General features: G+C 61.3%; 48 protein-coding genes and 1 pseudogene (2 of these 49 only partly in view). 24 read left to right on the plus strand and 25 right to left on the minus strand.

Translation table 11 applies throughout. The annotated features are described in order from the left end of the window. The 3 genes from era to pdxJ form a co-directional block, all read left to right on the plus strand. Positions 1-842, plus strand: partial view of a GTPase Era gene (era, locus tag BMY98_RS11350; RefSeq protein WP_074888856.1) — the 3' portion only. 61 nt of this gene lie to the left of the window's left edge; 842 of the gene's 903 nt are visible here — the last part of the coding sequence; its start codon lies beyond the left edge, outside the window; it ends in the stop codon at positions 840-842. A gap of 166 nt (positions 843-1,008) precedes the next feature. Further along, positions 1,009-1,698: a DNA repair protein RecO gene (recO, locus tag BMY98_RS11355; RefSeq protein WP_074888859.1), complete on the plus strand. Its 690-nt coding sequence runs from the start codon at positions 1,009-1,011 to the stop codon at positions 1,696-1,698. An 89-nt stretch (positions 1,699-1,787) separates the two neighbouring features. Then, positions 1,788-2,534 (plus strand): pyridoxine 5'-phosphate synthase, encoded by a 747-nt coding sequence (gene pdxJ / locus BMY98_RS11360; RefSeq protein ID WP_074888862.1) that lies wholly within the window; start codon positions 1,788-1,790, stop codon positions 2,532-2,534. Positions 2,535-2,702: 168 nt separating this feature from the next. On the opposite strand, the gene cmoB is transcribed toward pdxJ, so the two are convergent. From cmoB to BMY98_RS11375, 3 genes are all read right to left on the minus strand, one after another. Continuing rightward, positions 2,703-3,662, minus strand: coding sequence for a tRNA 5-methoxyuridine(34)/uridine 5-oxyacetic acid(34) synthase CmoB (cmoB, locus tag BMY98_RS11365; protein WP_074888865.1), 960 nt, complete (start codon positions 3,660-3,662; stop codon positions 2,703-2,705). Beyond that, positions 3,659-4,438: a carboxy-S-adenosyl-L-methionine synthase CmoA gene (gene cmoA, locus BMY98_RS11370; RefSeq protein WP_175514159.1), complete on the minus strand. Its 780-nt coding sequence runs from the start codon at positions 4,436-4,438 to the stop codon at positions 3,659-3,661. Before cmoA ends, cmoB begins: the two co-directional genes overlap by 4 nt. Positions 4,439-4,557: 119 nt before the next feature. After that, positions 4,558-6,678 (minus strand): TonB-dependent siderophore receptor, encoded by a 2,121-nt coding sequence (locus BMY98_RS11375; RefSeq protein WP_074888870.1) that lies wholly within the window; start codon positions 6,676-6,678, stop codon positions 4,558-4,560. Positions 6,679-6,896: 218 nt separating this feature from the next. On the opposite strand from BMY98_RS11375, the gene BMY98_RS11380 reads away from it, so the two are divergent. Continuing rightward, positions 6,897-8,693 (plus strand): methyl-accepting chemotaxis protein, encoded by a 1,797-nt coding sequence (locus tag BMY98_RS11380; protein WP_074888873.1) that lies wholly within the window; start codon positions 6,897-6,899, stop codon positions 8,691-8,693. A gap of 87 nt (positions 8,694-8,780) precedes the next feature. Here the strand turns inward: BMY98_RS11380 and BMY98_RS11385 are convergent, their stop codons facing one another. Together BMY98_RS11385 and lon are read right to left on the minus strand one after the other, a co-directional pair. Beyond that, positions 8,781-9,173: a protease inhibitor I42 family protein gene (locus tag BMY98_RS11385; RefSeq protein ID WP_074888876.1), complete on the minus strand. Its 393-nt coding sequence runs from the start codon at positions 9,171-9,173 to the stop codon at positions 8,781-8,783. A gap of 274 nt (positions 9,174-9,447) precedes the next feature. Further along, positions 9,448-11,865, minus strand: coding sequence for an endopeptidase La (gene lon / locus BMY98_RS11390; RefSeq protein ID WP_074888879.1), 2,418 nt, complete (start codon positions 11,863-11,865; stop codon positions 9,448-9,450). Positions 11,866-12,123: 258 nt separating this feature from the next. On the opposite strand from lon, the gene BMY98_RS11395 reads away from it, so the two are divergent. The 4 genes from BMY98_RS11395 to BMY98_RS11410 are packed head-to-tail and all read left to right on the plus strand — an operon-like array spanning position 12,124 to position 16,473. Beyond that, positions 12,124-12,795: a methylamine utilization protein gene (locus BMY98_RS11395; protein ID WP_074888883.1), complete on the plus strand. Its 672-nt coding sequence runs from the start codon at positions 12,124-12,126 to the stop codon at positions 12,793-12,795. After that, on the plus strand, positions 12,792-15,137 hold the full coding sequence (locus tag BMY98_RS11400; RefSeq protein WP_074888886.1) for a bifunctional diguanylate cyclase/phosphodiesterase: 2,346 nt from the start codon (positions 12,792-12,794) through the stop codon (positions 15,135-15,137). The genes BMY98_RS11395 and BMY98_RS11400 overlap by 4 nt, the downstream gene beginning before the upstream one ends. Positions 15,138-15,151: 14 nt before the next feature. After that, positions 15,152-16,042 carry a DUF3034 family protein gene (locus tag BMY98_RS11405; protein WP_074888889.1) on the plus strand — a complete coding sequence of 297 codons (891 nt, stop codon included), beginning with the start codon at positions 15,152-15,154 and terminating at the stop codon, positions 16,040-16,042. Continuing rightward, positions 16,042-16,473 carry a group I truncated hemoglobin gene (locus BMY98_RS11410; RefSeq protein WP_074888892.1) on the plus strand — a complete coding sequence of 144 codons (432 nt, stop codon included), beginning with the start codon at positions 16,042-16,044 and terminating at the stop codon, positions 16,471-16,473. Before BMY98_RS11405 ends, BMY98_RS11410 begins: the two co-directional genes overlap by 1 nt. Before the next feature lie 181 nt (positions 16,474-16,654). Here BMY98_RS11410 and BMY98_RS11415 read toward each other — a convergent pair whose 3' ends face one another. The 3 genes from BMY98_RS11415 to BMY98_RS11425 form a co-directional block, all read right to left on the minus strand. Continuing rightward, positions 16,655-19,087, minus strand: a complete 2,433-nt coding sequence (locus BMY98_RS11415) for a glucose/quinate/shikimate family membrane-bound PQQ-dependent dehydrogenase (protein WP_074888895.1) — start codon at positions 19,085-19,087, stop codon at positions 16,655-16,657. Positions 19,088-19,197: 110 nt separating this feature from the next. Next, positions 19,198-20,580: a carbohydrate porin gene (locus BMY98_RS11420; RefSeq protein WP_083398766.1), complete on the minus strand. Its 1,383-nt coding sequence runs from the start codon at positions 20,578-20,580 to the stop codon at positions 19,198-19,200. A gap of 509 nt (positions 20,581-21,089) precedes the next feature. Beyond that, on the minus strand, positions 21,090-23,120 hold the full coding sequence (locus BMY98_RS11425; RefSeq protein ID WP_074888898.1) for a TonB-dependent receptor: 2,031 nt from the start codon (positions 23,118-23,120) through the stop codon (positions 21,090-21,092). 200 nt (positions 23,121-23,320) lie between these two features. On the opposite strand from BMY98_RS11425, the gene BMY98_RS11430 reads away from it, so the two are divergent. Both BMY98_RS11430 and BMY98_RS11435 read left to right on the plus strand, forming a co-directional pair. Beyond that, entirely contained in the window at positions 23,321-23,548 is a 228-nt protein-coding gene (locus tag BMY98_RS11430) for a VF530 family protein (protein ID WP_074888901.1), read from the plus strand. 37 nt (positions 23,549-23,585) lie between these two features. Continuing rightward, on the plus strand, positions 23,586-24,242 hold the full coding sequence (locus BMY98_RS11435) for a Pr6Pr family membrane protein (protein ID WP_074888904.1): 657 nt from the start codon (positions 23,586-23,588) through the stop codon (positions 24,240-24,242). A gap of 163 nt (positions 24,243-24,405) precedes the next feature. Here BMY98_RS11435 and BMY98_RS11440 read toward each other — a convergent pair whose 3' ends face one another. From BMY98_RS11440 to BMY98_RS11460, 5 genes are all read right to left on the minus strand, one after another. After that, complete coding sequence (locus BMY98_RS11440) at positions 24,406-25,176, minus strand: siderophore-interacting protein (RefSeq protein ID WP_074888906.1); 771 nt, start codon at positions 25,174-25,176, stop codon at positions 24,406-24,408. Next, on the minus strand, positions 25,173-25,766 hold the full coding sequence (locus BMY98_RS11445; RefSeq protein ID WP_074889057.1) for a PadR family transcriptional regulator: 594 nt from the start codon (positions 25,764-25,766) through the stop codon (positions 25,173-25,175). Before BMY98_RS11445 ends, BMY98_RS11440 begins: the two co-directional genes overlap by 4 nt. A 119-nt stretch (positions 25,767-25,885) precedes the next feature. Next, entirely contained in the window at positions 25,886-29,008 is a 3,123-nt protein-coding gene (locus BMY98_RS11450) for a transglycosylase domain-containing protein (protein WP_074888908.1), read from the minus strand. A gap of 212 nt (positions 29,009-29,220) precedes the next feature. Then, positions 29,221-30,363: an OpgC domain-containing protein gene (locus BMY98_RS11455; RefSeq protein ID WP_074888911.1), complete on the minus strand. Its 1,143-nt coding sequence runs from the start codon at positions 30,361-30,363 to the stop codon at positions 29,221-29,223. Positions 30,364-30,569: 206 nt separating this feature from the next. Further along, on the minus strand, positions 30,570-30,941 hold the full coding sequence (locus BMY98_RS11460; protein WP_074888914.1) for a hypothetical protein: 372 nt from the start codon (positions 30,939-30,941) through the stop codon (positions 30,570-30,572). A 202-nt stretch (positions 30,942-31,143) separates the two neighbouring features. On the opposite strand from BMY98_RS11460, the gene BMY98_RS11465 reads away from it, so the two are divergent. The 3 genes from BMY98_RS11465 (at position 31,144) to BMY98_RS11475 (ending at position 33,074) form a co-directional block, all read left to right on the plus strand. Beyond that, on the plus strand, positions 31,144-31,413 hold the full coding sequence (locus BMY98_RS11465; protein ID WP_074888917.1) for a type B 50S ribosomal protein L31: 270 nt from the start codon (positions 31,144-31,146) through the stop codon (positions 31,411-31,413). A gap of 162 nt (positions 31,414-31,575) precedes the next feature. Continuing rightward, positions 31,576-32,667 (plus strand): D-alanine--D-alanine ligase, encoded by a 1,092-nt coding sequence (gene ddlA / locus BMY98_RS11470; protein ID WP_074888920.1) that lies wholly within the window; start codon positions 31,576-31,578, stop codon positions 32,665-32,667. Positions 32,668-32,669: 2 nt separating this feature from the next. Next, a complete protein-coding gene (locus tag BMY98_RS11475) occupies positions 32,670-33,074 on the plus strand; it encodes an NUDIX hydrolase (RefSeq protein WP_074889059.1) in 405 nt (134 codons plus the stop codon). Between the two features lie 125 nt (positions 33,075-33,199). On the opposite strand, the gene metR is transcribed toward BMY98_RS11475, so the two are convergent. Continuing rightward, positions 33,200-34,117: a transcriptional regulator MetR gene (gene metR / locus BMY98_RS11480; protein ID WP_065992512.1), complete on the minus strand. Its 918-nt coding sequence runs from the start codon at positions 34,115-34,117 to the stop codon at positions 33,200-33,202. 207 nt (positions 34,118-34,324) lie between these two features. On the opposite strand from metR, the pseudogene BMY98_RS11485 reads away from it, so the two are divergent. The 7 genes and pseudogenes from BMY98_RS11485 to BMY98_RS11515 all read left to right on the plus strand — a co-directional run. Further along, a pseudogene (locus BMY98_RS11485) lies at positions 34,325-34,927 on the plus strand (5-methyltetrahydropteroyltriglutamate--homocysteine S-methyltransferase); the annotation flags it as partial. 162 nt (positions 34,928-35,089) lie between these two features. Further along, positions 35,090-36,082: an alpha/beta fold hydrolase gene (locus tag BMY98_RS11490; RefSeq protein ID WP_074888922.1), complete on the plus strand. Its 993-nt coding sequence runs from the start codon at positions 35,090-35,092 to the stop codon at positions 36,080-36,082. Between the two features lie 110 nt (positions 36,083-36,192). Next, the gene (locus BMY98_RS11495; protein WP_074888925.1) at positions 36,193-36,861 is read left to right on the plus strand and encodes a DsbA family oxidoreductase; all 669 of its coding nucleotides are present in this window, start codon (positions 36,193-36,195) and stop codon (positions 36,859-36,861) included. A 162-nt stretch (positions 36,862-37,023) separates the two neighbouring features. Further along, positions 37,024-37,737 (plus strand): GntR family transcriptional regulator, encoded by a 714-nt coding sequence (locus BMY98_RS11500; protein WP_074889062.1) that lies wholly within the window; start codon positions 37,024-37,026, stop codon positions 37,735-37,737. Beyond that, positions 37,734-38,750: an ADP-ribosylglycohydrolase family protein gene (locus BMY98_RS11505; protein WP_074888928.1), complete on the plus strand. Its 1,017-nt coding sequence runs from the start codon at positions 37,734-37,736 to the stop codon at positions 38,748-38,750. The genes BMY98_RS11500 and BMY98_RS11505 overlap by 4 nt, the downstream gene beginning before the upstream one ends. A 159-nt stretch (positions 38,751-38,909) precedes the next feature. Continuing rightward, positions 38,910-40,379, plus strand: a complete 1,470-nt coding sequence (locus BMY98_RS11510) for a purine-cytosine permease family protein (RefSeq protein WP_074888931.1) — start codon at positions 38,910-38,912, stop codon at positions 40,377-40,379. Continuing rightward, a complete protein-coding gene (locus tag BMY98_RS11515) occupies positions 40,369-41,310 on the plus strand; it encodes a PfkB family carbohydrate kinase (RefSeq protein WP_074888933.1) in 942 nt (313 codons plus the stop codon). Before BMY98_RS11510 ends, BMY98_RS11515 begins: the two co-directional genes overlap by 11 nt. A 189-nt stretch (positions 41,311-41,499) precedes the next feature. On the opposite strand, the gene aauR is transcribed toward BMY98_RS11515, so the two are convergent. The 9 genes from aauR to glpK all read right to left on the minus strand — a co-directional run bounded on the left by aauR (position 41,500) and on the right by glpK (position 52,694). Beyond that, a complete protein-coding gene (aauR, locus tag BMY98_RS11520; RefSeq protein WP_074888935.1) occupies positions 41,500-42,825 on the minus strand; it encodes a two-component response regulator AauR in 1,326 nt (441 codons plus the stop codon). Between the two features lie 178 nt (positions 42,826-43,003). After that, positions 43,004-44,902: a two-component sensor histidine kinase AauS gene (aauS, locus tag BMY98_RS11525; RefSeq protein WP_074888938.1), complete on the minus strand. Its 1,899-nt coding sequence runs from the start codon at positions 44,900-44,902 to the stop codon at positions 43,004-43,006. Between the two features lie 89 nt (positions 44,903-44,991). Beyond that, entirely contained in the window at positions 44,992-45,726 is a 735-nt protein-coding gene (locus BMY98_RS11530) for an amino acid ABC transporter ATP-binding protein (protein ID WP_074888941.1), read from the minus strand. Beyond that, entirely contained in the window at positions 45,723-46,388 is a 666-nt protein-coding gene (locus tag BMY98_RS11535) for an amino acid ABC transporter permease (protein ID WP_074888945.1), read from the minus strand. Before BMY98_RS11535 ends, BMY98_RS11530 begins: the two co-directional genes overlap by 4 nt. Further along, positions 46,388-47,134 (minus strand): amino acid ABC transporter permease, encoded by a 747-nt coding sequence (locus BMY98_RS11540; protein ID WP_074888949.1) that lies wholly within the window; start codon positions 47,132-47,134, stop codon positions 46,388-46,390. The genes BMY98_RS11535 and BMY98_RS11540 overlap by 1 nt, the downstream gene beginning before the upstream one ends. Before the next feature lie 118 nt (positions 47,135-47,252). After that, entirely contained in the window at positions 47,253-48,167 is a 915-nt protein-coding gene (locus BMY98_RS11545; protein WP_037012307.1) for a glutamate/aspartate ABC transporter substrate-binding protein, read from the minus strand. 392 nt (positions 48,168-48,559) lie between these two features. Then, positions 48,560-50,122, minus strand: a complete 1,563-nt coding sequence (gene glpD / locus BMY98_RS11550; protein WP_074888952.1) for a glycerol-3-phosphate dehydrogenase — start codon at positions 50,120-50,122, stop codon at positions 48,560-48,562. Between the two features lie 215 nt (positions 50,123-50,337). Beyond that, positions 50,338-51,093 carry a DeoR/GlpR family transcriptional regulator gene (locus BMY98_RS11555; RefSeq protein WP_074888955.1) on the minus strand — a complete coding sequence of 252 codons (756 nt, stop codon included), beginning with the start codon at positions 51,091-51,093 and terminating at the stop codon, positions 50,338-50,340. A 95-nt stretch (positions 51,094-51,188) separates the two neighbouring features. After that, the gene (gene glpK / locus BMY98_RS11560) at positions 51,189-52,694 is read right to left on the minus strand and encodes a glycerol kinase GlpK (RefSeq protein ID WP_074888958.1); all 1,506 of its coding nucleotides are present in this window, start codon (positions 52,692-52,694) and stop codon (positions 51,189-51,191) included. Positions 52,695-52,992: 298 nt separating this feature from the next. Here glpK and ybaK point away from each other — a divergent pair, with 298 nt between their 5' ends. Together ybaK and BMY98_RS11570 are read left to right on the plus strand one after the other, a co-directional pair. Further along, positions 52,993-53,463: a Cys-tRNA(Pro) deacylase gene (ybaK, locus tag BMY98_RS11565; protein ID WP_074888961.1), complete on the plus strand. Its 471-nt coding sequence runs from the start codon at positions 52,993-52,995 to the stop codon at positions 53,461-53,463. A gap of 108 nt (positions 53,464-53,571) precedes the next feature. Further along, positions 53,572-54,360 carry a PhzF family phenazine biosynthesis protein gene (locus BMY98_RS11570; RefSeq protein WP_074888964.1) on the plus strand — a complete coding sequence of 263 codons (789 nt, stop codon included), beginning with the start codon at positions 53,572-53,574 and terminating at the stop codon, positions 54,358-54,360. Positions 54,361-54,403: 43 nt separating this feature from the next. On the opposite strand, the gene BMY98_RS11575 is transcribed toward BMY98_RS11570, so the two are convergent. Both BMY98_RS11575 and argF read right to left on the minus strand, forming a co-directional pair. Next, a complete protein-coding gene (locus BMY98_RS11575; RefSeq protein ID WP_074888967.1) occupies positions 54,404-55,501 on the minus strand; it encodes an ABC transporter ATP-binding protein in 1,098 nt (365 codons plus the stop codon). After that, positions 55,498-56,418: an ornithine carbamoyltransferase gene (gene argF, locus BMY98_RS11580; protein ID WP_074888970.1), complete on the minus strand. Its 921-nt coding sequence runs from the start codon at positions 56,416-56,418 to the stop codon at positions 55,498-55,500. Before argF ends, BMY98_RS11575 begins: the two co-directional genes overlap by 4 nt. A gap of 450 nt (positions 56,419-56,868) precedes the next feature. Here argF and BMY98_RS11585 point away from each other — a divergent pair, with 450 nt between their 5' ends. Together BMY98_RS11585 and BMY98_RS11590 are read left to right on the plus strand one after the other, a co-directional pair. Further along, positions 56,869-57,171 (plus strand): hypothetical protein, encoded by a 303-nt coding sequence (locus tag BMY98_RS11585; protein ID WP_074888973.1) that lies wholly within the window; start codon positions 56,869-56,871, stop codon positions 57,169-57,171. A gap of 146 nt (positions 57,172-57,317) precedes the next feature. Continuing rightward, positions 57,318-57,671 carry the beginning of a molybdopterin oxidoreductase family protein gene (locus tag BMY98_RS11590; RefSeq protein WP_074888976.1) on the plus strand. The gene runs 1,755 nt beyond the window's last position, so 354 of the gene's 2,109 nt are visible here — the first part of the coding sequence; it begins with the start codon at positions 57,318-57,320; the stop codon falls past the right edge of the window.

Consider the following 57,671-nt stretch of genomic DNA (forward strand, 5'->3'; position numbering starts at 1 on the left):
GCAAGTCGACGTTGCTGAACCACATCCTCGGCCAGAAACTGGCGATCACCTCGCGCAAGCCGCAGACCACGCGGCACAACATGCTCGGCATCAAGACCGAGGGCGCCGTGCAGGCGGTCTATGTCGATACGCCCGGCATGCACAAGAACAGCGACAAAGCGCTTAACCGCTACATGAACAAGACCGCCTCGGCAGCGTTGAAAGACGTCGACGTGGTGATTTTCGTGGTAGACCGCACCAAGTGGACCGAAGAAGACCAGATGGTCCTCGAGCGCGTCCAGTACGTGACCGGCCCGCTGATCGTGGCGTTGAACAAGACCGACCGTATCGAAGACAAGAGCGCGCTGATGCCGCATTTGTCCTGGCTGCAGGAGCAACTGCCGAACGCCCAGATCATTCCGATCTCGGCGCAGCAGGGCCACAACCTGGAAGCGCTGGAAAAGGTCATCGCCGACCATCTGCCGGAGAATGAGCACTTCTTCCCGGAAGATCAGATCACCGACCGCAGCAGCCGCTTTCTCGCGGCAGAGCTGGTGCGTGAGAAGATCATGCGTCAGCTCGGTGCCGAGTTGCCGTATCAGATCACCGTCGAGATCGAGCAATTCAAGCAACAGGGCAAGACACTGCATATCCACGCGCTGATTCTGGTCGAGCGTGACGGGCAGAAGAAAATCATCATTGGCGACAAGGGCGAGCGCATCAAGCGCATCGGCTCGGACGCGCGCCGCGACATGGAAGTGCTGTTCGATTCCAAGGTCATGCTGAATCTGTGGGTCAAGGTCAAAGGCGGCTGGTCCGATGACGAGCGTGCGTTGCGTTCGCTGGGTTACGGCGACTTGTAATCTGAGCCGTCTGGTCGTACCGAACACTTGTGGGAGCGAGCTTGCTCGCGAAGAGGATGTGACATTCAGCATTTGATGTTGGGTGGGATCGCCTGTTCGCAGGCAACCTCACTCCCACAGTCGTTTCAGATTGCCCGTTCCGCCGCGTTCTTTCATCGAGATAGTCATGTCACAGACCCCTCCCGTCGGTCAGCGCGCCTATGTACTGCACAGCCGTGCGTACCGCGAAAACAGCGCGTTGGTCGATTTCATCACGCCGCAGGGTCGCTTGCGTGCGGTGTTGCGCAGCGCTCGGGGTAAGGCGGGGACGATGGCGCGGCCGTTCGTGCCGCTGGAAGTCGAGTTTCGCGGGCGGGGCGAGTTGAAGAACGTGGGGCGGATGGAAGGCGCAGGGATTGCCGCATGGCTGGAAGGCGAGGCGCTGTTCAGCGGTCTTTATCTCAACGAATTGCTGATTCGCCTGTTGCCCGCCGAAGACCCGCACCCTGGGGTCTTCGAACATTACGCCGCGACGCTCGTTGCATTGGCCGAAGGACGCGCGCTGGAGCCATTGCTGCGCTCTTTCGAGTGGCGGCTGCTGGACGATCTCGGTTACGGCTTTGCGCTGGACGCGGACGTCAACGGCGACCCATTGGCCAGCGACGGCATGTACCGGCTTCAGGTGGATGCAGGCCTTGAGCGGGTTTATCTGTTCCAGCCGGGCTTGTTTCAAGGTGCCGAATTGCATGCGATGTCTGAAGCGGACTGGACTTCGCCGGGCGCACTGTCGGCGGCCAAGCGTCTGATGCGCCAGGCGCTTGCGGTGCATCTGGGCGGGCGCCCGCTGGTCAGCCGTGAATTGTTTCGCAAACTCTAGCGTCCTGCGGCGCAAACCTAGAAAATCCTTCCTCGCTTGCGCAATCAGCCGCTACTGGCTGGCACCGCTTCAGTTATCAGGAGAACCCCGTGACCCATAGCACCCGCATTCTGCTCGGCGTGAACATCGACCACGTTGCTACCCTGCGGCAGGCCCGAGGGACGCGCTATCCCGATCCGGTCAAGGCAGCGCTGGATGCCGAGGAAGCTGGTGCCGACGGCATCACCGTGCATTTGCGTGAGGACCGCCGGCACATTCAGGAACGCGATGTGTTGCTGCTCAAAGACGTGCTGCAGACCCGGATGAATTTCGAGATGGGCGTCACCGAAGCGATGATGGCATTCGCCGAGCGCATCCGGCCTGCGCACATTTGCCTGGTGCCGGAAACCCGGCAGGAACTGACCACCGAGGGCGGGCTGGATGTGGCCGGTCAGGAAGCGCGCATCGAGGCGGCGGTCGAGCGGTTGTCGGCCATCGGCAGCGAGGTGTCGTTGTTCATCGACGCAGATGAGCGCCAGATTGCAGCGTCGGCCCGGGTCGGCGCGCCGGCCATCGAACTGCATACGGGCCGTTATGCCGATGCCGAAACCCCGGCGGAAGTGGCCGAAGAGCTCAAGCGTATTGCCGATGGCGTCGCTTTTGGGCTGGCCCAGGGCCTGATCGTCAACGCCGGCCATGGCTTGCACTATCACAACGTTGAAGCCGTCGCTGCGATCAAGGGCATCAACGAATTGAACATCGGCCACGCGCTGGTGGCCCACGCTCTGTTTGTCGGTTTCAAGTCGGCGGTGTCAGAGATGAAGGCGTTGATTCTGGCGGCTGCAGCGAAGGCCTGACGCCATACGTGTAGGAGCGCGCTTGCCCGGGACTGGGTTCTGTCAGTGAGTGAAGACTAACCTGATACACCGCAATCGCGGGCAAGCGCGCTCCTACAGGTAATGCGTCGGCAGTTATATCTGCGGTGTTGTCATCTTTGATCGGCGCGCGGTGGCGACTTTCAGCAGTTAAGGCTTGCGCCCCACGATCACCGCACGCCTCGGTGCCGGCAGTCCTTCTACGGTCTTGCTGTGATCCGCCGGATCGAGGAAGTCGCTCAACGACTGAAAGCGCATCCAGTCAGTGCCCCGTTGTTCTTCGACCGTGGTGGTGCTGACATCGACGCAGCGCACGTCGACGAAACCCGCGCGGCGCAGCCACAGTTCCAGCGCGGGCACTGACGGCAGAAACCACACGTTGCGCATCTGCGAGTAGCGGTCTTCCGGCACCAGCACCTGATTCGCGTCGCCTTCCACCACCATGGTTTCCAGCACCAGTTCGCCGCCTTTGACCAGGCAATCCTTCAGCGCCAGCAGGTGATCGATGGGCGATTTGCGGTGGTAGAGCACGCCCATGGAAAACACCGTGTCGAAACCCTCCAGCCGCGCCGGCAGATCTTCCAGGGTAAATGGCAGATGCCACGCCGGCAGATCCGGCAGGTAACGCTGCATGGCCTGGAACTGGCAGAAGAACAGCCAGTTGGGGTCGACGCCAATCACGCTGTCTGCGCCAGCGCCCAACATGCGCCACTGGTAATAGCCGTTACCGCAGCCCACATCCAGGACGCGCTTGCCTTTCAGATCAAGGTGCGGCGACACCCGGGACCATTTCCAGTCCGAACGCCATTCGGTGTCGACGTGCACGCCGAACACCTCAAAAGGGCCTTTGCGCCATGGTGACAGACCCATCAGTGCGGCGCGGGTCTGCTCGCGAGTGGCATCGTCACAGTCGGCGTCGAGGATGAAATCGTCCTTGAGCTCGACGCGGCTCGGCGTCAGGTCAGGCAAGGCATTCAGGGCGCCTTGCCAGCGTTCGAGGTCGCCGTGACCCTTTTCCATCTTCGCGTCGAGTTGCGCCTGCAGCCCTTGGGCCCAGGCATACAGTGGCGTGCCCGCCAGACGGCGGACCAGAGGAGCGAGATCAATCATGGCAGGGCAATCAACGAGGCGAAATTAAGGCACTGGAACCAGGGCACGACTTTGCTGAAACCAGCGGCGAGCAAGCGTTCGCGGTGCTGCTCTAGGCTGTCGGGCTTCATCACGTTTTCGATCGCGCTGCGTTTCTGCGCGATCTCCAGTTCGCTGTAACCGTTGGCGCGCTTGAAGGCGACGTGCAGATCGGTGAGCAGCGCGTGCTCTTCGGTGTCATCAAAGCGCAGTTTCTCCGACAGGATCAGCGCGCCGCCGGGCAGCAGCGACTGGCGGATTCGAGTCAACAGGGTCACGCGTTGTTCGGGGGCGATGAATTGCAGGGTGAAGTTCAGGGCGACCACCGAAGCCGGCTCAAACGCTAGATTCAAGATATCGCCTTCGATGACCTCCACAGGCAGCAGCTCCTGGTACATCGAGTCCTGAGCGTTCAGGTATTCCCGGCAGCGCTCGACCATGGCCGATGAGTTGTCGATGGCAATCACCCGGCAGTCTTCAGTGCGCACATGTCTGCGCAACGCCTGAGTGACGGCGCCCAGCGAACTGCCCAGGTCATAGAGTACGCTGTGGGGCTGGGCGAATTGCGCCGCGAGCACGCCGAGGTTTTCAACGATGGTCGGGTAGCCCGGCACCGAGCGCTTGATCATGTCCGGGAACACCCGCACCACGTCTTCGTTGAAGGCGAAGTCGGGCACTTGGGGCAGCGGATGGGCGAATAGGCGATCGGGTTCTGGGCTCACGGCGATTCCGGGGGGACAAGGCGAAAAGTGCGGCATTTTAGCCAATTCCAGCCCTTGGCTGGAACCTCATCTCATCGCTCGTGTGCCGACCGTGCCCCCGCCGCTTGAAAGCCGCGCCCGGTTACGGGTGCGCGGCCAGGACTCAAGCCATACAATCAGTACTTCCAGCTTACCGATGCGGTGAGGTTGCGTGGATCGCCGAAGTTGCTCTGGTTGTAGCGCAGGCTCTGTTGGTATTTCTCGTTGGTGAGGTTGTTGAGGTTGAACTGGGTGCTCCAGTGCTGATCGATGTCGTAGCGGGTCATCAGGCCGATGAGCGCGTAGGCGTCCTGGCGGGCGGCCGGCGAGTCGTCGTTCTGAGTCTTGCTCTGCCAGCTCAGGCTGCCGCCGACCTTGACCTTCGGTGCCATCGGCAACTGGTAGGTCATCGACGACGTCAGGGCGTGGCGCGGGATGAATCTGCGCGCACGGCTGTCGTTGTCGTCGGTGATGTACACGTAGGTGTAGCCGCCGTTGATTTGCAGGCCTGGCGCCACTTCGCCCGACGCTTCCAGCTCAAGGCCGCTGCTGTCGTAGGACATCGCCTCGTACACATAGCCGCCCAGGTTGGCGTCATAGGTGGAACTGCCCGGCACGTTGTCCTGCTTGGCATGGAACACCGCTGCGCTGACGTTGAGCTTCTTGTCCAGCAACTGACCTTTGATGCCCGCTTCGTAGCTTTTGCCTTCAAGCGGATCGAGCACCCGGCCTTGGCCGTCGAGGTAATACTGCGGATTGAAGACTTCGGTGTAACTGGCGTACAGCGCGTATTCGGGGGTCAGGTCGTAGACGATACCGGCATACGGCGTGACTTTGCCGTGAATGCGCACCTCCCGCGCCGAGCCATAGTTGTCGCCATTGCTGTCCGCGCTGAGCATGCGTGCGCCCGTGATCACATGCAGGTCGTCAGTCAGGCTGAAACGCGCGCCGGCGTAAACGCTCTTCTGGCGATCGGTGTAGTTCGACGTCGCAGCGGGTAACGCGGCGGCGTAGGTCGGCCGCGGCAGGTAGCCGTGCAGGGCATCTTCAAGGCTCACAGGCGAGTAGTTGAGGACGTCGCCGTACTGCGAGGATTCGCGATTGCGCTGGCGTGCAGCGTTCGCCCCCAGCGTGAGTTGATGTTCTCGACCGCCCAGCGTGAACGGCCCGCTCAGCGAGTAGTCGCCACTGAGTTCGAGGCTCTTGTCCTTGTATTTGGAGCCCAGCCCGGTGTAACCGGTGGGTGAGGTGCTGTCGCCGTACATGTAGAACATCTCGGTGTCTTCGCGGTGCTCGGCGCCGGCGACGGTCAGCTTCGACCTCCAGTCGTTGGCGAAGGTGTGCTCCCACTCGGCAAACGCACGTTGCGTGTGAACGTCCCAATGCACCCACGGCTGGGAAATATTGGCGTGGGTACTGCTGTAATGAATGGCGTTGCCATTGCCGTCGACCAGCGGCAGTGCGCCCCAGCTTGAGCCATTGGCGTTGGTTTTCTGGTCTTCGTAACCAAGGGTCAGCGTGTCGCTGTCGCTCAGGTCGAACGCCAGCAGACCGCTGAAGATGTTCTTCTCGCGGGAGTAACGATCAAGGTATGAGTTGCCGTTTTCGTTGGCGTAGATGACGCGCCCGCGCACGTTGCCCGAGTCGGTCAGAGGGCCTGAGACGTCGATGTCCACCCGGCGTTTGTCCCAGGAACCGGCGGTCACATCAATCTTTGCCTGGGGATCGTAAGTCGGGCGTTTACGGATGAAGTTGACCGTGGCCGAGGGGTTGCCGGCCCCGGACATCAAGCCGTTGGCGCCGTGAACGATATCCACCTGTTCGTAGGGCGCCAGGTCGATGTCGCCCACCAGCAAACCATTGGTCATCGGCATGGCCGTGCCGTCGTACTGGAAGTTGTTGATGTCGAAACCGCGGGCGGTGAAGTAGGTGCGGTCTGTTTCGACTTTCTGCACATTGACGCCGGGGGTGCTGGTCAATACGTCGCGGATGCTGTTGAGCTTGAAGTCATCCATTTGCCCGCGCTTGATGTTGGTCACACCCTGGGGTGTTTCTTGGTTGGTCAGGTCCAGCCGAGTGGTGGTGCTGCTGGGTTTACCCTGGTATCCCTGCGGGTTGCCAGTGTCGCCGTAGGTGGCGGTTGACGTCACGTCAGTAGCTGGCAGGCTGAGCGCTGTCTCTTCTGCATTCGCTGTGTTGAGCACGCTCAGGGCAATTAACGAAAGGGCCTTTGGGCAAAAGGGGATCGAGTGACGCATGGCGGGCAAAGCTCCGGCGAATGTAACAAATGATGATGGTTCTCAATTATCGGTAAGTTAATGTTGAGAATCAATGTCATTTATTCCTTGCGCAGGTGTTGCTTGTAGCGCTGACCATGATCGCGTGCCCTTAACCCGCAGCATTAAAGCTTTGGCCCCGTCAGTCGAAACACCATAATTCGCAACCCATTTCATTACCTGGCACAGGGAACCGTGGCATGCATGCGTTCAAGGCGTTGTACGAGTCCATCGAGCGGCAGTTTTTCGATTCTTTGACCAAGAAGCTGTCGAGCCTTTTTCTGATGGTGGTGGTGAGTGCCGTGGTGTACTGGGTGGCTGTGAGCCTGCGCGCGGACATTCTGCTGCAGTTGCGCAGCGCGCAGCTGCCGGCGGGGACCCTCAGCGTTATCGAGGGCAAACTCGATGTGCTGAGCAATGCCATTCTAGGCAGCACGCTGTTTACCCTGTGTCTGGTCAGCTTCATGGTCTGGTATTTCCGGCACTTGATCGTGCGGCCGGTGACCCAGATGACCCTGGCGCTGGAAGGCATTGCCAATGGCGAGGGCGACCTGTCCAAGGACTTGCCGCTGTTGACCCACGATGAAATTCGCGTGCTGGCGAGCACCTGCAACCGCTTTCTCGCCAAGCAGCGGGAGATCATCAGCAGCGTTCAGGCGCTGACCGTGCACATTGCCGTGGAGTCCGCGCGCTCGTTGAAAAACATCAGTGATTCCAGCGACAGTGCGACCCATCAGGCGCGCTTCGCCAGGGAAGTCATGGAGCAGAGCAACGACGCAGTCGGGCGGATTGCCGAGGTGTCCCGGCAGACCCAGGGCATTTCCGGGACCACCGCGCAGAACCTCAGCATGGCCCGCGATTCCTATACCGAACTGCTGGAAGTCACGGGCAACATCAGTGAGATTTCCACCAGCCTGAATGAGTTCGGCACGCTGGTTTCGGCGCTGAACCAACGCTCATCGAGCATCAAATCCATCGTCGGGCTGATTCAACAGATTTCCTCGCAGACCAACCTTCTGGCGCTCAACGCGGCGATCGAGGCGGCGCGTGCGGGGGAGAGCGGGCGTGGTTTCGCGGTGGTTGCCGACGAAGTCCGGACCCTGGCCCAGAACGTCAGCCGCGCCACCGAGGACATTTCCCAGAACATCGACGCCATGTTGCTGGAAGTCAGCTCGACCCACGAGCAGACCACTCAGATCAGTCATAGCGCCCGGGAAACCCAGAAAGTGGTCGAGCGCGCGTCGGGACATTTTGAAAGCATGATCGGCGACTTTGAATCCACCCACATCAAGCTGGAGGACATCGCCTCGCACATCTTGCAGTTCGCCGACAGCAACACCGGCATCAACAACCGCGTCACCCAGATTCACGCGGACAGCCAGTCCATCGACCAGCGCATGCAGCATTCCGCCACCGCCACCCGCGATCTGTCGGGCGTGGCTGAAAAGGTCCAGGCGCTGCTGGGCCGGTTTGTCCTTGGGCATGGCGCGCTGGACGCCGGCATTACCCGCGCCAGTCATTGCCGTGACCGGCTCCAGGTGCGTCTGGCCGCGCTGCAACGTGAGGGCGTTAACCTGTTCGATCAGAACTACAAACTGATTCCCGGTACCGATCCCAAGCAATACACGACCAGCTACAGCGAGCGCTTCGCCCAGATCTGTCAGGAAGAGTGCGACGCGCTGACTAAAGGCACGCTGGGGGGCAAGGTCACCTTCATCGTCGACACCAAGGGCTACTGCCCGGTGAATAACAGCTGGGTGTCGAAAAAACCTACGGGCGATCGGGCTATAGACCTACCGGTCTGCCGGAACAAGCGCATGTTTTCCGACCCCATCGGCCTGCGCGCAGCGGCTAACAAACAGCGCTTCCTGCTGCAAACGTACCTGCGCGACACTGGCGAAATCATGACCGAAATCGACGTGCCGTTCTTCTTCGACGGTCGTCATTGGGGCAACTTGCGCATGGGCTTCGATGCCTCGCAATTACTGGCCGAATAACAGCGACCCACGCCAATGCCCAGCGACTGATCAGCCGGTCGCGGGCATCGTCGTTCCTGCGCGGGCGAGCGTGGCGTCAGCAGGTGCTCAGTTCACCGTGATGACGCAATCGAAGCTGCGCTCTGGCGCTACTTCTGGAGCCCAGGGCTGTCGATAGACCATCATCAGATGGCCCGTGCCGGGATTGGCGGCTCGGTAGCGCCAGACTGACTGACCGCCTTCACCGACCAATCCGACGTCTTTGGAAGAATTAAATACCTCAGGCCCGAGGCTGCCGAGTATCGACGGCGCCGGGTTTTGCACCAGCCAGCGGTAACCGGTCGTGGGATTGCTGGGCAGCATCAGCATGAGGGTCTGGCCGGTTTTGAGGGTGAGGGGGCAGTCTTGCTGATCGTCGAGGGAAACGATTTGTCTAGGCGTCTGGGCGCAGGCGGCAAGGAGGGAAAGGCTGAGCGGGACGAGCAGGCGGGCGGGGGTCATGAAGGCTCCGGTCATAGGCAACATGGGAGGGAGCATAACCGAAGATTCAGAAACCTGGCAGAAGGTCGCCTGGTGTACATGCGGAGCTGGCGGGTGACGCAGTACAAATTGCAGGAGCGCGCTTGCCCGCGAAGACGCAGGCACGAACGACGAATATGCGTCGGATCAGCCGGCCTCTTCGCGGGCAAGCGCGCTCCTACAAGTTCTGCGCTAGCGCAGCGCTGACGTTCGGCGTTGGCCGGTCGTCGCCGCTGCGCAGTCGCGGAGGCTGTGCTTAAAACAATATCTTCGCCACATCCGCAAAGCGTTTGGCGAAGTGCGCGGTGATGCCTTCTTTCAGGTAATCCGGCAGTTCTTCAAAGTTGCCGCGGTTGGCTTCCGGCAGGATCAGTTCGTAGATCTTCTGCCGACGCGCCGCGATCACCTTCTCCCGCACGCCGCCAATCGGCAGTACGTGCCCGGTCAGGGTCAGTTCGCCGGTCATGGCCACGCCTTTTTTCGGCGCCTGATTACGCGCCAGGGACAGCAGCGCGCTGGCCATGGTCACGCCGGCACTTGGCCCGTCTTTGGGCGTCGCACCCTCTGGCACGTGCAGGTGAACGAAGGCTTCGTCGAAGAAGCTCTTATCGCCGCCAAACTTCGCCAGATTCGAGCTGACGTAGCTGTAGGCGATTTCGGCAGATTCCTTCATCACGTCGCCTAACTGGCCGGTGAGCTTGAAGCCGCGGTTGAGCGTATGGATGCGCGTGGCTTCGATCGGCAGCGTCGCGCCACCCATGCTGGTCCAGGCCAGGCCGGTGATCACGCCGGTGCCCGACAACACTTGCTCATTGCGGAACACCGCCATGCCCAGCGAGGCTTCCAGCTCTTTCGGGCCGATTTTGACCACGGTGTCCGGGTTGTCCAGCAGCTTGACCACGGCCTTTCGCACCAACTTGCCCAGCTGTTTTTCCAGCTGCCGCACGCCGGCTTCCCGCGCGTACCCTTCAATCACCGCGCGAAGTGCACTGTCGCTGATCATCAGGCTGTTTTTCGAGACACCGGCCTTGGCCAGTTGCTTGGGCCACAGATGGCGTTTGGCGATGGCGAGCTTTTCTTCGGTGATATAGCCGGACAGGCGAATCACTTCCATACGGTCCAGCAGCGGGCCGGGAATCGAATCCAGGGTGTTCGCGGTGCAAATGAACAGCACCTTCGAAAGATCCAGACGCAGGTCGAGGTAGTGGTCCAGGAATTCGACGTTCTGCTCCGGGTCCAGGGTTTCGAGCAGCGCCGAGGCCGGGTCGCCCTGGAAGCTCTGGCCCATCTTGTCGATCTCGTCGAGCATGATGACCGGGTTCATCACTTCCACGTCTTTCAGCGCCTGCACCAGCTTGCCCGGTTGGGCGCCGATGTAGGTGCGACGGTGGCCTTTGATCTCGGCCTCGTCGCGCATGCCGCCGACGCTGAAACGGTAGAACGGACGGCCCAGGGATTCTGCGATTGACTTGCCAACGCTGGTTTTACCTACGCCCGGCGGGCCGACCAGCAGCACGATGGAACCGGAGATTTCGCCTTTGTAGGCGCCGACGGCGAGGAACTCGAGAATGCGGCTCTTGATGTCATCAAGGCCGGCGTGGTGCTGATCGAGCACCTTGCGCGCATGTTTCAGGTCGAGCTTGTCGTCACCGAACACGCCCCACGGCACCGAGCTTGCCCAGTCCAGGTAGTTGCGCGTGACGGCGTACTCCGGCGAGCCGGTTTCCAGCACCGACAGCTTGTTGATCTCTTCGTCGATGCGCTTGCGTGCCTGCGGCGGCAGGGTCTTGCCCACCAGACGCTCTTCGAACTGTTCGATGTCAGCGCTGCGATCGTCCTTGGTCAGACCCAGCTCCTGCTGAATGACCTTCAGTTGTTCCTTGAGGAAGAATTCGCGCTGATGCTCGCCGATCTTGCGGTTCACTTCGGCGGAGATTTCTTTCTGCAGGCGAGCAACTTCGACTTCCTTGCGCAGCATCGGCAGGACTTTTTCCATGCGCTTGAGCACGGGCACGCAGTCGAGCACCTGCTGCAGTTCGACGCCCGTGGCGGAGGTCAGGGCAGCGGCGAAATCCGTGAGCGGGGAAGGATCGTTGGGGCTGAAGCGATTGAGGTAGTTCTTCAATTCTTCGCTGTACAGCGGATTGAGCGGTAGCAGTTCCTTGATCGCATTGATCAGCGCCATGCCGTAGGCCTTGACCTCATCGGTCGGCTCGTTAGGCTGGTGCGGGTATTCGACCTCCACCAGAAACGGCGGGCGGTGATGCTTGAGCCAGGTCTTGATGCGCACGCGGCTCAGGCCCTGGGCGACGAACTGCAGCTTGCCGTTTTCACGGCTGGCGTGGTGCACCTTGACCAGCGTGCCGTACTCCGGCAACGCCTTGGTGTCGAAATGACGGGGGTCGTCGGGCGGGGTGTCCATGAAAAACAGCGCCAGCGAGTGGTGATCAGACTTGCTGACCAGCTCCAGCGTTTCGGCCCAGGGCTCTTCATTGACGATGACCGGCAGCACTTGTGCGGGAAAGAAGGGACGATTGTGGATCGGGATGATGTACACCTGATCCGGTAGATTCTGGCCGGGAAGGGCGAGACGCTTACTGTCGGAGCCGAGGATTTCGTGCTCGTGATCGTCGTCCGGGTGCGGCTGGTTGGCGTCGGATTGCTGGTCGCTCATGGGGCACCTGCATAAATGGAGATGAGCCTTAGATGGGGCGCAAGGCCTCAGGTTTCAATAGCGTCGGTCGATAGCAATGACTAAGCACGCTGATTTAAAAACTTGTGTGGCGTTGCACCAGGCCGTGGTATCCCATAAGTGATCGCCACGTGCTTTGCTGGAAGTCCGTCTGAAATCGCTGACCGTCGATCTGTGGGCTACGCTGGAAATCATTGCCAAGTAGGCTCTCTGCGGGCCTCGTTGTCTGGAACACCTGTCATGCGCCACGTTTTTATTTCATTGTTGCTGGTTGTAACCGCGCTGCATGGCAATCTCGCCGGTGCGGCGAGCCTGACCGCGGAATTCGTCGATGCGCAGGGCAAGCCGCTCCCCGATGCGGTGCTCACCCTGCGCGGCGAAACTGCGCCGACGGCCGGGACGCTGAAAGCCGACATGGACCAGCGCGATGTGCAATTTGCCCCCCACGTGCTGGCGGTGCGAACTGGTACGGAAATCAGATTCCCCAACAGCGATCAAATCCGCCATCAAGTGTATTCGTTCTCGACGCCCAAGCGCTTCGAACTACGGTTGTATAAAGATACTCCGACGGCCCCTGTGCTTTTCGACAAGCCGGGCGTGGTCGTGCTCGGCTGCAACGTGCACGACAACATGCTCGGGTATGTGTACGTCACCGACGATGGGTGGTTCGGCGTGAGCAATGACAAGGGCATGCTGAGCCTGGATCAAGTGCCTGCCGGTCACTACACCGTCACCCTCTGGCATCCCCAGGCCGCCGACATGCTGCCCGTGTCCGGTGGCGACATCGACATTCCCGCCGGCGGCCTCAAGCAACGGTTTAGCATTGCCGTGCAGCCCGACGCCGATAACACCCCCGCCGCGCCACCGTCCAGCGCGTTCGGCGATGCCTTTCATAAAGCGGCCCACGAATGAAGGTGCGCATCAGCTTCCAGGCGCGGATTGCCGGCGTGTTGATCATGCTGCTGCTGATCGTGGTCTTCGCCGTGTTTATTGCGGTGAGAGCTGCGACCCAGGACGCGGTGCGCAAACAGGCCCAGGCGCAGCTTGAGGTCGGCACCCGGGTGTTTGAAGGCTTGCTGGAAATGCGTGGCAAACGGCTGCGCGACGCCGTGCAGTTGCTGTCCACCGATTTTGGCTTCCGTGACGCCGTGGCGTCCGCAGATTCGGCGACCATTCGCTCGGTGCTGCTCAACCACGGCGCCAGAATCAACGCCAATGACATGTTTCTGCTGGGCATGGACGGCACGGTCATGGCCAGCACCGTCGCGCAGATCCCCGAAGGCTCGCCGTTCCCCTACATTCAGGCGTTGCGTGAGCTCAAGGGCAAGAACCAGTCGATGCTGATCGTGCCGTTGCAGGGCCAGCCTCACTTGCTGGTGGAAAGCACCGTGCTCGCGCCGTTGCCGATCGCCCGCGTGGTGATGGGCTTCAGCATGGACGGTGATCTGGCACAGGAACTGCGCTCGTTGAGCGGTTTGCAGGTGTCGTTTCTGTCGATCGTGCAAAAGCAGCCGGGCCAGATGATCAGCACCCAGCCAGCTCCGCTGTTCGACAGCCTGCGCGGGGTGATGATGAACCCGCCCAGCGACGAGATGCAGATGACCGAGCATCAGAGTCAGAGTTTTCTGAGCAAAACCCTGCGGCTGGGGAGCAACAGCGACAGCGAGGTTGTGGCCCTGCTGCAGAGCCCGCTGGATCAGGCCATGCAGGCATTCGCGCCGCTGGATAAGACGCTGTTCTGGATCACTGTCGTGGCGTTGGCCTGTTCGCTGGTCGGCGCGTTGTTACTGGCGCGCAGCCTGTCGCGGCCGGTCAGTGCCCTGGCCCAGGCGGCCCGGCGTATTGGTGAAGGTGATTACGCCACGCCGGTGGTGATGGATCGGCGGGACGAACTGGGCCTGCTCGCCAGCGCTATCAATTCGATGCAGAGCGGGATCGCCGAGCGTGAGCTGCAGCTGGCGCACAACGCCTTGCATGATTCACTCACCGGTCTGCCTAATCGCGCGTTGGTCATGGAGCGCCTCGGCAGCGCAGTGGTTGCCCAACGGCCTGTGGCGCTGCTTTATCTGGGCATCGATAACTTCCGCGCGATCAGTGCCAACGTCGGTCTTGAGGGCGTCGAGCAACTGCTGCGGATCATAAGCGAGCAACTGCAAGAGCCGCTGCGTCCCGGCGATACGGTGGCGCGGCTGTCCGACAACGAATTTCTGCTGCTGGTGCAAAACGCCGAGACCGACAGCGCCGTCGCGGTGGCTGACCGGCTGCAGCGTTTATTGGTCAAGCCCCAGCGCATCGGCGAGCAGGACATCGCGATGGATGCCTGCATCGGCATCGCGGCCTATCCGGCCAATGGCGATTCGGCGACCGAACTGCTCAGGCGAGCGTCTATTGCGCGGCAGGACGCGGCGCAGTTGCCGGGGCGCCTGCAGGTCTATGTGGACGGTCGGGATGTCGCCCACTTGCGCCAGATCAGCCTCATCCGCGACCTGCGTCAGGCCGCGCGCAACGGTGAACTGTCGCTGCATTACCAGCCCAAACTGGACATCCGCAACGGCCGGGTCACTCAGGCCGAAGCCTTGCTGCGCTGGCAGCACCCGCAATTCGGATCGGTATCGCCGGCCGAGTTCATCCTGCTGGCAGAACGCACCGGCAGTATTCAGATCCTTACCAACTGGGTGATCGAAGAAGCGCTGCGTCAATTGGCCGAGTGGGCACAGCGCGGTCTGGTTCTGCAGGTCTCGGTGAATATCTCGGCGGACGACCTGTTGGACGGCAATCTGCCTGACCGCGTTGCTGCGCTCCTCAAGCTGTACCGCGTGCCGGCTGAACAGTTGATTTTCGAGATCACCGAGAGCGCGATCATGCGCGAGCCCGAGCAGTCTCTAAAAGTGCTCAATCGCCTGCGCGAATTCGGCATCAGCCTGTCGGTGGATGACTTCGGCACCGGTTACTCCTCGCTGGCGCACCTCAAGCGGCTGCCGGTGCAGGAATTGAAGATCGATCAGTCTTTCGTGCGCGATCTGGATGAAACCAGTGAAGACGCCGTGATCGTGCGGTCGACCATCGAGATGAGCCACAACCTGGGCCTGAAGGTGGTCGCCGAAGGCGTCGAGTACGAACACAGCCTGCGCTTGCTGGAGCGCTGGCACTGCGACACCGCGCAGGGTTACCTGATCAGTCGGCCGCTGAGTGCGAGCGCATTCGAAGCCTGGATTGCGCAGGCCCAGCTCCCACCTCGTATGACGATGCATTGATGGAACAGGGATTTATGGCACGAACTCTTTCGACGTGTTTGAGCCCCGTGGTACTGGCCAGTGTGGTTGGGGCCTGCGCGGCGTGGGCTTCACCAGCGGCCGAGGCCGAGCAAGGCCGGCTGATTGCTACCGGCGGCGCCAGCAGCATTGAAGGCGGCGCAGGCGGCGGAATCATTCCCTGGGCCATGCTGGCCGGGTATGACGAGCAGGGCGAGTGGGGCGGCAACGCTTTCGCGACCCATGTCGACTTGCCGGACTACACGCTGGATGTGGTCGGCGCTGCGGCGTCCTACGGTAATCGCGTCGAGATTTCCTACGCCCACCAACGCTTCGATCTGGGATCACTGGTCAGCAAGCTCAACCTTCCGGAAGACAACCTCACCCAGGACATCTTCGGCGTGAAGGTCCGCCTGTTTGGCGACCTGATCTACGATCAGCTGCCGCAGGTTTCAGCGGGCCTGGAATACAAACACCAGAACGATTTCCTCATCCCCAGTCTGGTCGGCGCCAAGCGGGATTCGGATGTCGAGGGCTACGTCACGGCGAGCCGTCTGTTCATGGGCGCGGCCTTTGGCTACAACGTGGTGGTCAACGCCGGCTTGCGGTACAGCCGCGCCAACGAAACCGGTTTGATGGGCTTTGGCGGCGACCGGCGCGATACCCGCAGCGTGCTGAAAGAGGGCGGCGCAGCCATCCTGTTCAACCCGCATTGGGCGGTGGGCATGGACTACCGCGAGAAGCCCGATAATCTGTCGTTCGCCGGCGAAAGCGATTGGGCGGACTTCTTTGTCGGCTGGTTTCCCAGCAAGCATGTTTCCGTAGTGCTGGCCTACGCCCGGCTCGGTGAAATCGCCACGCTGGACAACCAGAACGGCACCTACCTTTCTGTGCAGGGGAGTTTTTGATGGGACGGTCTTTGTGGCTGGTCGTCGGGCTCAGTCTGTCGTTGCTGGTGGGGTGCGCCCAACAGCCGCCCAAGGACGACAGCCTTTATCAGGACCTGGGCCAGCGCGCCGGCATCCAGAAAATCGTCGAAGGCATGCTGCTGCACATCGCCCAGGATGACCGCATCTATAAATACTTCGCCAAGGTCGACATCGTCAGGGTGCGCGACAAGCTGGTTGAGCGGTTCTGCGTCGAGGCAGGCGGGCCATGCACGTACACCGGTGACTCCCTGGAGGAAGTGCACAAGGGCATGAAACTCAGCCGCAGCGATTTCAACGCGCTGGTTGAGGACCTCATTGCTGCGATGAACGAGCAGCACATTCCGGTCCCGACGCAGAACCGCTTCATTGCTCGACTCGCGCCTCAGCGTGGGGAGGTAATCGAGAAGTAGGAGTGAAAGGGGACGAGTGAAAGGGGACAGATTAATTTACGGTGAAGCGTTGTAAATAAATCAGTCCCCTTTAGCGGTGAGTCCCCTTTAGCGAAACCACTTTTCAATGCGCAGAAAAAAAGGCGGTCACCTCACGGGACCGCCTTTTCTGTTACTGCACGACGCTAATCAGTGACGCGGATCAATCCGGCAGTTTGTAGGCGATAACGTAATCGCCCTGTTTGGTGCCCAGCGAACCGTGACCGCCTGCAACGACCAGCACGTATTGCTTGCCGTCCTTGCCGGTGTAGGTCATCGGCGTGGTTTGAGCGCCTGCTGGCAGACGGCCTTCCCACAACTGCTTGCCGTTACGAACGTCGTAGGCGCGCAGGTATTGGTCCAGCGTTGCGCTGAGGAACGAGACACCGGTGGCGGTGATGAACGTGCCGCCCAGGCTTGGAACGCCCATGGTCAGCGGGATCGGAACCGGCGCGCTGTCACGCACGGTGCCGTTCTTGTGCTTCCAGATGGTCTGGTGGTTGGTCAGATCGACCGCTGCCACGTAGCCCCATGCTGGCGCCTGGCAAGGCAGGCCCATTGGCGACAACAGCGCTTCGAGGATCACACCGTAAGGGGCGCCCTTGTTCGGCTGCACGCCTTCGGTTTCGCTCTTGCGACCCGGGCCGCCTTCGACTTCGGCCGCCGGTACCAGTTTTGAACGGAACGCCATGTAGCTCGGGTTCACGAAAGCAATCTGACGCACCGGATCGACCGAAATGCCGCCCCAGTCGAACACGCCGAAGTTACCCGGATAGACCAACGTGCCTTGCAGCGACGGTGGAGTGAACGGGCCTTCATAACGCAGGGATTTGAAGTCGATGCGGCAGAGCATCTGATCAAACGGCGTCACGCCCCACATGTCGCGCTCTTTCAGCGGCGGCGGCATGAAGTTCAGATCGGACTTCGGCTGGGTGGGCGACGTGTGATCGCCGGCAACAGCGCCCTGGGGTACAGGGATTTCATTGATTGGCACGATGGGCTGACCGTTGATGCGGTCCAGCACATAGATGCTGCCTTGCTTGGTCGAGGCCAGAACAGCAGGCTTCACGCCGTCAGCGGTTTTCATGTCCATGAGCGTTGGCTGACCGCCGACGTCCATGTCCCACAGGTCGTGGTGAGTGAACTGGAAGCTCCATTTCACGTGACCGGTGGCGATGTCCAGTGCGACCAGACCTGCGCTGAATTTCTCGGACGCCTCGGTGCGGTTGCCGCCCCACTGGTCAGGCATCTGGTTGCCCATCGGCAGGTAGAGCATGCCCAGCTTTTCGTCGACGCTGAACATCGACCACATGTTGGGCGAGTTGCGGGTGTAGGTCTTGCCTTCGGCAAGCGGCGTGGTGTCGTCCGGATTGCCGCTGTCCCAGTTCCAGACCAAACGGCCTGTGTGCACGTCGAACGCACGGATCACGCCCGAAGGCTCGTCGGTGGAAAGGTTATCGGTGACGTGACCGCCAATGACCACGAGGTCTTTAGTCACTGCCGGTGGCGACGTCGAGTAGTAACCGCCCGGTGCGTAAGTGCCGATGTTGGCGCTCAGGTCGATGGAGCCGTTGGTGCCGAAGTCTTCACACATCTTGCCGGTGTCGGCGTTCAGGGCGATCAGACGGGTGTCGGCGGTCGGCAGGAAGATACGACGCGGGCAGGCATTGGCTGCGCCGGCAACCGCTGGAGCAGCAGGGCTTTGCGCAGGTGCGGCAGCGTCGGTCGGCGCGGTGGCAGCGTAGGCGGCGTCATCGTGATACGACACGCCACGGCAGGTCATGTGCGCCCAACCCTTGAAGTTGGCCGCCTTGCCGCTGCTGATCTTCGGATCGAAGCGCCAGATTTCCTTGCCGGTGTCCGGGTCCAGTGCGATGACCTGGCTGTGCGGCGTGCAGACGTAGAGCATGCCGTTGACTTTCAGCGGGGTGTTTTCGGCCGTGGTTTCACCCGGATCGTTCGGACCCGGAATGTCGCCCGTGCGATAGGTCCACGCCGGGACCAGCTTGCTGACGTTGTCCGGAGTGATCTGCGACAGCGGCGAGTAGCGATCACCGAAGGCGGTGCGGCCGTAGGACTGCCAGTCGCCGTCAGGCATGGCCGGCGCGGCGCTGGTGGTGCCGGCGGTTTCGCGGTCCAGCTGGCCTTTGATTTCACCCGGGTGGGTGAACTGGCTGGCCAATGCGGCGATGCCCGCGACAATCACGGCGGCGCCCAATGCGCGCGTACCGGCATCGCCGACCTGGCCACGCAGGACCGGACGGCGGAACCATGGCAGCAGCATCACGATGCCCAAGGCAAACCAGAGTGCCAGGCGCGGCACCAGCTGCCACCAATCCAGGCCCACTTCCCACAATGCCCACACGGTACTGGCGAACAACACCAGTGCGTACAGACCGAATGCCGCGCTGCGACCCATCATCAGCAGGACGCCGGTGATGGCGAAGCCGATGCCGGCCAGGAGGTAGTAAAGCGACCCGCCCAGCGTCAGCAGTTTGATGCCGCCGACCAGCAAGGCCAGACCCATTATCAGAATCACCAGCCCGAGCAAGCTCGGAAGCAGGCGACCCTTACCGAAAGCACCCTCAGTGCTCATAAGTGTTGTACTCCGTAACGATGTGGTGGTTAACGCGTGTTGGCGTGAAGGCGCGGCGGTTAAGCCAGGCCTTCAATGCCGATGCCTGGATGCAGACGGACGAGTGCTGATCAGAATGAGGACTGGATTTTCAACCCCGCGACCAGTGCGTCATCAACCTGATTCACGCCGCCCGGATGACGGATGAATTGCAGGTTCGGGCGCACGGTCAGCCAGTTGGCGACGTGCACGCCGTAGTAGATCTCGGCGTTGTATTCGGTGTCCTGCACAGGCAGGAACGCCGGATCGTTGTAGTCCGAGACGCCTTCGGCCTGATTGCGCAGGTTGATGTTCTTGCGGTACGCCGGGTTGACGTGGATGCGGCTGATGCCGACGCCGATGTCATCCTCGGGGCGCGCGTCGAACGGGCCCTTGTACGTCGCGCCGAGGGCAACGAAGTTGTCGATCATGTTGGTTTTCTTGTCGTGCAGCGTGCCGTTGGCGAACAGGCTCAGGCCCCGGCTGTTGTCGCTGGCCTCGCTGGTGACTTGCTGGCGCAGGGTCAGCCACATGCCGTGTTTGCTGGACGACGGGGCGTAGTCATCGCCGCTCCGGGCGGCGTATCCGCCGTTGCTGTCCTTGTAGACGTCGCTGCTGTCGGCAGTGCTGTAGTAGTAACCGGCGCGGTATTCGCCCGGCAGGCCGTTGACCTTCGGCGACCAGACCACCTCGACCGGCAACACGGCGCCCTTGGTGCCGCTGCCGCTGAGTTTGAAGGCGTTGTCGTTTTCAAGATTCGACGGGTTCTGTTCGAACGCACCAACCTGCACGAACAGTTCAGGGCTCAGCTGATATTTGACGCGTATTGCCCACTGGCTGACCGGCCAGTTGTACCAGATCCCGCCGTCCCAATTGCCGACCTGGGAGCCGCACAGCGCCAGGTTCTGGAAGTCGCACGGAAAGGTGTTGAAATCTTCGCCTTCGTTGAACCGGCCGACCTTGACGCTGAGCGTCTGGTCGAGAAATTTCTGCTGGTACCAGAGGTCGGTCAGGCGCGTGACGCTGCCTCGGCCCCAGACTTCCTGGGACGACGAAATGGTGCCGGTGCGGGGATCGCCCACGCGGTCATTGCTGATGTTATCGCCGTTGCGATTAGTCAGGGTCAGCTGAAATTCGGCGTCGTGCCAGCCGAGGATCTTCTGCAGGTCCATGTGCGCACCGAGGGCGAACTGGTCGCTGTAACGGGTCGCCTTGTCATGGTTGTAACCGCCGTGCAGATTTGAGCCCACCTCGACCACGGAATCGAGCTTGAAGTCGTAGCCCCGTTCGGAGAGCTCGCTGCGCTTGCCGCCCCAGTCACCCAGCATCCATGGTGACGTGCTATCGAACGCCGGCTCGGCATGGGCGCAGCTCGCAAACCCCAGCGCGGCAAGGCTCAGCGCGCTGGCATGACGAAGGGCTCGGGACGATGTGCAGGTCGGGGTGCAGATCGGGCGTTTCAGATGACGGGGCATAGGGCGTGAGGTCTTTTCTGAGTTATTCGAGAGCAAAAGGCGATGCCGCTCGCAACGCTTTGGAGGCGCATTGCAAGGTCTTAACAAATGACGAATTAACCGTTTCAGCGTTTAGGGCGGCGATGATAGGACGCTAACGATTTTTTAAAAAGTCAAAATTGCGACATGGATCGTTGCGATCGGCGTAATAGTGGCGGGGAGTCCGGGTAGCGCTGTCCATCGTCTGGCCCGGGTGTATGCTTTGTAAGAGAGCAGGTTGATGTCCCGCCGACCCTTACAGAGGGAGCGGGGATGGGGGTTTAGAAAAGGGGTCTCCAGATTGTAGGATTTTGCGGCGTGGCGGCTGGCGCGACCCAAATGCAGGACTGGCTTTAGCCGGGAAGAGACCGGTTCGAACACCGTAGATGTACGGCGTGGCAGATGATGCTTTCCCGGCTGAGGCCGGTCCTACTCAGTGAGGGGCCCGTTGGGGCCGCTCAAGTTGCGGCGTTACCGTTCAGGTGTGCGCTCTAAAATGTCGTCCGGAGCCCGACTTCGACACTGCGGCCTTCAGCCGGGGCGATGTCGCGCAGAATGGAGCTGGCGTAGCGCACGGTCTGATTGGTGAGGTTCTCGCCGCTGACGAACGCCAGCCACTGACTGCCACCCACCTTGAAGGTGTAGCCGGCACTGGCCCCCAGCGTCGTGTACCCGTCGGTGCCGGTTTCGTTATCCGGCACGCGCCGTTGCGAAGCAGCGTGTTCGAGGTCGATCCTCGCTTGCCACTTGTCCACTTCCCACAACAATCCGCTGTTGAGCCGCAAAGGGGCGATGCGCGGCAGGGCCTCTCCGGTATCCAGGTTCTTGGCACGGGTGTAATCGCCGGACAGCTCCAGGGCGAAATTGCCATACCGGGTTTCGCCGAGCTTCCAGTGATCCTTGGCCTCGAAACCGGCAAACCGAGCGCGCACACCTGAGTAGGTGTATTCGGGGATGCCATCAGGGTCTTCAGCGCCTTCATCGTTTAAGGTCCGGCCGCTGCCCAGCAGTCCGATGTAGTTGGAGAAGTGGCTGTAAAACACGCCAACACTTCCTTTATGGATACCGTTGTCGAAGCGCAGCGCCAGATCGCTGGAAACGGCTTTCTCTTTGGACAGGTCGGCATCCCCGACTTCGTACGTGCCAGTGGCGACGTGAGCGCCATTGGCATAGAGCTCATAGAACGTCGGCGCTCGCTCGGTGTAGCCAAGGGTCGCCGCCAGCGACCAGATCGGCGTCAGCGTGTAAACGGCACCGGACGAAACGCTCCCTGCAGTAAAGCTGCTTGAGCTGTTGGCGTTGGCGAATCGCTCGTTGCCCCCGCCGTCCGGGTCCACGGTGGAGTGTTCAATGCGGCCACCCAGGCTGAGCTTCAGGCGGTCAGTGGCCTGCAGCTCTTCCAGAATGAACAAGGCACCGGCGTCAGTATCGGTCTGCGGGACGAAGGCCTCTTCGCCAAGTGCTGAAAACTCGCTGCGCGTCACTTGGGCGCCGACGATGCCTTCAACCGGGCCGATTGGCTGATGCCGGGCTTCGACGCGGGCTTCATAGCCCTTGTTCTTGAACGTGGTGCCGACTTCGCCGTCTTCGATCTCCATGTGCTTGTAATCGGTATAACCGGCGTCGAGTTTTACCGAGCTGAACAGGCCGGAGAGATTGCGGATCTCGGAGGCAAATGCGTAGTGGTCCTGCTTCATGCGGATGCGCACGCCTTGCTCGGCAGGCGACCCGTAATTGGAGTCGTAATTGCTGTAGGAAAGCCCGGCGTAACCGTCGTCCCAAGTGTAGGAGCCTCCGACCGCGCCTCCGTCCTGTCTCCCATCGCTGTTGCCAAGGCGGTGTTTTTTGTCGCCGTCTTGCGGATCCCGCGCGCGTTCATCGGCGGTGCGGGCATACCCCGGGATCTTCAGGTCGTTGAACTCCCGCGCGTTGGCGTCCAGGTGCAACGCAAAAGTGCCATTGCCCGCTTCCAGCTTGCCCGCGCTGCTGCGGGTTGTGTCGGCACCGCCATAACGCAACTCACCCGCGCCCTGAATGCCCTCGATGGCTTCGCTTGGGATGCGGTTGTCGAACGTGTTGACCACGCCGCCGATGGCGCTGCCCCCGTAAAGCAGCGCTGCAGGGCCGCGCACGATTTCAATGCGGTCGACGTTGACCGGATCCAGCGGCACCGCGTGATCGTAAGACAACGAGGAGGCGTCCAGCGCGCCGACGCCGTTTCGCAGAAGCCGGATGCGATCGCCGTCCAGCCCCCGGATGATCGGCCTGCTCGCGCCCGGTCCGAAATAGGAGGATGAGACGCCGGGCTGTTTGTTCAACGTCTCGCCCAGGCTGCCTTTCTGTTGCAGGGTCAGCGCATCGCCGGTCAGTACAGTGCTTGGCGAGGCAAGTTGATCGCTGCCCAGCGGGTTGGCGGTGATGATTTGCGGCTCCACCTCGATGGCGTACGCAGGTGAGGTGATCAGCAATGCGGCAGCAAGCGGCGTCAGGCGCCACGGACGGATTTGTGAGAGACGGGACATGCGACGTTTCCTTGAACAACGATTCAAAAGATGCGATTTGTAAGTGTTATAACATAACATCAAAAGAGCAATCATTTTGAAATCGGTCGCCCTCGTCGGCTGCTTGCAGTCTTCACACTGACTACGGCGTCCGTTAAGGTGCGCAGCTCGCGAAACCTCTTGTCCAACCAGCCCGTCCCCTCAGCGTCCATAGGCCCGCCATGACCACACCCAACAACAACCCGCTGCACGGCGTGACCCTGGAGCAGATCCTCATCGCGCTGGTCGAGCATTACGAGTGGTCGGGCCTGGCCGAGCGGATCGACATTCGCTGCTTCAAGAGCGACCCGAGCATCAAGTCCAGCCTGACGTTCCTGCGCAAGACACCCTGGGCGCGGGAGAAGGTCGAAGGGTTGTACATCAAGCTGGCGCGCACCAAGCGGCCCTGACTTGACCTGAATCGCCGATTGCCAAGGACTGATCCGAATGCCCAGCCCCATGTTGCAGCTATCTCCAGGCGGGCGCCGCTTTGTCATCACGGCCGCCATGCTCGGCTGGCTCGGGCTTGCGGTGCAGCTCTATCTGATTCTCTGGGGGCGATGGATCGACCACGCCAGCCTCCTCGGCGGACTCGTCCGGTTTTGCAGCTTCTTCACCGTGGTGACCAACACCCTGGTGGCGGTGGCGCTCAGCTGCGCCGTCATTGACCGGCATTCGGCGGGTTATCGGTTCTTCCGTTCCCCGATTGTCTGCGCCGGCATCACCACCAGCATCATTCTGGTGAGCCTTGCTTACAACCTGCTGCTGCGCCATCTGTGGACGCCCGAGGGCTGGCAGTGGGTCGCCGATGAATTGCTGCACGACGTCATGCCGCTGCTGTTCCTCGGCTACTGGTTGTTCTTCGTGCCCAAAGGCCTGCTGAAGCCCCGACATGTGCTGATGTGGATGCTGTATCCCGTCTTCTATTTCGGCTATTTGTTGTTACGCGGAAATGCCTTCGGCGACTACCTCTATCCGTTTCTCGATATCGGCACGCTGGGCGTCGCTAAAGCCCTGACCAACGCGTTGGGCGTGCTGGCCGGGTTCGTGGGGATCGGGCTGGTCGTTTTCGGCATAGACAAGGTTTTGGGCCGCAGAGAGTAGTCGCAAGCTTTATTGCTGACTTCCATCCTGTAGGAGCGCGCTTGCCCGCGATCGCAGAATCCCAGACGCTGCTGCATGCACTGACCCAACGCATTCGCGGGCAAGCGCGCTCCTACAATGGGGGATCAGATGCATTCAACTATCCTCTCGTAGCGCGTAGGCCTCATTCTTCGTCCGAACCGTCCGCGCGCCAGTAGCCCGCTGCTTTGACGGCCGCCTCGTCCAGCTTGAACTCATCCAGCAGCACCCGCCGCACTTTGCGCGACAAGGACGACTCGGTCGCCACCCAGGCATACAAGCTGCCTTGCGGCAGGGTCAATTGGCGCGTGACTTCAACCAGATCCTGCTCGCCACGTACCACCCAGATCACCTCGATCTGCGCATCACTGGTCAGCGCCTGGCGCTCCGCCGGGTTATCGATTTCGACCACCACCAACGCACGCCGAGCGGCCGGCAATGCCTCCAGCCTGCGACCGATGGCGGGGAGGGCCGTCTCATCGCCGATCAGCACATAGCTGTCGAACATGTCCGGCACGATCATCGAACCCCGAGGCCCGGCGATATTCAGCGTTTGCCCGGCTTGAGCCTGAGCCGCCCAGGTCGCCGCCGGACCGTCGCCATGCAGCACGAAATCGATGTCCAGTTCGCCGGACTGCGGGTCGTAACGACGAGGCGTGTAATCGCGCATCGCCGGGCGCGGGCCTTCAGCGTTTTGCAGGGGCGCATTGCTGTCCAGCGCCCCCTGCTCTTCGGGCGTGGTGGCGAACAACAGTTTGACGTGGTCATCGGTGCCCAGACTGATGAACCCCTCAAGCTCCGGCCCGTGCAAGGTGATGCGGCGCATGCGCGGGGTGATGTCGGTCACCCTCAGCACCTGCAGCGTGCGACGTTTGATCTCGTGGCTGACGCGGTGAATTCCCAGGGGTGCATTCATTCAGATTTCTCCGCAGCAGGTTGTTGGCCGTCGACAATGGCTTTTGCGGTGTCGTTCAGCAGGTCGCGAACCCGCAGAATTTCTTCAGGGTTCCAGCGGCCGTGGTGCATCTGCAGCGAGTGACGCAGGTTGTGCACGGCCTCGTGGATTTCCGGCGGCCGATCATGGCCGCGCAGCGAGCGCTTGCTGACTTCGATGCGCATTTTCACGCCATCCAGCGCGACGGCCTGTTCGGTCAGGAACTGCTGGCCTGCCTCGGTGATGCGATAGCGTTTCTTGCCGCCATCGGCATCGCCCTGAATCAACTCGCTCTCTTCCAGAAAGGTCAGCGTCGGGTAGATCACGCCCGGGCTCGGGCTGTAGGCGCCGTCGAACAGCGCTTCGATCTGGCGAATCAGGTCATAACCGTGGCACGGCTGATCGGCGATCAGCGCCAGCAGCATCAATTTCAGGTCGCCCGGGGCGAATACCCGAGGCCCACGGCCGCCGCGTTCACGGCCGGTACGTTTCTCGAAACCATCGCGGCCATCGCCGTGTTCGCCGAAGTGAGGGCGGTGGTGGTGAGGGTGATCGTGTGAATGGTCTTTCATGTTTTTCATCTCTGGGTACAAGTTAGATATACCTTAAGATATATCTTATTGTTTCCGCAAGACGCGTTAAGACGAACGGTTGTTGGCCGGTTTCCACGGATGAACTCGGTGACTTCGGGCTACAGGCGCGACGCCACCTGCGTAGGAACGGGGGCCTTGCACTGGGTGAAAGTGCCCGGCTCCAGATAGGGATTGAGGATTGGCGCCATACCCTTGAGCACTTGCACCGGTAGGGCGGAGGTGAATTTGAAGCTCTCGGCGGCGCGTCCCGGGACGTACGCGGTCAACGTGCCGTAGTGGTTGTCGCCGATGAAAAACACGAAAGTCGCGGTGCGGTTGATAGCCTTGGACGCCAGGATGCGCCCGCCTGCGCCAATGCTTTCGATACGGTTGTCGCCCGTGCCTGTCTTGCCGCCCATGGCCAGCACGCTGCCGTCATGGGTTTTGAAACTGCCGGACACGCGCCTTGCCGTGCCGGCATCGACCACCTGCGAAAGCGCCTCGCGCATCGCCGCAGCGACTTCCGACGGCAGCACACGCTTGCCTAGTTCGGGGTTGTTGATCAGCTGGGTTTCGTACGGCGTCTGCGCGGCAAAATGCAGGCTGTCGATGCGCAGCACCGGCAGGCGAATGCCATCGTTCTGAATGATGCCGATGAGTTCGGCGAGCGCGGCGGGTCGATCACCAGAACTGCCAATCGCAGTCGCCAGGGATGGCACCAGATGATCGAACGGATACCCGAGCCGTTGCCAGCGCTGGTGGATATCCAGGAACGCTTCGATTTCCAGCATTGTGCGAATACGGCTGTCGCGAGCGCTCTTGTGCTGGCTCTTGAACAGCCAGCTGTAGACTTCCTGACGCTCAAAACGGCTGGCCGCGACGGTGTCCTTGAACGTGGCGTCCGGGTTCTGCAGCAGATACCCCACCAACCACAGATCCAGCGGATGAACGCGGGCGACGTAGCCTTGATCCGGCAGGTCGAACTTGCCGGGCCCGTAGGCGAAATAAAGTTCGTCCAGGCGCTTTTCGGTGAGTGCCGTCTTGCCCTTTTCCCCGGCCATGTGCGCCCTCACGAACGCATTGAACGCGCTTTGCGAGGCGTCCGGCAGTAGATAGCGATGGACCGCAGCGAGACGGCTTGCCGCGGGATGCACGCCGTCGAGAAACGTATCGAGCCGGTCCTGTGTTGATTTGTTTTTGTAGCGCTTCCAGAAGCGCAACAGGAATGACTTGCCCTCGCGGTCGGCGAAATCGGCCAGGTATTCCTGACGCCTCGGATCACTGTCGTCCTTGAGCAACACCGCGCTGTTGTTGGGCCCTTGATAGGTGGTGTAGCGCACCAGATCACGCATCAGGCGAATGAACGGGAGGTTGATCGACTCGCGCAATGCCTCGCGAAGGGTGGGGTTGCGCGCGTTGTCCTCCCGGCGAAAATTATTGAAATGGTGCAGGCCGCCGCCGGTGAAAAAACTTTCGCCGGGGCTGGCCGAATACTGCCGATCGAGGGCGGCAGCGAGCATCTTCGAGAGGTCGCGATCGTTGTTCTGGACCAGGTAATCCACTGCCCAGCGGCTGAGACGGTCGGACTCCTCGACCGGGGCTTTCTTCAGAGCGCTGTTGGGCAGAGCGGCGTACTTTTCGTGCAGCTCGGCGATGATCTGCAAGTACGTCGTCAGTACGCGCATCTTGGCCGTCGAACCCAACTCCAGCTTGCTGCCCTCGTTGATGTCGAACGGCTGATCGGTGCTGTCAGTCTGCACCCGCACCCGCGAGCCATCCGGGTCGCGCTCGAAAAGGGTGAAGCTGTAACGCACCGCCTGGGTGCTGGTGGGTGTCAGCAGGTGCTCGCCGAGCAAACCCATCTGACCGGCAAATTCAGGCTTGGCGAGGTCGCGCAGGTACTGACCGACGCTAACTTGCAGGTCGTTTTGCAGCGTGCTGGTGGCCGACAGGTCCAGGCGATCGAGGTCATAAAGGGAGCGGTTGAGCATGTTCGACAGCCGGGTGCGCGCGACGGTGATACCTTTGTTGCTCTCAATCGGCTGCACGGTCGGCTGCTGCACCCAGTCGCGATAGGTCACGCTGGCGGCCAGAGCGGCGTCGGCCAGCGGTTGATCGATGACATTATTCTGTGCGAGCACGCGCAGATGGCTGTCAGTCAACTCCGCGAGTTCCTTGCGGCCCTTCGCCAGAAAGTGCGAGGGCCTGCGCTGGGCGATCACCAGCGACAGAACTTCGCGCAGCGCCAGCCCCTGCGCCGCCAGGGTTTTTTCGTCCTTCGCCGCCGAGGCCAGCAACTGGTTGGTGCGGTCGAAGTCCGCGCCGTACCAGACCCGCAATCCTTCGGCCATGCCGTGGACTTCGCCATGACCGGGGACCGCCGACAGCGGCACGCTGTTGAGATAGTCCCGCACCACCCGCTGCCGCGCCTCAAGGGTCTGCTGCCCCGGCTGATAGGCGCGAACGCTGGCGGACACCATCTGACGAATCTTCTCGCTGCCCGACAGCGTCAGGCCATCCGGCGAGTGCCGATACTTCTCCAACTGAGTGGCCAGGGTGCTGCCACCGGCCGATTGCCCCGGCAATCCCACCATCTTCGCCAGTTGGGACAGCGCCGCCTTGAAGAACCTTGGCCAGTCCACCGCCGGGTTGGCCAGCGGCCGCTGATCATCCAGCAAGTCGCGGTTCTCGATGAACAGCAGGCTGTTAACCAGCACTGGCGGGATGGCGGCGAAGCTCGGATACAACTGCTGCGGGTAGGTGTATTGATACAGGGGCGCGGCGCGACAGTCAGAAATGGTCAGGCCGGACTGAATCTTCTCCTGATACGGCACGAAGAAACCGCGCTTGGCGTAGGACAGAAGCTCAGGGGAAAACCGCGCCTGGGCGCTGATCAGGTAGTCACGTTTGAGCAGGCGCGGCAGGAATTCGCCGAGGGCGGAATAGCCCAGACGTTTGTCAAAAGGTCCGTCACCGGGATACACAATCGCGCCACTGGGACCGGCTTCGACGGAGTAGCTCAGGCCTTGGGCCAGATGGCTGAACTCCTGGGCCTGCAAACGGGAGCTGCGCACCTCGGTCGAGACCACAAATCCCAGGATCACCGCTGCCATCACCACCGCCACCAGCAGAAATCGCCACACGTAACGCCGTGGGCGAGCATGGGCTGGCACTGATCCGTTCCCCTGACTGTCAGCCTTGACCACAGCCTTCTTCGTATCGGAATGCCAAAAAGCGCCCATATCGTAAGCCCGGTCCAGCCTGCACATCGCACTGATACAAGCGTAGACGCTGGTGGGCGCGGAGGGGATTTTGTGCGCTGGGGCGTGAAATCTTTCCGATGTACAACCTCCGTCCCGGACCGCGCTGGATCCGATCGAAGGAGAGGATGGAGGCTTGGAACCGTTTGAAGCGGGGTGAGGTGCCGGCCGCTAACTGGCGGGTGAGGGGCCCATCAAACCTCCACCATCCGCGCCGCCTTCGGACTGCCCAACCGCTTGTTCAACTCCAGCCAGTTCGACAACAGCAGCATCAACCCAAGGCCGAGCAACGCGGTGATCACACGCATTTGCCAGGCATCGTCCGCCAGCGCGTTGGCCATGTCGGCCAGCGGGGCGAGGAGGACGCCAAGGCAGAAGATTTCCAGCGAATAGCGGCCCATCCGGCAGGTCTGCTGGACGGGCCAGTTGTCGAGCCAGTACAGCGACGTCGGCAGCATTTTCGCGACGACATACGCCAGTGCCAGGAAGTGCAACAGCCGAACCGGCGACAGGTCAGTTTTGCTGATGGGGTAGATCAATTCGGCGAGCGCTGTAGGCAAGAGCGCATTGTGCACGTCGGGGAATTTCCATAATACGGTGATGACGCCGGCCATCAGCAGGTAAGCCGCAGCAACCAGAAACAGCGGCTGTTGCCAAATCGGGCGAATAGGGTTCTTTGCGATGGGCGCACGTTGGGTATGCAAGGCGAAAGCCCCGCCGAGCACGAAGATCAACTGCCAGGCGACCGGGTTGAAATACCAGTAACCGCCGCCTTCGTAAGCGCGTAAGTTCCAGCCGAGCAGCGGCACCATCAGGTACAGCGCAATCGACAGGCCGATCGCCAGCGCCGCGTTGCGCAGCATGATTGGCAGGATCAACGGCAACGAACCCATCAGCAGGATGTACAGCGGCAGCGGGTCTGTGAGGTTGGGTTTGAAGCGCAGCAACAATTCATCGGCCAGGGCCTGCTGCGGGTTGCCGACGAAATACTCCAGGCCCATCTCCCGCACCATGTCACGGGTCTCGACGTGATTGTTGGCGACGAAAACGATGCCCATCAGCAGCGTCAGCAAGAAGATGTGCGCGACATACAGCACCCATGTACGCCGGAGGATACGCAGGCAAGCCACCACGTAACCGTCACGCTGGGCTACGCGACCGTAGGCGAGCACAGCGGCATAGCCTGCGAGAAACACAAACACCTCAGCGGCGTCGCTGAAACCGAAATTGCGCAGCGTCAGTTGCGCGAAAGGGTTGGCCGGCACGTGATCCCAAAAAATGAAAATCAGCGCCAGACCCCGAAAGAAGTCGATCCGATGGTCGCGTCCATTCGTCATGACGGTGGGCCTTGCAAAGGTGTTTATAGAAGAGGGGCCAGTGGGGCCGTGGTTCCTGCCGTCAGCAGGGTCTGATCGGCGGCGCGCAGGGTGGCGGGTTTGCGGGGTAAAAGCAAAGGGTGGATACGGACAGGTGGAGTAAAAAAGGGAGGGCGCTGTCGACGGCGCCCCTTTTTGCGCGCGCAGATCCTGAATGCAACCGTGGATTACTGAGCTTCCGGCATCAGCATCGGCTTGCGGTCCAGTGTCTCGCTGATCATTCGATAGATGTCTTCCTTGCCGTCGTCATTGCAGCAACGGATTTCGTGAAGCACTTCGCGCTCTTTGGTAGACAGCCCGATGTAGTTCCATTCGCAGGCCTGGCGCATGAATACGTCGTGGTCGTTGACCGGCATGACGTCGTCAGCGGCTTCGTGAAAAGCCTCCACGATCGTTGCGATCAGGCTGACGAGTTGCTCGGATTCAGGCTTGCCGTCGGTTGCCTGAACCAGGCGCTGCAGGTGATTCAACGCGCTGCGGGCGTCAATCAGCTTCATGTGTCCGGGGACGCTCATTTCGTATCGATCGATCAAGTGCATGGCACTACCTCCTGGTGTTGTTGTTGTTCATTCCGTTCCCGTTGAGGACCGGGCTGGGTCGTCAGCGGCGCGAACGTTAGCGGCAGGGGAGGCGGCGGAAAAGGCAAAAGTTGTAACCGTTACAAAATGGGTTCGGGTTGAACTATCTCGAATTGATACTGTATAACGTATTACATGATTGTTTACATTCTGGAGAAAGACGATGAAAGCCGACATCCATCCCGACTACCGTAAAGTGCTGTTCCACGACACCGCTGCCGATGTGTTTTTCCTGATCGGCTCCACAGTTGATACCGACCGCACGCACACCCACACCGATGGCAACTCGTACCCATACGTTGCCCTTGACGTGTCCAGCGCGTCGCATCCCATGTACACCGGTCAGCAGCGCAAGACCACCACCGAAGGCCGTATCGCCGGGTTCAACAAGCGCTTCGCCACCTTCGGCTCCGGCGCCAAGAAAGAGGAATGACAGCGGCACCTCCCGCGCTCCGGGCATCGCCAGTCGATCACCCGGGCGCGGGATTTTTTTTGCCCGTTTTTCCTGTATTCGGTCCCGCACCCCACCTTGGCACTGGACTATCGGGCCAAATTGCTTTTAGCTCTGCGACCTGAAATTCAGGAGCATCCCCCTTTGAAAAAGTCAGTCGCCATCGTTTTCGGTGGGCAATCCTCCGAGCATGAAGTGTCGTTGCAATCGGCGCGCAACGTGATCAACGCGATTGATCGCAACAACTTTTCCATCACCCTCATTGGCGTCGACAAGCAGGGCCACTGGCTGCGCTTCGACGAGCAGGATTACCTGCAGAACCCCACCGACCCCGCGCACATCAAAATCAGTGAGTCCGGCCGTCTGCTTTCGCTGATGCCGGGCGCCAGCGGGCCGCAGTTCGTGGAAGTGCAGACCGGGCAGGAGGTGCCGCGCATCGACGTGGTGTTCCCGCTGATCCACGGCAGTTTCGGGGAAGACGGCTGCCTGCAAGGCATGCTGCGTCTGCTGGATATTCCGTTCGTGGGCCCGGATGTGCTGAGCTCGGCGGCCTGCATGGACAAGGACGTGACCAAGCGGTTGCTGCGCGATGCGGGTATTTCGGTGGCGCCGTTTGTGGTCCTGCAGCGTGGCGAGACGGTGGATTTTGTCAGCGTTTCCGCACAGCTGGGCCTGCCGCTTTTCGTCAAACCGGCGTGCCAGGGATCGTCGGTTGGCGTGAGCAAGGTCATCGACGAACCTGGCTATGCCGCGGCGCTGAAGCTGGCCTTCGACTACGACAACAAAGTGCTGATCGAGCAGGGGATCGTCGGTCGTGAAGTCGAATGCGCTGTGCTGGGCAACCACGAGCCGAAAGTCAGTGTGTGCGGTGAGGTCGTGGCCAATGACGAGTTTTATGCCTACGACACCAAGTACCTGAACGACGGTCAGGCGCGCATCGCGATCCCCGCGCAGATGCCCGAAGACATGAGCGAGTCCGTGCGTGAAGTGGCGCTGCAGGCCTATCGCGTGCTGGGCTGCGCCGGTTTGGCGCGGGTGGATTTCTTTGTCACCGAGGCACGGGAAATCATCATCAACGAGGTCAATACGCTTCCCGGTTTCACCTCCATCAGCATGTACCCGAAACTCTGGCAGGCCAGCGGATTGAGCTACGCCGAACTGATCGACCGGTTGATCACCCTGGCGCTTGAACGCGCTGAAGAAACCCGCGCGCTGAAAACCGAGGTGGTGCTGTGACGGTGAAGACGCTTCGTATCGCCGCCGCGCTGCTGACGCGTGCCGATGGCAAGACACTGTTGGTGCGCAAGCGCGGGACTGAAGCGTTCATGCAGCCGGGGGGCAAGATCGACGCAGGGGAGTCGGCGCTCGATGCGCTGGCCCGTGAGCTGAACGAGGAATTGGGTCTGGTCATCTCGCCTGAACACGCGCGATTTCTGGGCGAGTTTTCGGCAGTGGCGGCGAACGAACCCGGCTTCGAAGTGAATTGCCAGCTGTATGGCGTTCACATTGAGGACGCGGTCAGGCCCGCCGCCGAGATCGAGGAAGCGATCTGGGTCGACGGCAGGAATATTGAGCAGCTGCACCTGGCGCCGCTGACACGTGACTCGATATTGCCGCTGTACCGAAGCCTGGCGACGGCCTGAGTACTGCACCATAAACCGTAGGAGCGCGCTTGCCCGCGAAGGAACGTGTCAGGCCACAAAGGTGTGTTGTAAGTGACCCTTTTCGCGGGCAAGCGCGCTCCTACAATTTGCCGATTGCACGGCGTTTAACGAACCGCACTCACCCCATCCAGTGTCGAAAACGACGTGTCCTTTGCCGTCAGCAGGAAGTCACGCATGTAGGGCGCGTCCAGCATGTCTGCGCGAATCGCCGCGTACAGCGTGGCGAACAATCCTTTCTCCCCCAACCGCTTCCCCTTCACGTACCCGCGTGAGCTGTATTCATGCAGCGCCCAGTGCGGCATCCCGCAGACGCCGCGGCCGCTGGCGACCAGTTGCATCATCATTACCGTCAGCTCGGACGTGCGCACCTGCGCCGGTTCGATGTCGGCCGGCTCGAGAAAGCGCGTGAAGATGTCCAGTCGGTCGCGCTCGACGGGGTAGGTGATGAGGGTTTCATTGATCAGGTCTTCCGGCACCACATAAGGCCTGGCCGCCAGCGGATGCTGATTGGCGACCGCGAGCATGGCCTCGTAGGTGAACAGCGGCACATAGGTAATGCCTGCCAGTTCCAGAGGGTCCGATGTCACCACCAGATCCAGATCGCCACGGGCCAGGGCGGGCAGGGGCGCGAAAGCGAAGCCTGACGCCAGATCAAGTTCTACCTCCGGCCACGCATCGCGGAACTGATCGATTGTCGGCATCAGCCACTGAAAGCAACTGTGGCATTCGATGGCCATGTGCAGGCGCCCGGCGACACCGCCGGCCAGCCGCGAGATATCCCGCTCGGCGTGACGCAGCTGCGGCAGTACCGAGTCGGCCAGTTGCAGCAGTCGCAAGCCCGCGCTGGTGAACCGCACCGGTTTGGTCTTGCGCACGAACAGTGGCATGCCCATGCGCTCTTCCAGCTCCTTGAACTGGTGCGACAGCGCCGATTGCGTGAGATGCAGACGGTCGGCGGCATCAACGAGGCTGTCTGCCTCGCGTAGTGCATGCAGTGTTTTCAGGTGGCGAATTTCCAGCACCGACGGCGCTCCATGAGTAAATTTTGTGATCAACACGAATTTAATGAGTTTGTCTCATGCAGACGTAAGTGTCGACAATGGCGCCATCTTTTGAAGGAAGCAGTCAGCATGGGCCAGGTCAACAACTCGAATTTTCCTCACACCGGCGTCGCCAGGGACTTCAAGCACATCCTCGAAACCCTGGGTGACGGCATTGATGTGGATTCGGTGCCGACGTTCACCCAGGACCAGCGCTTCAACCTGAGCTGGGCGCCGCTGTTCGATGAGGTCGACCAGGCCCGCGCATTGGGCAACACCGTCCGCCCCGAAATCATCGGCCCGCTGACGTACCTGTGGCTTGGGCAAGCGGAAGGCGAGGGCTTCGACAAGCTTGAGCTGCTCGATCGTCTGCTGCCGGTTTACGGGGAAATCCTTGGGCGGCTCGCGGGCAAGGGCGTCGAGTGGGTGCAGATCGACGAGCCGATCCTGACCCTCGATCTGCCTCAGGACTGGAAGAACGCCTTCGAGCGCGCTTACCACGCCCTGCAATATTCGCCGCTTAAAAAGCTGCTCGCCGTCTCCTGCGGCGGGCTTGGACTGGGCAGCAACCTTGGCCTTGCAGTGTGTTTGCCTGTGCAAGGCCTGCATGTCGACGTGCTGAGTGCGCCGGAGCAAATGCCCCTGGTGCTGGACCGCCTGCCCATTTACAAGGTGCTTTCACTGGGTGTCGCTGGCGAACTTGATCCCGCTGGCGCTGACGGTGAAGCCGCCCTTGAGGTGGTGAAGGAAGCTCAACTGCGCTTCGCCGATAACCTGTGGGTCTCAGATTCGATCAACACGCCGACAACTGCAGCCGCGTGAATACACGTTGAGATGACCGTTTTGCTACCGCTCAGCCCTCTTCATCAAACTGTCACGCAACTGTGGCAGCGCGCTTGAGAAAACTTCATCAGACTCGCGGCCTACTGGGGTTCTGTGTGTCGGTGTTTTTCCATGCGGGTTTTACTTTTTCTGGCTGCGCTCTTGTGCAGCCTGCCGTCTTTTGCGGCCTCTCGATGCGATGTTGACGTTCCCACGCAGGTGGCCGAGCTCGATGACGTGCACCTGGCGTATCAAAGCATTGGCCGTGATTCCGATCCGGCGCTGCTGTTGGTCATGGGCCTCGGCGGGCAGCTCATCCACTGGCCGGATGAAGTGGTCGTCGCGCTGTGTCAGCAGGGCTTTCGCGTGATTCGCTACGACAACCGGGATGTCGGCTTGTCGACCTGGGTCCAGGCGCCGCCGAGCCCCAACCTCACCTACGAAGTGCTGCGCTACAAAATCGGCCTGCCGGTGTCGGCGCCGTATTCGCTGACCGACATGGCTCAGGATGCGCTGGGCCTGATGGACGCGCTGCACGTTCAGCAATTCCATGTGCTGGGGGCGAGCATGGGCGGCATGATTGCGCAGCATCTGGCGGACATGGCGCCCAAGCGCGTGGAGAGCCTGACGCTTATCATGACCAGCTCCGGCGCGCCCGGGCTGCCGATGCCCAGCCCGGCGCTGTTGCAACTATTGGCCCGTCGCGGCGCCCCGGACCGGCAGACTGCCCTTGAGCAGCAGGCCGATCTTCTGGCGGCGCTGGGCAGCCCGGAGGTCAAGGATGATCGGCAGATGCTGCTGCATCAGGCGGCGGTTTCCTACGACCGGGCGTTCAATCCTGAAGGCGTGAAGCGTCAGATTCTGGCGATCCTGTCCGAGCCCAGCCGAGTGGAGCTGTTGAATCGTCTGCGCGTGCCAACGCTGGTCGTCCACGGCACGGCTGATCCGCTGCTGCCGGTCATGCATGGGATTCATGTGGCGGCGCATATCCAGGGCAGCCAGTTGAAGCTTATTCCCGGCCTGGCCCACCGTTTTCAGGAAGCCTTCAAAGCCCCGCTGCTGGCGGCCGTGTTGCCTTATTTGCGAGAGCATCGTGAAGACGCGTCCCACGTCGCGCAGCTCTGATGAGACGGCGGGGTTGACCCGCCCATTGAGGGGGTGCGTGCCGGTGTAGGGTTTGAGCGCCGACGTGATCGGCGTATCGTGGTGCTTTTCCTCTCTTGCACGAGGCTGCCATGAGCACTCCGCTGAAAATCGATTTCATCTCCGACGTGTCCTGCCCCTGGTGCATCGTCGGCCTGCGCGCGCTGGACCAGGCGCTCGAACATCTGGGCGATGAAATCCAGGCCGACATCCACTTCCAGCCCTTCGAGCTCAACCCGCAGATGCCGCCTGAAGGCCAGGACATCTTTGAGCACATCGCCGAAAAGTACGGCTCGACGCCGGAACAATTCCAGGCCAATGCCGAGAATATCCGCGAGCGAGGTGCTGAGCTCGGCTTCGTCTTCAAGCAGGGCGACCGGCGCATCTTCAACACCTTCGACGCCCATCGACTGCTGCACTGGGCCGGGCTGGAAGGTAAGCAACACGCGCTGAAAGAAGCGCTGTTCACGGCGTATTTCAGCCACCACGCAAACGTCTCCAGCCACCAGGTGCTGGCAGATGTTGCGCAAAAAGTGGGCCTGGACCGAGTGCGTGCCGAGGCCTTGCTGGGCAGCGACCAGTACGCCAGCGAAGTTCGCGAACTGGAGCAGTTGTGGGTGTCGCGGGGCGTGAGTTCGGTGCCGACGATCGTCTTCAATGAACAATACGCCGTGTCCGGCGGGCAGCCGGTCGACGTGTTCGTCAGCGCCATTCGTCAGATCGTGGGCGAAGAGTCGAGCGTGGTTAACCGGGCCGACTGACAAGCGAGATGTTCCCTGACGCGCAGCGCGCAGGCGGTTGCTCCGAGGCTCTTCTGTCCTGGACGGCTGTTGATTGCGCTGCGCTATCGGCTGTTACGCATCGTTCGTTGCATTTCAAAAAACACTTGCTCCCCCCAGCCACTTTCGGATATCAATTTGTACATGATTAGACAGGTTCGGTTCGACAAGAAAAAACGTGTGGTGGATGAGCTGGCTCGACGTATCGAGTCCGGCCAGATGGGCTCGGGCGAGTTGTTGCCCGGCGAGAATCTGCTCGCACAGGAATTCAATGTCAGCCGTGGCACGCTGCGCGAGGCGCTGTCCGAGCTCAAGCGACGCAACTACATCGCCACGCAAACCGGGGTGGGCTCAATCGTGACCTACGACGGCATTTCGCTGGATCAGCGCGCCGGGTGGGCCCAGGCCCTGGCAGACACGGGCGCCAGGGTCAGTACCGAGGTTCTGCGTCTGGTGGCGGTGCAACGGCCTGACCTGGCGGGTCGGTTCGGCACGGCCGATTTCATCGCGCTGGATCGCCGTCGAACGGCAGGCGATGGCAGCGTGGTGTCCCTGGAGCGTGTGCTTATTCCGGCCTGCGATGGCCTGGAGAACCTGCCCCGCGAAGGGCTGATCGATGATTCACTGACGGTCACGCTGGCCGCCCACGGCTATGTCGGTGATCGCGGCGATCAGTGGATCGGCGCCGAGCCCCTGAGCAACGACGACGCGGTGCTGATGTTACGGCAGCCGGGCTCGGTGTTTCTCAAGGCGACGCGCACCACTTTTGATCGCCGGGAACGTTTCATGGAGCACGTGGAAAGCCTTCTGGATCCCGTGCATTTTCGTCTGCATCTGGCTTTTGGATCACCTACATGACTGCACTGATCGACACGCGCGACCGAGGCCTGGGCGCTTTCTACGGACTGGCACTGGGCGACGCGTTGGGGATGCCGACGCAGTCCTTGAGTCGCGAGCAGATCAGGCAGCGATTCGACCGAATCACCGAGTTGCAGGCCGCCGGTGCCGATCAGCCCATTGCGCCGAACATGCCCGCAGGGTCGATCACCGATGACACCGAACAGGCGATCCTGGTCGCCGAGTTGCTGGTGGCCGGAGGCGGGCGCATTGAACCTTCGGATCTGGCACAGAGCCTGATCGACTGGGAAGCGGTGATGCAGGCCAAGGGGTCCCAAGACCTGCTCGGCCCCTCGACCAAACGCGCCATCGAGATGATTCTGGCCGGGCACAGCCCTGAAGAAGCCGGCCGTTTCGGCACCACCAACGGCGCCGCCATGCGCATTACGCCGGTCGGCATTGCCTGTGATGTGCGCGAAGAAGCGCCCTTCATCGAGGCGGTCAAGCAGGCCTGCCAGGTCACCCACAACACCAATCTCGGCATCTCCAGCGCAGCGGCGGTAGCGGCGGTTGTCTCGGCGGGCATCAGCGGTGCCGGTCTCGGCGAAGCCCTCGAAGTCGGCGCCCGGATCGCCCATGAGGCGGAGCGCCACGGATACTGGATCGCCGGTGGCCGCATTGCCGCTCGAATCCGCTGGGCTAAACGGCTGTGCGCCGACTGCAGCAATGAGCAACTGCCCGAATTGATTTATGACGTGATCGGCACGTCGGTCGCCTCCCAGGAATCGGTGGTCGCAGCGTTCGCCGTGGCGCATCAAGTGGCTCGCGGGCAGTTGTCGGCATTCGATGCGCTGTGCATGGCTGCCAGCCTGGGCGGCGACACCGACACCATCGCCGCCATTCTCGGGGCGATGCTCGGTGCCTGTGAAGGCATGATCGCGTGGCCCGAGCCGCTGATCAAACAGATCCAGACCGTTAACGGACTCGACCTCTATCCCGTGGTCGAGCAGTTGCTGTCCCTGCGCGGGGTCTGACCCGACCGACGCCAGCCCATATAGAGAACAAGACCTACCTCGCGGCTCTATGCAGCGGCGAGTCAGGGTTTTTGCAGCCTGCAGAAGCCCACGCTGACAAGGATGTCGTTTGCTTTGCGTACTGCCCACAACCAGAACAAATGGCACAGGAGCATTCCCATGACGTCATCCAACGCCGCTCAAGGCGCAGGTCAGCTTGAAACACGCGGCATCGAACCGGTTCCGGAAAACGAATGCAACGGCCACCCGTTGCAGCTTTTCTGGGTGTGGTTTGCGGCCAATATAAGCATCCTCGGCCTGCCGCTGGGGGCGACGCTCGTGGCCTTTCGCGGGCTGTCGATCGGGCAGGCGATCATCGTGGCGATTCTCGGCGCGGCCGGTTCGTTTGCGGTGGTCGGGGTCATCTCCATCGCAGGTCGCCGGGGCAGGGCGCCCAGTCTTACGCTGTCGCGGGCGATTTTCGGCGTGCGCGGGAATATCGGTCCGACCATCGTTTCGCTGATGTCGCGTCTGGGCTGGGAAACCGTGAACACCACGACCGCCGCTTTCGTACTGCTGTCGCTGTGCTCGATCCTCTTCGCCACGCCGGTGGAAGCCAAGAGTGCGCCGGGCCTGACCCTCGTGTTCATCGCCATTTTTGTGCTGATGACGCTGACCGTTTCCGGCCTCGGCCACGCCACCTTGCTGGTCATTCAGAAATGGGCGACGTACATTTTTGGCGCGTTGAACGTCATCGTCGGCGGGTTCCTGATCGCCCACATCGACTGGCCCGCTGTATTCAACGCCGCGCCTGCACCGGCGAGCGCGATGATCATCGGCATCGGCACCATGGCCGCCGGCACGGGCATCGGTTGGGCCAACGCGGGCGCCGACATGTCGCGCTATCAGCATCGCAGCGTCAAGGCCACGCGGCTGGTGGCGTCGGCCGCTTTCGGCGCGGGCATCCCGCTGGTGCTCCTGATTACTCTGGGCGGGCTGCTGTCGGTGGGCAATGACCACCTGGCGTCGGCCACTGATCCGATCATCGCGATCCGCGAACTGCTGCCGACCTGGATGGCCGTGCCGTACTTGATCACGGCGTTCGGCGGGCTGCTGCTCTCCAACAACCTGTCGGTGTACTCGGCGGGCCTGACCACGCTGACGCTGGGCCTCAAGATCAAGCGCGTGCACGCCGTGATCGTCGACATCGTGGCGATCTTCGCCGGCTCGATTTACTTCATGCTGATCGCCGACAGTTTCTACGGCCCGTTCATCACGTTCATTTCGATGCTCGCCGTGCCGATCACTGCGTGGGTCGGGATCTTCATCGTCGACCTGATGCGTCGCCACTATTACTCACCGGCTGACTTGATGGACGTCTCGCCGCGCAGTGCTTACTGGTATCGCGGTGGTATCGAGTGGCGTGCGCTGGGTGCGTGGGCCCTGGCCATTGTGCTCGGTTACAGCTTCACCACAGTCGCGACGACGCCGGAGAACGTGATATTCAAAGGTTTGCTGTCCGACTCGTGGTTCGGCCATAACGGGCTGGGCTGGATCGTCACCTTCCTGGTAGCGGGCGGTGTTTATGCCTTGCTGGGCGGTGCCCGTGACCGTCGTGTTGTTGCAGAAGAGGTTGTTCATGCCCGCTAGATTGCTTTACACCGGCCAGGTCGTTGTCGATCTGGTCATGGCCCTGGACGCCTTGCCTCGCTCCGGCGGTGATGTGCTCGCCCGCTCGGCGGCCTTTGAAACGGGCGGAGGATTCAACGTGATGGCCGCCGCACGACGCAGTGGCATGCCAACGCTGTATCTCGGTCGCCACGGCGCGGGGCGTTTCGGCGATCTGGCGCGGCAGGCCATGGCAGCAGAAGGCATCGACATCGCGGCGGCGGCGTCGACGGTTCAGGACACTGGCCTGTCAGTGGCGCTTATCGAGCCTTCGGCCGAGCGCTCGTTCATTTCCTACGTCGGTGCCGAGGGCGGTTTGTCGGCTGAAGATCTGCAGGGTGTCGATGTACAGCCTGAGGATTACGTCTTCGTCAGCGGCTACAGTTTGCTGCACGAAGGCAAGGTGTGGACGCTGCAGGACTGGCTCGCGCGGTTGCCGGCGGGGGCGGGCGTGGTGTTCGATCCGGGGCCACTGATCGATTCGCCCGAGGCGCCCGGGATGCAGGCGGTGTTGCCATTGATCACGCTGTGGACGAGCAATGCCGAAGAGGCGCTGCGCTTCACCGGGTGCGAGAGGATCGAAGCGGCCCTCGACAGACTGGCGCACTGGGTGCGCGACGACGCGTTATTGGTGGTACGTGATGGACCGAATGGCTGCTGGATCCGCGAGGGCGCCGAGACCCGACACGTGCGTGGCTTCCCGGTGACGGCCATCGACACCAACGGCGCCGGCGATGCCCATGCGGGCGTGTTGCTGGCCGGGCTGGCGTCAGGGCTTTCAGCTCCGGAGGCGGCATTGCGCGCCAATGCGGCCGCGGCCATCGCCGTCACCCGCTGGGGCCCGGCGACCGCACCGACGGCGGCAGAAGTGGATGAGTTAGTCGGCAGCAGCGAATTTCCCCTAGCACCCTGATGATCCCCGCCATCGCATAACCTGTAGGAGCGTGGATTGTCCCGCGGTCTGGCGCGAAGCGGCAGCCAATCCGCTGACTGCGGTTCCTCAGGAAGGACCGAGTCGTCCGGTTTTACGACTGCTGCGCAGCCGATCGCGGGACAAGCCACGCTCCTACGGCCTGCGGCCAGAATCAAACAGCGAGCTTGGTCACCCCAACCCGTACTTCTTCACCTTGTCGAATAACGTGGTCTTGGCCATGCCCAGTTCCTGGCTCGCCTGGCTGAGATTCCCGCCGCTGCGCTGCAACGCCTCGCTCAGCAGGTTCTTCTCGAACGCTTCCACGGCCTCAGCGAAATCCAGGCGTTGAGTGGCCACTTCCGCACCGGCGGTCTTGAACGCAGGCAGTCCCAATGCGTAGCGCTCGGCGACGTTGCGCAGCTCGCGCACATTGCCTGGCCAGTCGTGGGCCAGCAGCGCCGAGCGGGTATGGGCATCCAGCTGCGGCGATTCACGGTCGAAGCGCAACGAAGACTGCTGCAGAAAGTGTTCGAACAACTGCAGGATGTCTTCGCGCCGCTCCCGCAAGGGCGGCAGTTCGAGGGTCACCACGTTCAATCGGTAATACAGGTCGCTGCGGAACTGGCCCGCCTTGCTCAGGGCATTGAGCTCCGACTTGGTCGCCGCGATCACCCGGCAGTCCACCGCCACGCTATGGTTCGAACCCAGTCGCTCCAGGGTGCGCTCCTGCAGCACCCGCAGCAATTTGATCTGCAGGTTGATCGGCATGCTTTCCACTTCATCGAGAAACAGCGTGCCGTTGTGCGCATGTTCGATCTTGCCGATGCGGCGTTTGCCGGCGCCGGTGAAGGCGTTGGCCTCGTGACCGAATATCTCGCTCTCGAACAGGCTTTCCGGCAGGCCGCCGCAGTTCAGCGCGACGAATTGATGGTCATGGCGGCGGCTGAAGTCATGCAGGCAGCGGGCGACGAGTTCTTTGCCAGTGCCGGTTTCACCTTCGATCAGCACGTTGGCCGAGGTGTCCGCGACATTGGCGATCAGCGCGCGCAGGGTTTGCATCGCCTGGGAACGGCCAATGATCTTGCCTTCCAGAGAATCGCGCTCGGCCAGTTGCCGACGCAGCGACCAGACTTCCCGGGCCAGCCCGCGTTGCTCCAGGGCGCGGCGAGCGGCGTCGACCAGCCGCTCGGGGGAGAAGGGCTTTTCCATGAAATCGTAGGCGCCGTCGCGCATCGCGCCGACGGCCATCGACACATCACCGTGACCGGTGATCAGCACCACGGGCAGGGTCCGATCGCGTTCTTTCAGGCGCTTGAGCAGCTCAAGGCCGTCCATGCCGGGCAGGCGGATGTCACTGATGACGATGCCGGCGAAGTTCTCATTCACCAACGCCAGTGCCTCTTCGGCGCTGCCCACGCCCTGGCTGTGAATGTCTTCCAGCGCCAGCGCCTGCTGGCAGCCGAGCAGGACATGCGGGTCGTCTTCGACGATGAGGACCGTCAGATCAGTGTTCATGGTGTATTCCAGTACGACAGCGTTGCGTTCATCGCGATAGGACCCCGTGGCCGAAGTGCGCAATCCTGTAGGCGCGCGCTTGCCCGCGAAAGCGGTGTGTCAGGTTTGAACAAGGTGACTGCCCCAGTGCTCTCGCGGGCAGGCTCGCCGCCCCGGTGCCCGGCGATGCGTTGATCTCTCATACACCCGCCGCCCCGCGATCAACCAGAGGTAACACCAGCACGAACATCGTGCCGCCCTCGGCCGGGTCTTCAGCGTTGAGTGTGCCGCCTGCCGCTGCGGCGAGGCTGGCGGACAGCGTCAAACCCAATCCCAGCCCCTGTTCACCAGGCTTGGTGGTAAAGAAGGGTTCGAACAGGTGCTTGCGCGCTTCAGCGTCGATGCCGTGGCCGTTGTCTCGCACGCGCAACCGGTAGCGGCCCTCGAACACCTCACCTTCCAGCCACAGAATCGGCGACGGCTGCGCTTGCATGGCGTCCAGCGCGTTGCCGATCAGGTTGACCAGAATCTGCTCAAGGCGGGTCTGGTCGATCCCCAGCTCAACGTCGTCGATCTGCTGATGCAACTTCAGCGACGCATTGTCCAGGCGCGCCGCGAGCAACTGCAATGCAGCTTCGACTGCCTTGCCCAGGGACGCCTGACCTTTGTCTTCTCCGCGCCGGGCAAAGGCGCGCAGGCTGGCTGTGATGCGGCCCATGCGATCCACCAGATCGTTGATGGTGCGCAGGTTCGCACTCGCCGTGTCCAGCGCGCCCCGTTCGAGAAACCGAACGGTGTTGCCCGACAAGGTGCGCAGCGCCGCCAGTGGCTGATTCAGTTCATGGGCGATGCTGGTGGACATCTGGCCGATGGCCGCGAGTTTGCCGGCCTGGATCAATTCGTCCTGGGCCTGGCGCAGGGTTTCTTCAGCCTGGCGACGTTCACGAATCTGGCCCTTCAGGCGTTCGTTGCTGGCGCGCAGGTCGGCGGTGCGGTCGGTGATGCGCCGTTCGAGTTCGTTGTTCGCCTGCTCCAGCGCTTCCCGTGCGGCGAGGCGGGTGGAAATCACCTTGCGCCGCTCGTTCCAGGCAATCAGCAGAAACGCCACCAGCGCGCAGGCAACGGCGACCAGCATTCCCTGATTGGCGGCTTCTCTACGCAGGTCTTCCAGTGGTGTCAGCAGGGTCAGGTGCCAAGGCGTGTCAGCCAGTTCCCGGGTCTGCGCCAGATAACTCACCACCGTGTGCTCATGGTCGACGCTGGTGTTGGCAGGAAAGGTCAGCTTCTCGACCCCGTCGGCAATCGATTCACGTTCCAGCGGCACCAGTTCGTTGAGCGGCCACCAGTAATATTGCAGGCTGCGCGCCAGCCGCTCCTTGATCTCGGCGGTTAGCGGGCGGACTGATTTCAGCCGTCGCGCGGGGTCGCTGGAGAGGATGATGATGCCGTTCTCGTCGCTGACAAACGCCTCCAGGCGCGCGCGCTGCCAGCGTTCTTCCAGCGCTTCGAGCCGGACTTTGATCACCGCGACGCCGATGATCTTGCCTTTCTCTTCCAGCCCGTGGGCCAGGTAATAACCCGGTTCGCCGGTGGTGCTGCCGATGCCGTAGAAACGGCCCGGCAGACCGCGAATCGCGTCCTGATAATAGGCGCGGAAAGACAGGTCCTCACCGAGGTAACTGTCGGCGTCGCGCCAGTTGCTGGTCGCCAGCACCCGGCCGGTGGTGTCCAGCACATAAATGGCCCGACTGCGGCTGCGCCGATTCAGGCCTTCAAGATAATCGTTGACCTTGGAGCGCAACTCCCCAGACGGATGGTTGAGCAGGTCGGAAACATTGGATTCCAGCTCCAGCACGCTGGGCAGGTAGTTGTACTTGTTGATCTCGCTCTCGACGGTGCGCGCGTGCAGCTCCAGCTGACGCTGACCGTTTTCACCCAGCGCCTTGATGGCGTTCGTCTCGCTGTACAAATACGTGACGTATCCCAGCGCAATCATCAGCAGGATGATCAGCGGCGGCACGAACAGATGGCGAATCAGTCGAGGTTTCACGGCGAGTGATGGCGGCGCGGCGCGGTAGAGAGGGGGGTCGCATTTCATCACAGTCGTCCTGGACCGGCCAGCCGCCCGTTTCATGATTCATGAACGAGCGGCCGGTGGTTATTGCGCCCTCAAAGGGCTAATGCTTTTTAGTGCTGCAGGATTTTGTTGAGGAATTGCTGAGCCCGCTCGGAGCGCGCGTTGACGTCGCCGAAGAACTCTTCCTTCTGGCAGTCTTCGACGATCTGGCCTTTGTCCATGAAGATCACCCTGTCCGCCACTTTGCGGGCGAAGCCCATTTCGTGGGTCACGCACATCATGGTCATGCCTTCATGGGCCAGCTGCACCATCACGTCGAGCACTTCGTTGACCATTTCCGGGTCGAGTGCGGAGGTGGGTTCGTCGAACAGCATCACCACCGGGTCCATCGCCAGCGCGCGGGCAATCGCCACACGCTGTTGCTGACCGCCCGACAATTGCCCCGGGTGCTTGTGGGCATGGGCCGAGAGGCCGACACGTTCGAGCAGTTGCAGGCCTTTTTTCGTGGCTTCTTCCTTGCTGCGGCCCAGCACTTTGATCTGCGCGATGGTCAGGTTTTCGGTGATGGTCAGGTGCGGAAACAGCTCGAAATGCTGGAACACCATGCCCACGCGCGAACGCAGCTTCGGCAGATTGGTTTTCGGGTCAGCGATTGAGGTGCCATCGACCACGATATCGCCTTTCTGAAACGGCTCCAGCGCGTTGACGCACTTGATCAGCGTGGACTTGCCCGAGCCCGACGGGCCGCAGACCACAATCACTTCACCCTTTTTGACCTCAGTGCTGCAATCGGTCAGCACCTGGAAGTCCCCATACCACTTGTTGATATTTTTGATGGAAATCATACGGCTAACCTTTTTTGCATGAACTTGACCAGGCGCGACGCGGCGAAGCTGATCGTGAAGTACACCAGACCGGCGACAATCAGGAACTCGTTGGAGCGCCCGATGATGTCGCCGCTGGAGCGTGCCGAGTTGAGGAAGTCGACCAGACCGACCGTGTAGACCAGCGAGGTGTCCTGAAACAGGATGATGCTCTGCTGCAACAGCAGCGGGGTCATCTTGCGGAACGCCTGGGGCAGGATGATCAGACGCATCATCTGGCCGTAGGTCATGCCGAGCGCTTGAGCCGCGCCCATCTGGCCGCGGGAAATCGACTGTACGCCGGCCCGCACGATTTCACAGAAGTAGGCCGCCTCGAACATCATGAACGCCACGACGCAGGAGGTGAACGCGCCGATCGGCGTGTCTTCGCCGGTGATCCAGCGCAGCACGAACGGCACCGCCAGGTAGAACCAGGTGATGACCAACAGCAGCGGGATAGACCGGAAATAGTTGACGTAGGCGCCGGCAACACGTGACGCCAGCTTGTTCGACGACAACCGCATCAGCGCCAGAATCGTGCCGATGATGATGCCGCCCACAATGCCCATGGCCATCAACTGCAAGGTCATGAGCATGCCGTTCCACATGCCCGGGATGGCGGGAATCACTCCAGAGAAGTCCATTACTTACCTCCCACGGAGATCAGGCCCGGCACCGCGACCTTCTTCTCGACCAGACGCATGAGCAGCATCAGGCTCATGTTCAGGGTGAAGTAGATCAGCGTCGCCAGGGTGAAGGCTTCGAACAGGTTCGCGGAAAACTCGGCGGTCTGTTTGGTCTGCGCGAGCAACTCCATCAGGCCGATCAGCGACGCCACGGACGAGTTCTTGAACACGTTGAGGAATTCGGAGGTAAGCGGTGGAATGATGATCCGGTAAGCCTGGGGCAGCAGCACGTTCCAGTAGATCTGCGGCAGCTTGAAACCCATGGCACGGGCGGCGGACTCCTGTCCCACCGGCAGCGCCTGAATACCGGTGCGCACTTGCTCGCACACACGTGCGGCGGTGAACAGGCCCAGGCACACGACAACGCTCAGGAACGCCGAGGTGGTCGGATTAAGGTCTTGCTTGTACCACTCCTGCAGGTTTTCAGGCAGCAGATCCGGCACCAGGAAGTACCAGATGAACAGCTGCACCAGCAGTGGCACGTTACGGAAAATTTCCACGTAAATCGCGGCGATTGAAGAAACGATGCGGTTGGGCACCGTGCGCATGACACCGAGCACCGAGCCCAGCAGCAACGCAATGATCCAGGCAACGACGGCAATGGCGATGGTCCAGCCCAGCCCGGTGATGTACCAGTCCAGATAGGTTTCGCTGCCGACGCCCGTGGACTTGAAGAACACGCCCCAGTCCCAGTTGTAATTCATCAGGGTCTCCCCTCTTATCGATCGTTATGCACGCACGCGCCAGGTAGCGGCTTCCGGAAACGCAGGGCGTTTCCGGAAGTCAGGCTTTTCACGTTTTCAGAATGGCGGAGCGAAGGACTCAGGCCTTCTTGTCCGGCGCCGGCTTGTCGTTCGGGTTGGCGATCAGCGCCTTGAGCTGTTCGCTCATCGGGAACATCAGGTTCAGGCCTTTTGGTGGAATCGGCTGGGTGAACCACTTGTCGTAGATCTTGTTGATCTCGCCCGATTTGTAGGTCGCAACGATGGCGTCGTCGACGGCTTTCTTGAACGCAGGGTCTTCCTTGCGAACCATGCAGCCGTAGATTTCGTAGGACTGAGGAGTGCCGGTAACGGCCCAGTCGGTCGGCTTCTTGGCCTTGGCCATTTCGCCTGCGAGCAGGGCGTCGTCCATCATGAAGGCAACGGCGCGGCCCGATTCCAGCATCTGGAACGACTCGCCGTGGTCTTTGGCCGAAATCACGTTCATGCCCATCTGCTTGTCGGCGTTCATCGCCTTCAGGATGCGCTCGGACGTGGTGCCCGCCGTGGTCACGACGTTCTTGCCCTTGAGGTCGTCGAAGTCTTTGTAAGAGGAGTCAGCCTTGCTCAGCAGACGGGTGCCGATTTCGAAAATGCCGACGGAGAAGTCGACTTGCTGGGCGCGCTCGGCGTTGTTGGTGGTGGAGCCACATTCAACGTCGACGGTGCCATTCTGCACCAGCGGGATACGGGTCTGGGAGGTGACCAGGTTGTATTTGACCTTCAGGTCGGGCATGTCCAGGTCTTTCTTGATCGCTTCAACGATCTTCAGCTGGATGTCAGCGGAGTAGCCCACTGGCACGCCGGAAGCGTCAGCGATGTAGGAAAAAGGAATGGAGGAGTCGCGGTGACCGAGGGTGATGGTGCCGGACTCTTTGATTTTCTTCAGAGTGCCGGTGAGTTCGGCGGCGAAAACGGGAGTGGTGATCAGAGCGGCAGCAATGGCTGCGCCCAGGAGTTGGGGAACGATGCGCATCTGGTTTTCCTCGACATTGTTTTTTTTATTGGGCCGGTGTTGGACGGCCCTATCGTTTCAGAGCGCTTCAACGGCGGCCCAGTCAGGCGACACGCTACATCGAAGCAATCGTGCAAGAGTGTAGAGCATGAGTCATGCCAGAGATGTGGCAGAGGCTAAGCGCATGAAAGTGCTGGAGATTTACGCAGGAAGGATGTCAGAGGGGAGATTCGGCCGTCCGGGATTCCGAATCGGGTGGGGCAGGGTGTTCGGGAATCCGAATGAGGCTGGGGCTTGAGTCACCTGTAGGAGCGCGCTTGCCCGCGAAAGCGTCGTGCCAGTCAACGTCTCCATCAACTGACCCAATGCCATCGCGGGCAAGCGCGCTCCTACAGGAGATCAGTGCACCCTGATCAGGCTGTGAGGGGGGCGGTGACGACCATCAGGTCGATGGGGTTAATGCTGCCAGCCACTTTATCCAGGTACACCTGAACCTTCTGCTGCTCTTCCGGAGTAGTGAACAAGCCAAGCTTGGTCCGGCGCCACAGGATGTCTTCGGCCTTTGTCGCCCATTCCTCGCTGCACAGGTAATCCACTTCACGGCTGTACAGGCCACCGCCCAAGTGTTCGCCCATTTCGCTCAGGCCCTGGACGCCCTCGACGATGCGCCAGCTGCGTGAGCCATAAGTAATGGCCCAACGCCTGGCGATCTCCGCCGGCAGCCAAGTGCAACGCTGTTGCAACTCGGTGGCCAGTGCCTCGGGCGTGGTCATGCTTTCACCGCCCGGCAGGCTGGCTTTCGCGGTCCAGCTTGGCTTCATCTGCGGGAAGAACGGCGCCAGCTGCTGCATCGCCGACTCTGCCAGCTTGCGGTAGGTGGTCAGCTTGCCGCCGAACACGGAAAGGATTGGCGCTTCCTGAGCGCTGCCCGACAGCGACAAGGTGTAGTCACGGGTGATCGCCGACGGGTTGTCCGACTCGTCATTGCACAGCGGACGCACGCCAGACCACGTGCTCAGAATGTCAGCGCGGCTGAGTTGCTTCTTGAAGTGATCGTTGACGATCTTCAGCAGGTAATCGGTCTCGCCTTCGGTGATCGCTACTTTACCCGGATCGTCAGAGTATTCACGGTCGGTGGTACCGATGATGGTGAAGCGCTCCAGGTACGGAATGGCGAACACGATGCGCTGATCTTCGTTCTGCAGAATGAACGCGTTTTCGCCTTCGTACAGTTTTGGCACGATCAAGTGGCTGCCCTGAATCAGGCGAATGCCGTACTGCGATTCGAGCTTCAAGTCTTCACGAATGAATTTGGCGACCCATGGACCGGCTGCGTTGACCAGCGCTTTGGCGCGAATGGAAAACAGGCTGCCGTCCGCGCGCTCCATGTTCATGTGCCACAGACCGCCGCTGCGACGGGCGCCCAGGCAGCGGGTCTGGGTATGAATGTGCGCGCCTTTTTCACGGGCGGCCATGGCGTTGAGGACGACCAGACGGGCATCGTCAACCCAGCAATCGGAGTATTCAAAACCCTTGGTGATCGAGCTGTTCAGCGGGCTGCTGGCGCCGAAACGAATGGTCTTCGATGCGGCCAGCTTCTCGCGCTTGCCAAGGTGGTCATAGAGGAACAGACCGGCACGGATCATCCACGCGGGGCGCAGGTGCGGGCGGTGAGGCAGCACAAAGCGCATCGGCTTGACGATGTGCGGCGCTTTTTCCAGCAGCACCTCACGTTCGGCAAGCGCTTCGCGAACCAGACGGAATTCGTAATGTTCAAGGTAGCGCAGGCCACCGTGAATCAGCTTGCTGCTGGCTGACGAGGTGTGGCTGGCGAGGTCGTCCTTCTCGCAGAGAAAGACCGAAAGGCCCCGGCCCGATGCGTCTGCCGCGATGCCGACACCATTGATGCCACCACCGATCACGGCAACGTCATAGACCTCGGAAAGGGGTGGGGTCGGCAAACTGGACTGGGCCATCGGGGCCTCCTGAGTGTTCGATCGCGTTCGAATGTTGCCTTAGACGGAGGGCGAATTCGAACATTTATGTTCATTTCCGAAAATAGTAGCGCAATAAGGCGCACGCAGCCACTCAGTATTCATTGAAAATACTGATCAGAGGGAAGGGAAAGGAACAAAAGCGAACATCGGAGGGTGAGCGAGCGCCGCAATCGCGCTCGCTCATGGATCGGGGGTTAAACCACTTCCAGCCGAATCTTGTTCTGCGTCAGCAGTTGCGCCAGCGCAGGCACGGGCGTTTGGTCGGTCACCAGGCAGTCGATCAGCGTGATCGGTCCCAGTCGAACCATCGCGTTTCGGCCGAACTTGCTGGAGTCCGCGGCCAGGATCACCTGACGCGCGTTGGCGATGATCGCCTGGGAAACGCGCACTTCCTGATAATCGAAATCCAGCAGGCTGCCGTCCTCATCGATACCGCTGATGCCCACCAGAGCGAAATCGACTTTGAACTGCGTGATGAAATCCACGCTCGCCTGACCGACCACGCCACCGTCCCGGCGCACGTTGCCGCCCGCCAGCAGTACCTCGAAGTCGTCCTTGCCGCTGAGAATCGACGCCACGTGCAGGTTGTTGGTGATGATCTTCAGGTGGTTATGGTTGAGCAGCGCGCGGGCAATAGATTCGGTGGTGGTGCCGATGTTGATGAACAGCGACGCGTGATCCGGGATCTGCGCGGCAATGGCCTCGGCGATGCGTTGCTTCTCATCGCGCATCTGATCGGCGCGCATGGCGTAGGCAGTGTTTTCGATGCTGGAATCATAGGCCGCACCGCCGTGGTAGCGACGCAGCAGATTCATTTCCGCGAGCTGATTGATGTCGCGGCGGATGGTTTGCGGGGTCACGACGAACAGCTGCGCCATTTCCTCGATGCTGACGTAGCCGCGCTCACGGACCAGCTCGAGGATCTGCTGTTGACGGGGTGGCAGATTCATTTTTTATCCTTCGGGCACGGGCGCCCATGATGCCGCAGGCAGCCATTACCTGTCAGCCGGAAAAAATGCCCCTGACGCCCCGTTCGGGATCGCGCTTATTCGACCTCTTCGTGGGGTTCCCAGTCGCGCGTGCGGTCTACTGCCTTGCGCCAGCCGGCGTAGAGCTTTTCCTTCTCGGCGTCATCGCATTGCGGCTCGAACTTGCGCTCGATGACCGCCTTGCCCTTCAGCTCGTCCAACCCGCTCCAGAACCCGATCGCCAAGCCCGCCAGATAGGCCGCACCCAATGCCGTGGTTTCACGCATTTTAGGGCGCTCCACCGGCGTGCCGAGAATGTCGGCCTGGAACTGCATGAGGAAGTTGTTCGCCACTGCGCCGCCGTCAACGCGAAGGGCCTTGAGCGGCTCGCCGGCATCCTGTTGCATGGCGTCGAGCACGTCGCGGGTCTGGTAGGCGATGGACTCCAGCGCGGCCCGAATGATGTGATCGACCTTCACGCCACGGGTCAGGCCGAACAAGGCGCCCCGTGCATAGGGGTCCCAGTAGGGCGCGCCCAGACCGGTGAAGGCTGGTACCAGATAGACGCCATTGCTGTTTTTCACCTTGGTGGCGAAGTATTCGGTGTCCATGGAGTCGTTGACGATTTTCAGCTCGTCACGCAGCCACTGCACGGTAGACCCGCCGTTGAATACCGCGCCTTCCAGCGCGTACGCCACTTCGCCGCGCGGACCGCAACCGATGGTGGTGAGCATACCGTGGCTGGATTTGACGGCTTTCTTGCCCGTGTTCATCAGCAGGAAGCAGCCGGTGCCGTAGGTGTTCTTCGCCTGACCCGGCTCGACGCACATCTGGCCGAACAATGCCGATTGCTGATCGCCGGCGATCCCGGCGATAGGGATGCCGCTTTTGCTGTGGCCATACACTTCAGATGACGACTTGACCTCCGGCAACATCTCCCGGGGCACGTCGAGCACGTCGAGCATGCGCTGATCCCACTCCAGCGTGTGGATGTTGAACATCATCGTGCGCGAGGCGTTGGTGTAGTCGGTGACGTGCACCTTGCCGCCGGTAAATTTCCAGATCAGCCAGCTGTCGACCGTGCCGAACAGCAACTCGCCACGGCGGGCGCGCTCGCGGCTGCCTTCAACGTGATCAAGAATCCACTTCAGTTTGCTGCCGGAAAAGTACGGATCGATGACCAGCCCGGTGGTGTCCCGGATGTAGTCTCCCAGACCGTCACGCTTGAGTTGCTGGCAGATCTCGGTGCTGCGACGGCATTGCCAGACCACGGCGTTGTAGATCGGCCGGCCGGTGTCCTTTTCCCAGACCACCGTGGTTTCACGCTGGTTGGTGATACCGATCGCGGCGATCTGGTTGTGATGCAGATTCGCCTGCGCCAGCACCTTGGTCATGCACGCGGTCTGGGTCGCGAAGATCTCCATCGGATCGTGCTCGACCCAGCCAGGCTGGGGATAGTGCTGAACGAACTCGCTCTGGGCGCTGCTGACCACGTTGGCGTCGCGGTCAAAAATGATGGCGCGGGAGCTGGTGGTGCCTTGATCCAGAGCGATGATGTAATTCTTATTTTCGGTGTCGGTCATGGTGAATGCCTGGTGATGTAGCGAGTTTCCGGAAACGGCCGTCCGTTTTGTTGCCTGTGCGAGGTGCCTTTGCGCACTGAATACCGGGATGGCGTCAAGGAAGCAAGCGGGATATTCGTATTCGAAAAAATATAGACGTAAACGAACCTTGTCAAAGGTCGAAAACGAACCTTGTCGATGAATGTTCCAAGACGCCGATATTAGTGGATAAGTCCTTCTCGAATGCAGGCATTTCGATAACTGATGGCCTAAAGTATCGTCAGCAAAAGAGAAAGTATCTGGCTGTCTGGAGTGCTGCATGACCCCTGCATTGGATTTACTGAAAAAGGTTCGCGCCGAACATCGCGTCCACAGTTACGAGCACGATCCCAAAGCCGCTTCGTATGGCCTGGAGGCGGCAGAGAAGCTCGATCTGGCCCCCGCTCAGGTGTTCAAGACGCTGCTGGCCAGTACTGAAAAAGGCGAGTTGCTGGTCGCCGTGGTCCCGGTGGTGGGATCGCTGGACCTCAAAGCCCTGGCCCATGCGGCAGGCGCGAAGAAGGCTGAAATGGCGGACCCGGCCGCTGCCCAGCGTGCCACGGGCTATCTGCTGGGCGGGATCAGCCCGCTGGGGCAGAAGAAAAGGCTGCGCACTTTCATTGATGAGTCCGCTCAACCGTTCGCGACGATTTTTGTCAGCGCAGGTCGGCGCGGGCTTGAAGTCGAACTGCCCGCCGCGGTACTTGCGCAACACACCAGTGCGACCTTTGCCCGGATCGGCCGGGAATGATTCGCCGGGTACGTCAGAAATGACTGACCCTTTCATGCGGGGAAATTGACCGCAGACCGGCAGCGCCCGAACCGGGTCGCTGCATTTCTTTACTCGGGGATGCCTTCCATGCAGCTTGAATTCCATCAGGTCGATGCCTTCACCGACCGCCCGTTCTCAGGCAACCCGGCGATGGTCTACCGCCTGGACGCCTGGCTTTCCGACCCACTTATGCAGCACATTGCGGCAGAGCATAATTTGTCGGAGACCGCCTTTCTGGTCCGTGAAGGCGCGGGCTGGCACATACGCTGGTTCACCCCGACCCACGAAGTGCCATTGTGCGGGCATGCGACCCTGGCCAGCGCCTTCGTGCTGTTCGAGAAGTACGGCGAGAAGGCCGAGGTTATCCACTTCGTGAGTAAATCAGGCGAGTTGAGTGTCAGCCGTGAAGGCAATCGGCTTGTGCTGGACTTCCCATCGATCCCACCCGCCGAGAAGGGTGTGACGGTGGAGATCGAACGCGCCCTTGGCGTCTCCGTCGTCGATGTGCTGAGTGCGGTTGAATTGCTCGTGGTACTGGAGTCAGAACAGGCTGTTCGCGATTGCAAACCCGACTTCGCCGCCATCGCGCGTCTGCCGTGGCCTGGGGTGATCGTCACCGCCAAGGCGGATGGCGAACGCTACGATTTTGTCTCGCGCTACTTTGCGCCGGGCATCGGCATCAACGAAGACCCGGTCACGGGCTCGACGCACTGCAGCCTCATTCCCTACTGGTCGGCCCGGCTGAACAAATTCAGCCTGACCGGTTATCAGGCGTCGGCGCGGGGAGGGGAGCTGTTCTGTCGGTTGGAGGGGGAACGCGTGAAAATCGGCGGGCACGCGACGCTGGTGGCCAGCTGCGCCTTGATCCTGAGCTAGTTGCTATTGGGCTAACTAGTGCATGAGCGTGAGTGGCAGGCCTTCAGATCGCCACGTCCCGATGCACCGGAACGCTCCGATGCACCGGCACGCTGCCCGAAGCCGGGAACAGCACCAGATGCTCGGCTGACACTTCGAAGCTGACCTGATCCCCCGCGCGCAGATCCACGTGGCTGGGGAACAACGCTTCCAGTTGCGTGCCGGTCGGTAACTGCAGGCGATACAGGGTGGCCGCGCCCTGAAACGTCAGGCTCGCGACGCGAGCCTTGATCGGGCTGTGGGGCGCATAAACGATGTCGTCAGGTCGCAGCAACACATCCATTGGGGTGCCTGGCGCGCCGGGGTACGCACGATTGCCGCGCAGCACGCCCAGCTCGGTCTGCACTGATTCGGCATCGATCATTTGCCCGCGAATGAAATAACCCTGACCGACGAAACTGGCGACATAAGGCGTCGCCGGCTCGTGATAAAGGTTGTAGGGAGTGTCCCACTGCTCCAGCCGACCGTCCCTGAACACACCGACGTGATCACTCACGGCAAAGGCTTCCTCCTGGTCGTGGGTCACCAGAATCGCGCTGGTGCCACGGGCTTTGAGAATGTCGCGCACCTCGTGGCTCAGGCGTCGACGCAACTCGCCATCCAGGTTTGAAAACGGTTCATCGAGCAGCAACAACTGTGGCTCAGGGGCGAGCGCACGGGCCAGCGCCACCCTTTGCTGCTGTCCACCGGACAGCTCATGGGGATGACGTGTGCCCAGCGCGCCGAGATTGACCAGCTCCAGCATTTCCTGAACCACCTGCTTTTGGCGCGGGTGATTGCGGATGCCGAAGGCGATGTTGTCCGCGACTGTGAGGTGGGGGAACAGGGCGTAATCCTGAAACACCATACCGATCCGGCGCTTCTCCGGGGCCAGGGTAAACCCGGGGCGGGAAATGACTTCACCCGCCAGCGTGATGTCGCCTTCGTGGACCGGCTCGAAACCGGCGATGGCGCGCAAGGTAGTGGTCTTGCCGCAGCCGGACGACCCCAGCAGGCAACCGATGTCGCCCGCATTCAGGTGCAGATTGAGGTGCTGCACCACGCGTTGGTCCTGATAACCACAGGCGAGGTTATGCAGCGTCAGCAGCAGGGGCTGACTCATGGGGCAGTGAGGGCCGGGGCCACGAGGAATTCGAGCAGGGCCTTCTGCGCATGCAGCCGGTTCTCCGCCTGATCCCACGCTACCGAACGCGGGTCATCCAGCAGGTCTTCGCTGATCTCTTCACCACGGTGCGCCGGCAGGCAGTGCATGAAAATCACATCGTCGGCAGCGCGGTCGAGCATCTCGCGGGTGACCTGGAAAGGCTTGAACAGGGCCAGGCGCTTGGCAGCTTCTTCTTCCTGGCCCATGGACGTCCAGACATCGGTGGAGACCAGGTGCGCGCCTTTCACCGCTTCTTGGGGATCACGGGTCAGGGTCACGCGATCGCCCGCCAGGGTCAGGAAATGCTCACTGGGTTCGTAGCCTTTCGGGCAGGCGACACGCAGCTGAAAGTCGAACTGAATCGCTGCTTCTATATAGCTGTTGCACATGTTGTTGCCATCGCCGATCCACGCCACGGTCTTGCCCTGAATGGAGCCGCGGTGTTCGAGAAAGGTTTGCATGTCGGCCAGCAACTGGCAGGGATGAAGGTCATCTGACAGGCCGTTGATCACCGGTACGCGGGAGTGGGCGGCGAACTCGGTAAGGTTGCTGTGGGCGAAGGTCCGGATCATCACGGCATCGACCATCCGCGACATGACCCGCGCGCCATCGGCGATCGGCTCGCCACGGCCCAGCTGGGTGTCCCGAGGGGAGAGGAAAATGGCCTGGCCGCCCAGCTGGATCATGCCGGCTTCGAACGAGACGCGGGTCCGGGTCGAGGACTTCTCGAAGATCATCGCCAGGATGCGGCCCTTCAATGGCTCGAAAAGCACGCCTCGATTTCGCAGGTCCTTCAGCTCAACGCCACGACGAATCACCCCGACCAGCTCAGCGGGGGTGTAGTCCATCATCGAGAGAAAGTGCCTTGCGCTCATCATTAACTACCTTGTCTGCAACAGACCGCAGATCCTCAAAGCCGGGTTTTTTCGGAAAAACGGGCGAGACCTGCGGCGAAAGCCGCACGGGGCGACGAATAGGGAAGGCGCGAGGGTATAAGAAAATGTCGCCTGATGCCAAGGCCCGCCGTGACGGAAAATCGTCGTCGGACGTTCGGTAGCCTGAAAACGGCGTTCGCAGGACGCTTTTCATGTAACGAAGTGCTACAGTCATCATTCTGCGCAGGCCATTCGCCATCGCATTAGTCCTGATTGGACAGTCCGCTTGTAGCGCTGTTTGGCGTCGCCGCGATGACTGCCCGATCCGCAACAGTCGCAAACCACTGTGCAGCCTTATGCGACATGCTTCACGCCGCGGAAACCCGGACGTTTCCTAAACCATCGGCGTGGGTTATAAAGGCGGCTTATGTCCTCCAAAAGAGGTGGGGAATGGATTCAAAAGAGCAACAACTGACGGAACTGCTCGGGCTGACGGCTCGAACCCTTACGCACCTCACGGCGTCCATGACGTCGATGTCGTTCGAACTGATGCGCAGCGAAGACGAAGTGACCCGTTCTGCGGGACGCCGGATGATCGATCGCATGGCAACCATCAGCGCAGGACTCGACGAGCACTGGCGGCTGATCGGCGAACTCACCGGCATTCAGGTGTCTCAGGAACAGATCGAAACGGTTCATGAGGTGCAGATGCAGCGCAAGGTGGTCACGCCTATCGGTGGCACCGCTTCCTGAGTCGCGTGTCCTTCATCGGGTGAGCTATCGGCTCGCCTGATGCCGCCCGATTCACGGCACTGACATTTCTGGCGCATCGCCCGGACAGGTCCCATAGTTTTGTATCCGCGATCGCTTGATCGCCCTATAAAAACTCGAGACTGGCGATGACCAAGACTCTCCACCACCGTGCCTGTCACCTGTGCGAGGCGATTTGCGGCCTCACCCTCGAAACCACCCTGCAGGACGACGCCAGCACCCTGATCACCTCGATCAAGGGCGATGCGCAGGACACCTTCAGTCGCGGGCATATCTGCCCCAAAGCCGTCGCGCTGCAAGACATCCAGAATGATCCCGATCGCCTCCGCCAGCCGATGCAGCGCATTGGCAATGACTGGCAGCCGATCGAGTGGCAGGCCGCGTTTGATCTGATCGCCGAGCGCCTGGCCGACATTCGGGCACGTCACGGGCAGAACGCGGTGGCGGTGTACCAGGGCAACCCCAGCGTGCACAACTATGGG

Source organism: Pseudomonas graminis (genome assembly GCF_900111735.1).
In the GTDB taxonomy this organism is placed as follows: Bacteria; Pseudomonadota; Gammaproteobacteria; order Pseudomonadales; family Pseudomonadaceae; genus Aquipseudomonas; species Aquipseudomonas graminis.

Coding starts and splice junctions, on each gene's coding strand:
- recO (WP_074888859.1), top strand. CDS start 1,009: ATGTCACAGACCCCTCCCGTCGGTCAGCGCGCCTATGTACTGCACAGC.
- cmoB (WP_074888865.1), bottom strand. CDS start 3,662: ATGATTGATCTCGCTCCTCTGGTCCGCCGTCTGGCGGGCACGCCACTG.
- cmoA (WP_175514159.1), bottom strand. CDS start 4,438: ATGCCGCACTTTTCGCCTTGTCCCCCCGGAATCGCCGTGAGCCCAGAA.
- BMY98_RS11375 (WP_074888870.1), bottom strand. CDS start 6,678: ATGCGTCACTCGATCCCCTTTTGCCCAAAGGCCCTTTCGTTAATTGCC.
- BMY98_RS11380 (WP_074888873.1), top strand. CDS start 6,897: ATGCATGCGTTCAAGGCGTTGTACGAGTCCATCGAGCGGCAGTTTTTC.
- BMY98_RS11385 (WP_074888876.1), bottom strand. CDS start 9,173: ATGACCCCCGCCCGCCTGCTCGTCCCGCTCAGCCTTTCCCTCCTTGCC.
- lon (WP_074888879.1), bottom strand. CDS start 11,865: ATGAGCGACCAGCAATCCGACGCCAACCAGCCGCACCCGGACGACGAT.
- BMY98_RS11395 (WP_074888883.1), top strand. CDS start 12,124: ATGCGCCACGTTTTTATTTCATTGTTGCTGGTTGTAACCGCGCTGCAT.
- BMY98_RS11400 (WP_074888886.1), top strand. CDS start 12,792: ATGAAGGTGCGCATCAGCTTCCAGGCGCGGATTGCCGGCGTGTTGATC.
- BMY98_RS11405 (WP_074888889.1), top strand. CDS start 15,152: ATGGCACGAACTCTTTCGACGTGTTTGAGCCCCGTGGTACTGGCCAGT.
- BMY98_RS11410 (WP_074888892.1), top strand. CDS start 16,042: ATGGGACGGTCTTTGTGGCTGGTCGTCGGGCTCAGTCTGTCGTTGCTG.
- BMY98_RS11415 (WP_074888895.1), bottom strand. CDS start 19,087: ATGAGCACTGAGGGTGCTTTCGGTAAGGGTCGCCTGCTTCCGAGCTTG.
- BMY98_RS11420 (WP_083398766.1), bottom strand. CDS start 20,580: ATGCCCCGTCATCTGAAACGCCCGATCTGCACCCCGACCTGCACATCG.
- BMY98_RS11425 (WP_074888898.1), bottom strand. CDS start 23,120: ATGTCCCGTCTCTCACAAATCCGTCCGTGGCGCCTGACGCCGCTTGCT.
- BMY98_RS11430 (WP_074888901.1), top strand. CDS start 23,321: ATGACCACACCCAACAACAACCCGCTGCACGGCGTGACCCTGGAGCAG.
- BMY98_RS11435 (WP_074888904.1), top strand. CDS start 23,586: ATGCCCAGCCCCATGTTGCAGCTATCTCCAGGCGGGCGCCGCTTTGTC.
- BMY98_RS11440 (WP_074888906.1), bottom strand. CDS start 25,176: ATGAATGCACCCCTGGGAATTCACCGCGTCAGCCACGAGATCAAACGT.
- BMY98_RS11445 (WP_074889057.1), bottom strand. CDS start 25,766: ATGAAAGACCATTCACACGATCACCCTCACCACCACCGCCCTCACTTC.
- BMY98_RS11450 (WP_074888908.1), bottom strand. CDS start 29,008: ATGGGCGCTTTTTGGCATTCCGATACGAAGAAGGCTGTGGTCAAGGCT.
- BMY98_RS11455 (WP_074888911.1), bottom strand. CDS start 30,363: ATGACGAATGGACGCGACCATCGGATCGACTTCTTTCGGGGTCTGGCG.
- BMY98_RS11460 (WP_074888914.1), bottom strand. CDS start 30,941: ATGCACTTGATCGATCGATACGAAATGAGCGTCCCCGGACACATGAAG.
- BMY98_RS11465 (WP_074888917.1), top strand. CDS start 31,144: ATGAAAGCCGACATCCATCCCGACTACCGTAAAGTGCTGTTCCACGAC.
- BMY98_RS11490 (WP_074888922.1), top strand. CDS start 35,090: ATGCGGGTTTTACTTTTTCTGGCTGCGCTCTTGTGCAGCCTGCCGTCT.
- BMY98_RS11495 (WP_074888925.1), top strand. CDS start 36,193: ATGAGCACTCCGCTGAAAATCGATTTCATCTCCGACGTGTCCTGCCCC.
- BMY98_RS11500 (WP_074889062.1), top strand. CDS start 37,024: ATGATTAGACAGGTTCGGTTCGACAAGAAAAAACGTGTGGTGGATGAG.
- BMY98_RS11505 (WP_074888928.1), top strand. CDS start 37,734: ATGACTGCACTGATCGACACGCGCGACCGAGGCCTGGGCGCTTTCTAC.
- BMY98_RS11510 (WP_074888931.1), top strand. CDS start 38,910: ATGACGTCATCCAACGCCGCTCAAGGCGCAGGTCAGCTTGAAACACGC.
- BMY98_RS11515 (WP_074888933.1), top strand. CDS start 40,369: ATGCCCGCTAGATTGCTTTACACCGGCCAGGTCGTTGTCGATCTGGTC.
- aauR (WP_074888935.1), bottom strand. CDS start 42,825: ATGAACACTGATCTGACGGTCCTCATCGTCGAAGACGACCCGCATGTC.
- aauS (WP_074888938.1), bottom strand. CDS start 44,902: ATGAAATGCGACCCCCCTCTCTACCGCGCCGCGCCGCCATCACTCGCC.
- BMY98_RS11530 (WP_074888941.1), bottom strand. CDS start 45,726: ATGATTTCCATCAAAAATATCAACAAGTGGTATGGGGACTTCCAGGTG.
- BMY98_RS11535 (WP_074888945.1), bottom strand. CDS start 46,388: ATGGACTTCTCTGGAGTGATTCCCGCCATCCCGGGCATGTGGAACGGC.
- BMY98_RS11540 (WP_074888949.1), bottom strand. CDS start 47,134: ATGAATTACAACTGGGACTGGGGCGTGTTCTTCAAGTCCACGGGCGTC.
- BMY98_RS11545 (WP_037012307.1), bottom strand. CDS start 48,167: ATGCGCATCGTTCCCCAACTCCTGGGCGCAGCCATTGCTGCCGCTCTG.
- glpD (WP_074888952.1), bottom strand. CDS start 50,122: ATGGCCCAGTCCAGTTTGCCGACCCCACCCCTTTCCGAGGTCTATGAC.
- BMY98_RS11555 (WP_074888955.1), bottom strand. CDS start 51,093: ATGAATCTGCCACCCCGTCAACAGCAGATCCTCGAGCTGGTCCGTGAG.
- glpK (WP_074888958.1), bottom strand. CDS start 52,694: ATGACCGACACCGAAAATAAGAATTACATCATCGCTCTGGATCAAGGC.
- ybaK (WP_074888961.1), top strand. CDS start 52,993: ATGACCCCTGCATTGGATTTACTGAAAAAGGTTCGCGCCGAACATCGC.
- BMY98_RS11570 (WP_074888964.1), top strand. CDS start 53,572: ATGCAGCTTGAATTCCATCAGGTCGATGCCTTCACCGACCGCCCGTTC.
- BMY98_RS11575 (WP_074888967.1), bottom strand. CDS start 55,501: ATGAGTCAGCCCCTGCTGCTGACGCTGCATAACCTCGCCTGTGGTTAT.
- argF (WP_074888970.1), bottom strand. CDS start 56,418: ATGAGCGCAAGGCACTTTCTCTCGATGATGGACTACACCCCCGCTGAG.
- BMY98_RS11585 (WP_074888973.1), top strand. CDS start 56,869: ATGGATTCAAAAGAGCAACAACTGACGGAACTGCTCGGGCTGACGGCT.